70 protein-coding genes and 2 other annotated features are annotated in these 54,446 nt (G+C 48.0%); of the genes, 69 read left to right on the forward strand and 1 reads right to left on the reverse strand.

The features are described from left to right. Nucleotides 1-190 precede the first annotated feature (190 nt). The 66 genes from HZS85_RS15830 to rpsI all read left to right on the forward strand — a co-directional run bounded on the left by HZS85_RS15830 (nucleotide 191) and on the right by rpsI (nucleotide 51,168). Nucleotides 191-646 (forward strand): CtsR family transcriptional regulator, encoded by a 456-nt coding sequence (locus HZS85_RS15830; RefSeq protein WP_023466578.1) that lies wholly within the window; start codon nucleotides 191-193, stop codon nucleotides 644-646. 25 nt (nucleotides 647-671) lie between these two features. Beyond that, nucleotides 672-1,100, forward strand: coding sequence for a hypothetical protein (locus HZS85_RS15835; RefSeq protein WP_214856803.1), 429 nt, complete (start codon nucleotides 672-674; stop codon nucleotides 1,098-1,100). Then, complete coding sequence (locus tag HZS85_RS15840; RefSeq protein ID WP_195866116.1) at nucleotides 1,093-2,166, forward strand: protein arginine kinase; 1,074 nt, start codon at nucleotides 1,093-1,095, stop codon at nucleotides 2,164-2,166. Before HZS85_RS15835 ends, HZS85_RS15840 begins: the two co-directional genes overlap by 8 nt. Next, nucleotides 2,166-4,613 carry an ATP-dependent protease ATP-binding subunit ClpC gene (gene clpC, locus HZS85_RS15845; RefSeq protein WP_023466588.1) on the forward strand — a complete coding sequence of 816 codons (2,448 nt, stop codon included), beginning with the start codon at nucleotides 2,166-2,168 and terminating at the stop codon, nucleotides 4,611-4,613. The genes HZS85_RS15840 and clpC overlap by 1 nt, the downstream gene beginning before the upstream one ends. 76 nt (nucleotides 4,614-4,689) lie before the next feature. Then, on the forward strand, nucleotides 4,690-6,066 hold the full coding sequence (radA, locus tag HZS85_RS15850; protein WP_029343076.1) for a DNA repair protein RadA: 1,377 nt from the start codon (nucleotides 4,690-4,692) through the stop codon (nucleotides 6,064-6,066). Nucleotides 6,067-6,193: 127 nt separating this feature from the next. Continuing rightward, complete coding sequence (locus HZS85_RS15855) at nucleotides 6,194-7,279, forward strand: PIN/TRAM domain-containing protein (protein WP_214856804.1); 1,086 nt, start codon at nucleotides 6,194-6,196, stop codon at nucleotides 7,277-7,279. 131 nt (nucleotides 7,280-7,410) lie between these two features. After that, nucleotides 7,411-8,094, forward strand: coding sequence for a 2-C-methyl-D-erythritol 4-phosphate cytidylyltransferase (gene ispD, locus HZS85_RS15860; RefSeq protein ID WP_214856805.1), 684 nt, complete (start codon nucleotides 7,411-7,413; stop codon nucleotides 8,092-8,094). Nucleotides 8,095-8,096: 2 nt separating this feature from the next. Continuing rightward, nucleotides 8,097-8,579, forward strand: a complete 483-nt coding sequence (gene ispF, locus HZS85_RS15865; RefSeq protein WP_214856806.1) for a 2-C-methyl-D-erythritol 2,4-cyclodiphosphate synthase — start codon at nucleotides 8,097-8,099, stop codon at nucleotides 8,577-8,579. A 43-nt stretch (nucleotides 8,580-8,622) separates the two neighbouring features. Next, on the forward strand, nucleotides 8,623-10,071 hold the full coding sequence (gltX, locus tag HZS85_RS15870) for a glutamate--tRNA ligase (RefSeq protein ID WP_214856807.1): 1,449 nt from the start codon (nucleotides 8,623-8,625) through the stop codon (nucleotides 10,069-10,071). After that, nucleotides 10,071-10,289 (forward strand) — a binding site (T-box leader). (Overlaps the previous gene by 1 nt.) A 27-nt stretch (nucleotides 10,290-10,316) precedes the next feature. Then, nucleotides 10,317-11,018 (forward strand): serine O-acetyltransferase, encoded by a 702-nt coding sequence (gene cysE, locus HZS85_RS15875; protein WP_214729705.1) that lies wholly within the window; start codon nucleotides 10,317-10,319, stop codon nucleotides 11,016-11,018. Beyond that, nucleotides 10,972-12,369 (forward strand): cysteine--tRNA ligase, encoded by a 1,398-nt coding sequence (gene cysS, locus HZS85_RS15880; RefSeq protein WP_029343081.1) that lies wholly within the window; start codon nucleotides 10,972-10,974, stop codon nucleotides 12,367-12,369. The genes cysE and cysS overlap by 47 nt, the downstream gene beginning before the upstream one ends. Beyond that, nucleotides 12,366-12,770 (forward strand): Mini-ribonuclease 3, encoded by a 405-nt coding sequence (locus tag HZS85_RS15885; RefSeq protein WP_023466600.1) that lies wholly within the window; start codon nucleotides 12,366-12,368, stop codon nucleotides 12,768-12,770. Before cysS ends, HZS85_RS15885 begins: the two co-directional genes overlap by 4 nt. Before the next feature lie 85 nt (nucleotides 12,771-12,855). After that, nucleotides 12,856-13,620 (forward strand): 23S rRNA (guanosine(2251)-2'-O)-methyltransferase RlmB, encoded by a 765-nt coding sequence (gene rlmB / locus HZS85_RS15890; RefSeq protein WP_214856825.1) that lies wholly within the window; start codon nucleotides 12,856-12,858, stop codon nucleotides 13,618-13,620. Then, nucleotides 13,617-14,147 carry an NYN domain-containing protein gene (locus HZS85_RS15895; protein WP_214856811.1) on the forward strand — a complete coding sequence of 177 codons (531 nt, stop codon included), beginning with the start codon at nucleotides 13,617-13,619 and terminating at the stop codon, nucleotides 14,145-14,147. Before rlmB ends, HZS85_RS15895 begins: the two co-directional genes overlap by 4 nt. A gap of 186 nt (nucleotides 14,148-14,333) precedes the next feature. After that, nucleotides 14,334-14,975 carry an RNA polymerase sporulation sigma factor SigH gene (gene sigH, locus HZS85_RS15900; protein WP_035413147.1) on the forward strand — a complete coding sequence of 214 codons (642 nt, stop codon included), beginning with the start codon at nucleotides 14,334-14,336 and terminating at the stop codon, nucleotides 14,973-14,975. A gap of 156 nt (nucleotides 14,976-15,131) precedes the next feature. Beyond that, the gene (gene rpmG / locus HZS85_RS15905; protein WP_023466603.1) at nucleotides 15,132-15,278 is read left to right on the forward strand and encodes a 50S ribosomal protein L33; all 147 of its coding nucleotides are present in this window, start codon (nucleotides 15,132-15,134) and stop codon (nucleotides 15,276-15,278) included. A gap of 44 nt (nucleotides 15,279-15,322) precedes the next feature. Beyond that, nucleotides 15,323-15,493 (forward strand): preprotein translocase subunit SecE, encoded by a 171-nt coding sequence (gene secE, locus HZS85_RS15910; RefSeq protein ID WP_023466605.1) that lies wholly within the window; start codon nucleotides 15,323-15,325, stop codon nucleotides 15,491-15,493. Nucleotides 15,494-15,512: 19 nt separating this feature from the next. After that, a complete protein-coding gene (nusG, locus tag HZS85_RS15915) occupies nucleotides 15,513-16,064 on the forward strand; it encodes a transcription termination/antitermination protein NusG (RefSeq protein WP_214856813.1) in 552 nt (183 codons plus the stop codon). 149 nt (nucleotides 16,065-16,213) lie between these two features. Next, complete coding sequence (rplK, locus tag HZS85_RS15920; protein ID WP_023466609.1) at nucleotides 16,214-16,639, forward strand: 50S ribosomal protein L11; 426 nt, start codon at nucleotides 16,214-16,216, stop codon at nucleotides 16,637-16,639. A gap of 117 nt (nucleotides 16,640-16,756) precedes the next feature. Then, the gene (gene rplA / locus HZS85_RS15925; protein ID WP_064300983.1) at nucleotides 16,757-17,443 is read left to right on the forward strand and encodes a 50S ribosomal protein L1; all 687 of its coding nucleotides are present in this window, start codon (nucleotides 16,757-16,759) and stop codon (nucleotides 17,441-17,443) included. A 55-nt stretch (nucleotides 17,444-17,498) separates the two neighbouring features. After that, nucleotides 17,499-17,650 (forward strand) — a sequence feature (ribosomal protein L10 leader region). 50 nt (nucleotides 17,651-17,700) lie between these two features. Beyond that, the gene (gene rplJ / locus HZS85_RS15930; protein WP_023466611.1) at nucleotides 17,701-18,207 is read left to right on the forward strand and encodes a 50S ribosomal protein L10; all 507 of its coding nucleotides are present in this window, start codon (nucleotides 17,701-17,703) and stop codon (nucleotides 18,205-18,207) included. Between the two features lie 76 nt (nucleotides 18,208-18,283). Next, on the forward strand, nucleotides 18,284-18,652 hold the full coding sequence (gene rplL / locus HZS85_RS15935) for a 50S ribosomal protein L7/L12 (protein WP_023466613.1): 369 nt from the start codon (nucleotides 18,284-18,286) through the stop codon (nucleotides 18,650-18,652). Nucleotides 18,653-18,734: 82 nt separating this feature from the next. Continuing rightward, entirely contained in the window at nucleotides 18,735-19,331 is a 597-nt protein-coding gene (locus HZS85_RS15940) for a class I SAM-dependent methyltransferase (RefSeq protein ID WP_214856815.1), read from the forward strand. A gap of 231 nt (nucleotides 19,332-19,562) precedes the next feature. After that, nucleotides 19,563-23,120, forward strand: coding sequence for a DNA-directed RNA polymerase subunit beta (gene rpoB, locus HZS85_RS15945; RefSeq protein ID WP_058705179.1), 3,558 nt, complete (start codon nucleotides 19,563-19,565; stop codon nucleotides 23,118-23,120). Nucleotides 23,121-23,140: 20 nt separating this feature from the next. After that, the gene (rpoC, locus tag HZS85_RS15950; RefSeq protein ID WP_285801423.1) at nucleotides 23,141-26,740 is read left to right on the forward strand and encodes a DNA-directed RNA polymerase subunit beta'; all 3,600 of its coding nucleotides are present in this window, start codon (nucleotides 23,141-23,143) and stop codon (nucleotides 26,738-26,740) included. Between the two features lie 80 nt (nucleotides 26,741-26,820). Further along, entirely contained in the window at nucleotides 26,821-27,072 is a 252-nt protein-coding gene (locus tag HZS85_RS15955; protein ID WP_056064895.1) for a ribosomal L7Ae/L30e/S12e/Gadd45 family protein, read from the forward strand. A gap of 125 nt (nucleotides 27,073-27,197) precedes the next feature. Further along, nucleotides 27,198-27,617 carry a 30S ribosomal protein S12 gene (gene rpsL, locus HZS85_RS15960; protein ID WP_023466621.1) on the forward strand — a complete coding sequence of 140 codons (420 nt, stop codon included), beginning with the start codon at nucleotides 27,198-27,200 and terminating at the stop codon, nucleotides 27,615-27,617. A gap of 49 nt (nucleotides 27,618-27,666) precedes the next feature. Beyond that, nucleotides 27,667-28,137, forward strand: coding sequence for a 30S ribosomal protein S7 (rpsG, locus tag HZS85_RS15965; protein WP_023466623.1), 471 nt, complete (start codon nucleotides 27,667-27,669; stop codon nucleotides 28,135-28,137). 124 nt (nucleotides 28,138-28,261) lie between these two features. Next, nucleotides 28,262-30,340: an elongation factor G gene (fusA, locus tag HZS85_RS15970; RefSeq protein ID WP_195866121.1), complete on the forward strand. Its 2,079-nt coding sequence runs from the start codon at nucleotides 28,262-28,264 to the stop codon at nucleotides 30,338-30,340. A 117-nt stretch (nucleotides 30,341-30,457) separates the two neighbouring features. Then, on the forward strand, nucleotides 30,458-31,645 hold the full coding sequence (tuf, locus tag HZS85_RS15975) for an elongation factor Tu (RefSeq protein WP_195866122.1): 1,188 nt from the start codon (nucleotides 30,458-30,460) through the stop codon (nucleotides 31,643-31,645). Between the two features lie 316 nt (nucleotides 31,646-31,961). Then, entirely contained in the window at nucleotides 31,962-32,270 is a 309-nt protein-coding gene (gene rpsJ / locus HZS85_RS15980) for a 30S ribosomal protein S10 (protein ID WP_029343090.1), read from the forward strand. A 68-nt stretch (nucleotides 32,271-32,338) separates the two neighbouring features. Beyond that, nucleotides 32,339-32,965 (forward strand): 50S ribosomal protein L3, encoded by a 627-nt coding sequence (gene rplC, locus HZS85_RS15985; protein WP_058705174.1) that lies wholly within the window; start codon nucleotides 32,339-32,341, stop codon nucleotides 32,963-32,965. Between the two features lie 29 nt (nucleotides 32,966-32,994). Further along, nucleotides 32,995-33,618, forward strand: a complete 624-nt coding sequence (gene rplD, locus HZS85_RS15990; RefSeq protein ID WP_023466630.1) for a 50S ribosomal protein L4 — start codon at nucleotides 32,995-32,997, stop codon at nucleotides 33,616-33,618. Next, nucleotides 33,618-33,902 (forward strand): 50S ribosomal protein L23, encoded by a 285-nt coding sequence (gene rplW, locus HZS85_RS15995; RefSeq protein ID WP_023466631.1) that lies wholly within the window; start codon nucleotides 33,618-33,620, stop codon nucleotides 33,900-33,902. Before rplD ends, rplW begins: the two co-directional genes overlap by 1 nt. A 32-nt stretch (nucleotides 33,903-33,934) precedes the next feature. After that, nucleotides 33,935-34,765: a 50S ribosomal protein L2 gene (gene rplB / locus HZS85_RS16000; RefSeq protein WP_023466632.1), complete on the forward strand. Its 831-nt coding sequence runs from the start codon at nucleotides 33,935-33,937 to the stop codon at nucleotides 34,763-34,765. Nucleotides 34,766-34,828: 63 nt separating this feature from the next. Continuing rightward, nucleotides 34,829-35,107, forward strand: coding sequence for a 30S ribosomal protein S19 (gene rpsS / locus HZS85_RS16005; protein ID WP_012369013.1), 279 nt, complete (start codon nucleotides 34,829-34,831; stop codon nucleotides 35,105-35,107). 20 nt (nucleotides 35,108-35,127) lie between these two features. Then, nucleotides 35,128-35,460, forward strand: a complete 333-nt coding sequence (gene rplV, locus HZS85_RS16010) for a 50S ribosomal protein L22 (protein ID WP_012369014.1) — start codon at nucleotides 35,128-35,130, stop codon at nucleotides 35,458-35,460. 12 nt (nucleotides 35,461-35,472) lie between these two features. Beyond that, nucleotides 35,473-36,129 carry a 30S ribosomal protein S3 gene (rpsC, locus tag HZS85_RS16015; protein ID WP_023466633.1) on the forward strand — a complete coding sequence of 219 codons (657 nt, stop codon included), beginning with the start codon at nucleotides 35,473-35,475 and terminating at the stop codon, nucleotides 36,127-36,129. Between the two features lie 33 nt (nucleotides 36,130-36,162). Continuing rightward, a complete protein-coding gene (gene rplP, locus HZS85_RS16020) occupies nucleotides 36,163-36,600 on the forward strand; it encodes a 50S ribosomal protein L16 (RefSeq protein ID WP_012369016.1) in 438 nt (145 codons plus the stop codon). After that, the gene (gene rpmC, locus HZS85_RS16025; RefSeq protein WP_012369017.1) at nucleotides 36,587-36,790 is read left to right on the forward strand and encodes a 50S ribosomal protein L29; all 204 of its coding nucleotides are present in this window, start codon (nucleotides 36,587-36,589) and stop codon (nucleotides 36,788-36,790) included. Before rplP ends, rpmC begins: the two co-directional genes overlap by 14 nt. 31 nt (nucleotides 36,791-36,821) lie before the next feature. Continuing rightward, nucleotides 36,822-37,085 carry a 30S ribosomal protein S17 gene (gene rpsQ, locus HZS85_RS16030; protein WP_023466634.1) on the forward strand — a complete coding sequence of 88 codons (264 nt, stop codon included), beginning with the start codon at nucleotides 36,822-36,824 and terminating at the stop codon, nucleotides 37,083-37,085. 48 nt (nucleotides 37,086-37,133) lie between these two features. Next, nucleotides 37,134-37,502, forward strand: a complete 369-nt coding sequence (gene rplN / locus HZS85_RS16035; protein WP_012369019.1) for a 50S ribosomal protein L14 — start codon at nucleotides 37,134-37,136, stop codon at nucleotides 37,500-37,502. Between the two features lie 34 nt (nucleotides 37,503-37,536). Continuing rightward, nucleotides 37,537-37,848: a 50S ribosomal protein L24 gene (gene rplX, locus HZS85_RS16040; protein WP_012369020.1), complete on the forward strand. Its 312-nt coding sequence runs from the start codon at nucleotides 37,537-37,539 to the stop codon at nucleotides 37,846-37,848. Between the two features lie 31 nt (nucleotides 37,849-37,879). After that, the gene (gene rplE, locus HZS85_RS16045; protein ID WP_023466635.1) at nucleotides 37,880-38,419 is read left to right on the forward strand and encodes a 50S ribosomal protein L5; all 540 of its coding nucleotides are present in this window, start codon (nucleotides 37,880-37,882) and stop codon (nucleotides 38,417-38,419) included. Between the two features lie 14 nt (nucleotides 38,420-38,433). Further along, nucleotides 38,434-38,703: a 30S ribosomal protein S14 gene (gene rpsN / locus HZS85_RS16050; protein ID WP_023466636.1), complete on the forward strand. Its 270-nt coding sequence runs from the start codon at nucleotides 38,434-38,436 to the stop codon at nucleotides 38,701-38,703. 31 nt (nucleotides 38,704-38,734) lie between these two features. Further along, nucleotides 38,735-39,133 (forward strand): 30S ribosomal protein S8, encoded by a 399-nt coding sequence (rpsH, locus tag HZS85_RS16055; RefSeq protein WP_012369023.1) that lies wholly within the window; start codon nucleotides 38,735-38,737, stop codon nucleotides 39,131-39,133. Nucleotides 39,134-39,164: 31 nt separating this feature from the next. Beyond that, nucleotides 39,165-39,701 (forward strand): 50S ribosomal protein L6, encoded by a 537-nt coding sequence (rplF, locus tag HZS85_RS16060; protein ID WP_058705173.1) that lies wholly within the window; start codon nucleotides 39,165-39,167, stop codon nucleotides 39,699-39,701. Between the two features lie 37 nt (nucleotides 39,702-39,738). After that, on the forward strand, nucleotides 39,739-40,089 hold the full coding sequence (gene rplR / locus HZS85_RS16065) for a 50S ribosomal protein L18 (RefSeq protein WP_023466638.1): 351 nt from the start codon (nucleotides 39,739-39,741) through the stop codon (nucleotides 40,087-40,089). A gap of 22 nt (nucleotides 40,090-40,111) precedes the next feature. Further along, on the forward strand, nucleotides 40,112-40,612 hold the full coding sequence (gene rpsE, locus HZS85_RS16070) for a 30S ribosomal protein S5 (protein ID WP_023466639.1): 501 nt from the start codon (nucleotides 40,112-40,114) through the stop codon (nucleotides 40,610-40,612). A gap of 18 nt (nucleotides 40,613-40,630) precedes the next feature. Next, nucleotides 40,631-40,816, forward strand: coding sequence for a 50S ribosomal protein L30 (gene rpmD / locus HZS85_RS16075; protein WP_023466640.1), 186 nt, complete (start codon nucleotides 40,631-40,633; stop codon nucleotides 40,814-40,816). Between the two features lie 35 nt (nucleotides 40,817-40,851). Then, nucleotides 40,852-41,292: a 50S ribosomal protein L15 gene (rplO, locus tag HZS85_RS16080; RefSeq protein ID WP_035399353.1), complete on the forward strand. Its 441-nt coding sequence runs from the start codon at nucleotides 40,852-40,854 to the stop codon at nucleotides 41,290-41,292. Next, nucleotides 41,292-42,581, forward strand: coding sequence for a preprotein translocase subunit SecY (gene secY, locus HZS85_RS16085; RefSeq protein ID WP_214856817.1), 1,290 nt, complete (start codon nucleotides 41,292-41,294; stop codon nucleotides 42,579-42,581). Before rplO ends, secY begins: the two co-directional genes overlap by 1 nt. A gap of 71 nt (nucleotides 42,582-42,652) precedes the next feature. Further along, nucleotides 42,653-43,300 carry an adenylate kinase gene (locus HZS85_RS16090; protein WP_023466643.1) on the forward strand — a complete coding sequence of 216 codons (648 nt, stop codon included), beginning with the start codon at nucleotides 42,653-42,655 and terminating at the stop codon, nucleotides 43,298-43,300. Next, complete coding sequence (gene map / locus HZS85_RS16095) at nucleotides 43,300-44,052, forward strand: type I methionyl aminopeptidase (RefSeq protein WP_023466644.1); 753 nt, start codon at nucleotides 43,300-43,302, stop codon at nucleotides 44,050-44,052. Before HZS85_RS16090 ends, map begins: the two co-directional genes overlap by 1 nt. Before the next feature lie 149 nt (nucleotides 44,053-44,201). Continuing rightward, entirely contained in the window at nucleotides 44,202-44,420 is a 219-nt protein-coding gene (gene infA, locus HZS85_RS16100; RefSeq protein ID WP_012369032.1) for a translation initiation factor IF-1, read from the forward strand. Between the two features lie 33 nt (nucleotides 44,421-44,453). After that, entirely contained in the window at nucleotides 44,454-44,567 is a 114-nt protein-coding gene (gene rpmJ / locus HZS85_RS16105) for a 50S ribosomal protein L36 (RefSeq protein ID WP_003156543.1), read from the forward strand. A gap of 20 nt (nucleotides 44,568-44,587) precedes the next feature. Next, entirely contained in the window at nucleotides 44,588-44,953 is a 366-nt protein-coding gene (gene rpsM, locus HZS85_RS16110; protein WP_023466646.1) for a 30S ribosomal protein S13, read from the forward strand. A 16-nt stretch (nucleotides 44,954-44,969) separates the two neighbouring features. Further along, nucleotides 44,970-45,365, forward strand: a complete 396-nt coding sequence (gene rpsK / locus HZS85_RS16115; protein WP_023466647.1) for a 30S ribosomal protein S11 — start codon at nucleotides 44,970-44,972, stop codon at nucleotides 45,363-45,365. Between the two features lie 137 nt (nucleotides 45,366-45,502). After that, on the forward strand, nucleotides 45,503-46,447 hold the full coding sequence (locus tag HZS85_RS16120) for a DNA-directed RNA polymerase subunit alpha (protein WP_023466648.1): 945 nt from the start codon (nucleotides 45,503-45,505) through the stop codon (nucleotides 46,445-46,447). Between the two features lie 33 nt (nucleotides 46,448-46,480). Continuing rightward, nucleotides 46,481-46,852 carry a 50S ribosomal protein L17 gene (rplQ, locus tag HZS85_RS16125; RefSeq protein WP_023466649.1) on the forward strand — a complete coding sequence of 124 codons (372 nt, stop codon included), beginning with the start codon at nucleotides 46,481-46,483 and terminating at the stop codon, nucleotides 46,850-46,852. A 98-nt stretch (nucleotides 46,853-46,950) separates the two neighbouring features. Then, the gene (locus HZS85_RS16130) at nucleotides 46,951-47,781 is read left to right on the forward strand and encodes an energy-coupling factor ABC transporter ATP-binding protein (RefSeq protein ID WP_023466650.1); all 831 of its coding nucleotides are present in this window, start codon (nucleotides 46,951-46,953) and stop codon (nucleotides 47,779-47,781) included. Beyond that, on the forward strand, nucleotides 47,769-48,623 hold the full coding sequence (locus HZS85_RS16135; RefSeq protein ID WP_214856818.1) for an energy-coupling factor transporter ATPase: 855 nt from the start codon (nucleotides 47,769-47,771) through the stop codon (nucleotides 48,621-48,623). The genes HZS85_RS16130 and HZS85_RS16135 overlap by 13 nt, the downstream gene beginning before the upstream one ends. Beyond that, on the forward strand, nucleotides 48,620-49,411 hold the full coding sequence (locus HZS85_RS16140; RefSeq protein WP_214856819.1) for an energy-coupling factor transporter transmembrane component T family protein: 792 nt from the start codon (nucleotides 48,620-48,622) through the stop codon (nucleotides 49,409-49,411). The genes HZS85_RS16135 and HZS85_RS16140 overlap by 4 nt, the downstream gene beginning before the upstream one ends. Continuing rightward, nucleotides 49,411-50,145, forward strand: coding sequence for a tRNA pseudouridine(38-40) synthase TruA (gene truA / locus HZS85_RS16145; protein WP_214856820.1), 735 nt, complete (start codon nucleotides 49,411-49,413; stop codon nucleotides 50,143-50,145). The genes HZS85_RS16140 and truA overlap by 1 nt, the downstream gene beginning before the upstream one ends. Nucleotides 50,146-50,313: 168 nt before the next feature. Then, nucleotides 50,314-50,751: a 50S ribosomal protein L13 gene (gene rplM, locus HZS85_RS16150; RefSeq protein ID WP_023466654.1), complete on the forward strand. Its 438-nt coding sequence runs from the start codon at nucleotides 50,314-50,316 to the stop codon at nucleotides 50,749-50,751. Nucleotides 50,752-50,775: 24 nt separating this feature from the next. Continuing rightward, nucleotides 50,776-51,168, forward strand: a complete 393-nt coding sequence (gene rpsI, locus HZS85_RS16155) for a 30S ribosomal protein S9 (RefSeq protein ID WP_023466655.1) — start codon at nucleotides 50,776-50,778, stop codon at nucleotides 51,166-51,168. Nucleotides 51,169-51,261: 93 nt separating this feature from the next. Here rpsI and HZS85_RS16160 read toward each other — a convergent pair whose 3' ends face one another. Next, nucleotides 51,262-51,549: a hypothetical protein gene (locus HZS85_RS16160; protein ID WP_214856821.1), complete on the reverse strand. Its 288-nt coding sequence runs from the start codon at nucleotides 51,547-51,549 to the stop codon at nucleotides 51,262-51,264. A 97-nt stretch (nucleotides 51,550-51,646) separates the two neighbouring features. On the opposite strand from HZS85_RS16160, the gene HZS85_RS16165 reads away from it, so the two are divergent. The 3 genes from HZS85_RS16165 (at nucleotide 51,647) to HZS85_RS16175 (ending at nucleotide 54,078) form a co-directional block, all read left to right on the forward strand. Further along, entirely contained in the window at nucleotides 51,647-52,297 is a 651-nt protein-coding gene (locus tag HZS85_RS16165; protein ID WP_214856822.1) for a M15 family metallopeptidase, read from the forward strand. A 144-nt stretch (nucleotides 52,298-52,441) separates the two neighbouring features. After that, nucleotides 52,442-53,473 (forward strand): Mrp/NBP35 family ATP-binding protein, encoded by a 1,032-nt coding sequence (locus tag HZS85_RS16170; RefSeq protein ID WP_214856823.1) that lies wholly within the window; start codon nucleotides 52,442-52,444, stop codon nucleotides 53,471-53,473. Nucleotides 53,474-53,475: 2 nt separating this feature from the next. Continuing rightward, nucleotides 53,476-54,078 carry a KinB-signaling pathway activation protein gene (locus HZS85_RS16175; protein WP_023466658.1) on the forward strand — a complete coding sequence of 201 codons (603 nt, stop codon included), beginning with the start codon at nucleotides 53,476-53,478 and terminating at the stop codon, nucleotides 54,076-54,078. Nucleotides 54,079-54,446 lie beyond the last annotated feature (368 nt).

A 54,446-nucleotide genomic window follows, 5' to 3' on the forward strand; every position in this document is an offset into this window, starting at 1 on the left:
CACTTGAACGCCGAAAGTAGTTGGGGGCTTCCCCCTGTGAGGATAGGACGTTGCCAGGCACTTGACCGATCTGCAGATTGCAGGTCGGTCTTTTTGTGTTTTCTAAAAAGCCTTATCAGTTGCATTTCTTTTTTTAGATGATTACTATTAAATCAAACAATAGTCAAAGATGGTCAGAGAGGTGGTGCCAATGCAAAACATCACAGATATCATCGAAGCCTATTTAAAGCAAATTTTACACGACGAAAAGACGATTGAAATCAAACGTCAAGAAATTGCACAACGTTTTGACTGTGTTCCATCACAAATCAATTACGTCATCAATACTCGTTTTACGGTCGAAAAGGGTTATTTTGTTGAAAGTAAGCGGGGCGGCGGTGGATACATTCGGATTCAAAAAATCGTTGTGCTCGATAGTCACGATCTATTAGACGAAGTCAGTTCATGGATCGGTGATCATTTGACGGAACAAGCTGCAGAAGATTATTTGATTCGTTTGATGAACGAACAATTACTGACGCGGCGGGAAGCTATTTTGATTCAATCGCTGTTGCAAAAAGAGAGTTTGCCAATGGCGGTCGAAGATCAACACCGGATGCGTGCCCACTTGATGCGGACGCTTCTTCAAACCATGAAGCGACTCTAGTCGTGGGACATTGGAGGAATGCATGATGCGTTGTCAACGATGTGGCGAACGAGAAGCAATCGTCCGTGTCAAACTTCCACAAGAATCGGAAACCGATGAGAAGTTCTTATGCTCGGTTTGTGTGCGGGAGTTGGCACGTGAATACCAAGGGACGGCGTGTCCGTCTTGCGGTATGACCCGTCAACAATTGCTTCATCTTCGTAAAGTCGGTTGCCCGACTTGTTATTCATTTTTCAAAGACGAAGTCGACGGTATGGTTCGTCAGTTCCAACACGGTCATACGCAACATTATGGCTCGCGACCTGATGAGGAAACCGTTGAAAAACGATTGAACCAGCAACTCAGTCGACTCAAAGAGCAACTTAACCGCAAAATCTTAGCAGAAGATTATGAAGAAGCAGAAATCATAAAACAACAGATTGAGAGTGTCGAGGAGGATTTGCGTCATGTTTGAAGAGTTGCTCCAACACCCTTTAAGCGAATCGATGAATCAATCTTCTCCCTTTGACGACATCGTCGTTTCGACACGGATCCGATTGGCGCGTAATACGACACGTTATCCGTTCTCAACGATGTTGTCCGAAGCACAAGCCAATGCGCTCATTGAAGAGACCGAACGTCAACTAAACGGGATGAAAGGGTTCCGGTTTGGTCGCGTCGATCAAGCAGATGTTCTGACGCGAACCGCTTTAGTAGAAAAGCATCTGATCAGTCCAGCGTTAGCCAGTCATCCACGGACGGGACTCTTCATTAGTGAGGATGAGCAGATCAGTGTCATGGTAAACGAAGAGGATCATTTTCGAATCCAGACGTTATTACCTGGGCTACAGCTTGAAGAAGCGTTTCGGATCGCAAAACAAGTCGATCGCTTGATCAGTGAACGATTTAAAATTGCTTTTGATGACACACTTGGTTATTTAACAACGTGTCCGAGTAACGTCGGAACTGGTCTTCGTGCTTCCGTCATGTTGCACTTACCGGGACTGGTCCTGACGAATCAGATTCAAGGCTATATCAAACACTTACGACAGCTCGGATTCGCGATTCGTGGGCGTTACGGCGAGGGAAGCGATGCCTCTGGTCGCATGTTCCAACTTTCGAACCAACGGACGCTTGGGGCAAGTGAGGATATGCTGATCACGGACTATCAATTTGCCGTCGAAGCATTAATTGAAGCAGAACAGGCAGCACGAAAAGGATTATTGGAGATGTATCAAGAAGAACTAGAGGATAGACTATATCGTTCCTACGGTGTCCTGACATCAGCTCGACTGATTACAGCGCGGGAAGCAACGGAACGGTTATCGGATGTTCGCTTAGCGGACAGTCTGGGACTAGAGGTCAATCTTCCTCCAAATCTTTTTCATCAACTGCTCGTTTCATTACAAACAGGTTTTTTACAAAAGCATTTCGGGAAACAATTAACATCTAGAGAACGGGACATCGAACGGGCGAAACGAATCCGGACGATGTTAACCGAACAGACAAACAGGGATCACACACAAGGAGGTTTTGCATAATGATGTTTGGACGATTCACAGAACGTGCACAACGTGTATTGGCACTTGCTCAAGAAGAAGCAGTACGGTTGGGGCACCACAATATCGGAACAGAACACATTTTACTCGGACTTGTACGTGAAGGAGACGGAATCGCTGCGAAAGCCTTAACAGCACTCGGTCTCAGTTCAGATAAAATTCAGATGGAAGTCGAAGCGTTGATCGGTCGCGGACAAGATGGTGCAACGACGATTCACTATACACCACGTGCGAAAAAAGTCATCGAATTATCAATGGATGAGGCACGTAAACTAGGTCACTCTTACGTTGGAACAGAACACCTCTTACTCGGATTGATCCGAGAAGGAGAGGGCGTTGCTGCTCGTGTCTTAAATAACTTAGGCATCAGTCTTTCAAAAGCCCGTCAGCAAGTACTCCAGTTGCTTGGGAACAGCGAAACGACAGCAAACGCGTCGCAAGCAGGTTCAGGTGTCGCAACACCAACACTTGATGGCCTTGCTCGTGATTTGACTCAACAAGCGCGTGAAACACGTCTTGATCCCGTCATTGGTCGCGCGAAAGAGATTCAACGCGTCATCGAAGTCTTGAGCCGCCGGACGAAGAATAACCCAGTCTTGATCGGGGAACCAGGGGTCGGTAAAACGGCTGTCGTCGAAGGTCTCGCTCAACAAATCATCAACAATGAAGTACCGGAGACTTTACGCAATAAACGCGTCATGGTACTCGATATGGGAACACTCGTCGCCGGCACGAAATACCGTGGTGAATTCGAAGATCGTTTGAAAAAGGTCATGGATGAGATTCGTCAAGCGGGTAACATCATTCTCTTTATCGATGAGTTGCATACATTGATTGGAGCGGGTGGAGCAGAAGGTGCGATCGATGCATCGAACATCCTTAAACCATCGCTCGCACGAGGCGAACTCCAGTGTATCGGAGCAACGACTCTTGATGAGTACCGGAAATACATCGAAAAAGATGCGGCACTCGAACGTCGTTTCCAACCGATTCAAGTCGCAGAGCCAACAACGGATGAAGCAACACAAATCCTATTTGGTCTTCGCGATCGTTATGAAGCACACCACCGTGTGACGATCACAGACGAAGCGATTCAAGAAGCCGTCACCTTGTCGGATCGATACATTTCGGATCGTTTCCTTCCGGATAAAGCGATCGATTTGATCGATGAAGCGGCATCGAAAGTTCGGTTGCGTTCATACACAGCACCACCGAACTTAAAAGAAGTTGAAGCAAAACTCGAGGGTATCCGTAAGGATAAGGATGAAGCTGTCCAAAGTCAAGAGTTCGAAAAAGCAGCAAGCCTCCGCGACACGGAACAAAAATTACGCGATGAGCTTGAGCGTTTGAAAGAGGAATGGCAGAATAAACAAGGCAACGAAAAACTTGAAGTCACAAAAGATGACATCGCACAAGTTGTTGCCAACTGGACAGGTGTACCGGTCACGAAGATCGCGGAAGAAGAGACGGATCGTCTCCTTCGCCTCGAAGAAATCCTTCACGATCGTGTCATCGGTCAAAATGAAGCCGTTAAATCGATTTCAAAAGCGATCCGTCGCGCACGTGCTGGACTGAAAGATCCAAAACGTCCGATCGGTTCGTTCATCTTCCTCGGTCCTACTGGGGTTGGTAAAACAGAACTCGCACGTGCGGTTGCCGAAGCAATGTTCGGTGATGAGGATGCAATCATCCGGATCGACATGTCAGAGTACATGGAGAAACATGCAACGAGTCGTCTCGTCGGTTCACCTCCAGGCTATGTCGGTTACGAAGAAGGCGGTCAATTAACGGAAAAAGTTCGCCGGAAACCATACTCAGTCATCTTACTTGATGAAATCGAGAAGGCGCACCCGGAAGTCTTCAACATTCTCTTGCAAGTACTTGATGATGGACGCCTAACAGACTCGAAAGGTCGGACGGTTGATTTCCGTAACACGATCATCGTCATGACATCGAACGTCGGTGCAAGTGCTCTTAAACGTAATAAATATGTCGGCTTCGCTGTTTCTGAAGATACGGATCGCGAATACAAAGACATGAAAGATAAAGTCATGGAAGAACTCAAACGGGCGTTCCGTCCAGAGTTCTTGAACCGGATTGATGAAACGATCGTCTTCCACTCACTCGAGAAACAACACATCGAAGAGATCGTGAAGTTGATGGCGAAAACCCTTGAAAAACGTTTGGCTGAACAGGAAATTCATTTCGAATTGACACCAGCTGCCCTCTCGAAGATTGCCGATATCGGATACGATCCAGAGTACGGCGCACGTCCAATCCGTCGTGCCCTTCAACGGGAAGCGGAAGACCGGTTGTCAGAAGCATTGCTCGCAGGCGATATCCAAAAAGGAGAACGTGTTGCGCTTGATGTCGAAGAGAACGAATTCATCGTTCGCCGGAATCACGTGAGTTCTGCCGCAACGGAATAAGCACTGAGCACAGGGCCAGCTTTCGCACTTTCTGAGCGAAGCTGGTTCTTTTTTTGAAACAGAAAGGATGAATCGATTGGCTAAGTTAAAAACAAAATTCGTTTGTCAAAGCTGTGGGACCGAATCACCGAAATGGATGGGACGTTGTTCAGGATGCGGGGAATGGAACACGATGGTCGAAGAAGTCGTCGAAGAAAAAAAAGGACGGCGCGGTGCCGCTTTCGTTCATACGACGACAAAACAATTAAAGCCAGAGCGCCTCGCGAATATCGTTTCGCAAGAAGAGAGTCGCGTCTTTACCGGAAGTGGTGAATTCGACCGTGTTCTCGGAGGTGGTATCGTTCCAGGTTCGATGGTGCTAGTTGGAGGAGATCCGGGGATCGGGAAGTCGACGATCTTACTGCAGACGAGCGCACGTCTTGCCCAACGTGGCGAAAAAGTGCTCTACATCTCAGGAGAAGAATCGCTCAAACAAACTAAATTGCGCGCGGAACGGCTTGGCTTACCGACTCAGGATTTGTTCGTCCTTAGTGAGACGGATATGAACATGATTGAACGTGTCGTCGATGAAGAACAGCCACGTTTTTTAATCATCGACTCGATTCAAACCGTCTACATTGATGAAATCCAGTCTGCACCCGGCAGCGTGACACAGGTACGGGAATGTACGGCGATGCTGATGAAAATTGCGAAGAGTCGCGGGATCGCGATCTTCATCGTCGGTCATGTCACGAAACAGGGTTCGATTGCTGGACCACGGTTACTTGAGCACATGGTGGATGCTGTCTTGTATTTCGAAGGCGAACGTCACCATACGTTCCGGATTCTGCGTGCTGTCAAAAACCGATTTGGTTCAACGAATGAGATCGGAATTTTTGAGATGCGGGAGTCTGGTCTTGAAGAGGTCTTGAATCCGTCAGAAATTTTCCTCGAGGAGCGGACGTCCGGTGTATCCGGTTCGACGATCGTCGCTTCCATGGAAGGGACACGGACCGTCCTCGTCGAACTGCAAGCGTTGATTTCACCGACGTCATTCGGCAATCCTAGACGGATGGCGACCGGAATCGATCAAAATAAAGTAGCGTTATTGATGGCCGTCCTTGAGAAACGATCGGGTCTTCTCCTTCAGACACAAGATGCGTACCTCAAGGCAGCCGGTGGTGTGAAGCTTGATGAACCTGCGATTGACTTAGCGGTTTGTGTTGCCATTGCCTCTAGTTTCCGTGACAAGCCGACGCGTCCGACCGATGTCGTGATTGGTGAAGTCGGGTTGACGGGAGAAGTTCGCCGTGTATCGCGGATTGAACAACGTGTAGCAGAAGCAGCTAAACTCGGTTTCACGCGGGCGATCATTCCGAAAAACAACTTGGGTGGTTGGACGTATCCGGACGGGATTACGGTCGTCGGTGTCGAGAGTGTGGATGAAGCATTACGTGAAACGATTCCGTTTTAAGCTGGAATGACGCAAAAAATGGGGGAACTGTAATGGATATGTAAACAGTTTCCCCTCCTTCCGGCGTAGGTAGTTCAAATCAGTACATGTTACAATGAACTTAAAATAAGCAAAGGAGGTGAGAAGATTGAAAATCGTCATTCGGGTATTTTTTGCATTACTCGGACTTGCCCTCGGGATCTTGTTGCTTCCTCAGTTCTTCCAATTAATTGAAACGGCAACGAATACGACATTCCCCGCGTGGTTGATGAGCGAATACGTAACTGGAACGATTGGTGCACTCATATTCTTATTAATTGGATTATTCATTACGGATTCAGTAATTCGACTTCTCCGATTTTTAGAAGAACGGCTCGTCAAAGCCCCAGTGGCAGATCTCTTTTTTGGAACATTTGGTTTGTTGATTGGGTTGGTACTGGCTTTCCTCGTCAGTACATTGATTGATTTGGTAGGTATTCCTGTCCTCAGTAACGTCTTAACGATCTTCGTGACCGCGTTATTCGGATATCTCGGCTTTACAGTCGGGTATCGTAAACGTCATGAATTGACGAAAATCTTCTTACGTAGCAACCAAAGTGAGAAAAAGACGGCACCTGAAGTCGTCGACCCAGTTAAGTCAAACAGTAAGGTACTCGATACGAGCGTCATCATCGACGGGCGGATCACGGATATCACGAAGACCGGTTTCGTCGAAGGAAAGCTGATCGTTCCGCAATTCGTCATTGGGGAGTTGCAGTACATCGCGGATTCTTCTGATACGTTGAAACGAAACCGTGGACGCCGCGGGCTCGATGTCTTAAAAGAATTACAAGAGATCCCTGGAGTCGAGGTCGAAATTTATGATGGCGACTTCGAGGATGTACCGGAAGTCGACATCAAATTGATCAAACTCGCGGAACTTGTCAAAGGGATCGTCGTCACGAACGACTATAACTTGAACAAAGTCTGTGAAGTCCGACATGTTCCTGTCCTTAACATCAATGATCTGGCGAATGCCGTCAAACAAGTCGTCATTCCAGGAGAAGAGATGACCGTCCTTGTCATCAAGGAAGGGAAAGAACAAAAGCAAGGGATCGCCTATCTCGAAGATGGAACGATGGTCGTCGTCGAAGGAGGAAAACACCTGATCTCGAAAACGATTGGCGTCGTCGTCACGAGTGTCTTACAGACGTCAGCTGGACGAATGATTTTTGCGAAACCACAGGAAAAATGAGACACTATGCCTAGAGAGATATCGAGAGGCATTCAGATAGACCCGCAACGGATTCGATTTCATGATCGAGTCCGTTTTCGGTGTGATGGAATGGATCACGATGATCAGTGAGATAGAAAAGAGGGAATGAGATGTCTACAGCCACATATCGCGTCGTCATCCCCGCTGCCGGTGCCGGTAAGCGGATGGGCGCAGATCGTAATAAATTGATGCTTGAACTAAGAGACCGTCCAATCATCGCTTGGACACTGGATGTCTTCGAGGCAGATCCGGCATGTACGGAAATCATCCTTGCGATCAATCCACTAGAACAGGAATGGTTTACAAGTATTATCGCGTCTTATAAGACATCGATTAGACTTGTCACGGGTGGTGCCGAACGTCAGGAAAGTGTGCTTCGTGGTCTTGAGGCGTTAGAAGGCGAAGGAATCGTTCTGATCCATGATGGTGCCCGACCGTTCATTTCACAAGCAGCGATTCAGGCGGTTGTCCAAGCAGCAGTCCAAGATCAGGCAGCGATTCTCGCGGTACCGATCAAAGATACCGTCAAACGGATCGAAGCAAATCACATCAGTGAGACCGTCCCGCGGGAACGCCTGATGGCAGCCCAGACACCACAAGCGTTTGATCTTGCGACGATTCGCACGGTTCATGAAAAAGCGGCAACGAAATACCTAGGAACCGATGATGCAAGTTTGATAGAATGGGACGGAGGAAAAGTAACGATCGTCCACGGTCACTACGAAAATATCAAGATGACGACACCGGACGATCTATGGTTCGGTGAAGCGATTCTAATGAAACGAGGGAAATGACGATGATTCGAATTGGACAAGGTTTTGATGTACATGCCTTTGCAGAGGATCGGAAATTGATTTTAGGCGGCATCGAGATTCCGCACACGAAAGGATTGCTCGGTCATTCGGATGCAGACGTCTTGTTACATACGATTGCCGACGCGGCACTTGGTGCAATCGCAGCAGGAGATATCGGAAAACATTTTCCGGACACGGATCCGGAATTCAAGGATGCCGATTCAGCAAAATTGCTGCAGCATGTCTACGCGCTCGTTAAACAACAGGGCTACGCGCTTGGCAACCTAGATGCGACAGTCATCGCACAGGCACCAAAGCTTCGTCCGTACATCGACACGATGCGTGCGCGAATCGCGGAATTACTCGAAGCGGACATTGAACAGATCAATGTCAAGGCAACGACGACGGAATGGTTAGGTTTTACGGGACGAGAAGAGGGAATCGCTTGTCAAGCAGTGATTCTACTGAAACGAATCGAAGAATAAGGTATACTAGATAAGCGAATTTTAGTCGAAGGAGTGATTGGCAATGGCAGAAGTACGAGTACGTTATGCCCCAAGTCCAACAGGACACTTGCATATCGGGAATGCCCGGACTGCATTATTTAACTATCTGTTTGCGCGCCACTTAGGCGGTAAGATGGTATTACGAATCGAGGATACGGACCAAAAGCGGAACATCGCAGGTGGTGTCGAGAGTCAAATGAAGAACCTCGAGTGGCTCGGTGTCGATTGGGACGAAGGTCCAGATCGCGGTGGCGAGTACGGTCCTTATTCACAAATGGAGCGTCTCGATATCTATCAAAAGTACACGGACGAGTTACTTGAAAAGGGACTCGCTTACCGTTGCTACATGACATCGGAAGAGCTCGAAGCAGAACGCGAAGCACAAATCGCACGTGGAGAAGCACCACGTTATTCAGGGGCACACCGTAACCTGACAGCAGAACAAGAAGAAGCGTTCCGAGCAGAAGGTCGCACGCCGTCGATTCGGATTCGTGTACCGGAAGATGTCACGTATACATGGAATGATATCGTCAAAGACGACGTCTCATTCGAATCAAAAGACTTCGGTGACTGGGTCATCGTCAAAAAAGATGGCATTCCGACGTACAACTTTGCCGTCGTCATCGACGATCACTTGATGGCGATCAGCCATGTTCTTCGTGGAGATGACCATATTTCGAACACACCGAAACAGATGATGATCTATGATGCATTCGGTTGGGAATACCCGACGTTCGGTCACATGACATTGATCGTCAACGAATCACACAAGAAACTTTCGAAACGTGATCACTCGATCATTCAGTACATCGAGCAGTATAAAGAGCTCGGTTATCTCCCGGAAGCAATGCTCAACTTCATCACGCTTCTCGGTTGGTCACCAGTCGGCGAACAAGAGATCTTCACGAAAGAAGAGTTCATCGAAATCTTTGACGCGGATCGTCTCTCGAAGAGTCCGGCTGTCTTTGACCAAAACAAATTGGCTTGGATCAACAGCCAGTACATGAAACACCAATCGTTCGAAGAAGTATTCGAAGCCAGTCTTCCGTTCCTACAAGAAGCAGGTCGCGTCGAAGCGTCACCTTCAGAAGAAGAGCTCGCTTGGGCACGTGATCTCGTCGCGTTATACCGCGAACAGATGACGCATGGCGCGGAAATCGTCAAGCTTTCAGAGATGTTCTTTGAGGACGAAGTGGTGTATGATGAAGAGGCAAACACTGTCTTGAGTGGCGAGATGGTTCCGACTGTACTTGCAGAATTCGCGAACCAGTTACGTGCTCTCGAAGAGTGGACACCAGAAGCGATTAAAGCATCGATCAAAGCGACGCAAAAAGCGACTGGTCAAAAAGGAAAGAACTTATTCATGCCAATTCGTGTCGCGACGACAGGACAGACGCATGGTCCAGAACTCCCGAACACGATTCAATTACTAGGAAAAGACCGTGTGCTTGCACGGCTTGAAGCAGAATAACGAAAGCGTAGACGAGGAAAGTAACGATGCGTCTTCTTCTCCAGAGACAAGCTCGAATGGTGCGAGGGCTTGAAGAAGCGAATCATGAAATGCCCCTCTGAGTGCTGCCCGAAATCCGTGAGAGTAGGCGCAGACGTATCTCCGGCGTTAACGGACGTCAAGAGGGACGAGTCAATCGTCCAAACAGAGTGGGACCGCGCTTCGTTAGCGTCTCTGTGCAGCAATGCATGGAGGCGCTTTTTCTTATGGAGAGGAGAACGTATATGACACGGATACGAGAAGATATCCGCAATGTGTTTGAGCAAGATCCAGCTGCCCGCAGCACGTTAGAAGTCATTTTGACATACCCGGGCTTACATGCGATTTGGATGCATCGCCTGGCCCATCGACTCTGGAACGCAAAGTTCCGCTTACTCGGTCGATTCATTTCGCAGTTCAGTCGCTTTTTGACAGGCATCGAGATTCATCCAGGAGCAACGATCGGACGCCGATTCTTTATCGACCACGGGATGGGTGTCGTCATTGGTGAGACGACGATCATTGGTGATGACGTCACGTTGTTTCAAGGCGTGACACTCGGCGGAACGGGGAAAGAAACAGGAAAGCGTCATCCGACGATTGAAGACGGCGTACTTGTCTCTGCCGGTGCCCGTGTCCTTGGTGATATCACGATCGGGGCATACTCGAAAATCGGTGCCAGTTCTGTCGTCTTAAAACACGTTCCTCCAAATGCGACCGTCGTCGGCATTCCGGGACGTGTCGTCATTCAGGACGGTATGAAGGTCGAAGCACCACTTGATCATCGTTTCCCGGATCCGGTCAGCGAATGCCAAGAGCGGATTGAAATGGAACTAGAAGTATTAAAACAAGAAATTGAACGGATTAAAGGAGGGCGACGTCATGATTCAACTGTACAACAGCATGACCGGAAAAAAGGAACCATTTAAACCATTAGAAGAAGGAAAGGTCAAGATGTATGTCTGTGGTCCGACGGTATACAACTACATTCATATCGGCAACGCACGTCCAGCCATCGTCTTCGATACGGTCCGCCGCTACTTCACATATCGCGGATATGAAGTCAAATATGTCTCGAATTTCACGGACGTCGACGATAAGATCATCCGGACAGCGAACGAACTCGGAGAAGACTATCATGCGTTGACGAAACGTTTCATCGAGGCGTATCACGCGGACACGGGCGCCTTGAATGTTCAAAAAGCAGACATTCATCCACTCGTCACGGAAACGATGGACGATATCATCGCATTCATCGAAGTTCTCGTCGAAAAAGGCAATGCCTACGCTTCAAGCGGAGATGTCTACTTCCGGACGCGTAGTTTCAAGGATTACGGACAATTAAGCCAGCAGTCAATCGACGAGTTGCGTGCAGGCGCACGAATCGAAGTCGGAGAGAAAAAAGAAGATCCGCTTGATTTCGTGCTCTGGAAAGCAGCAAAACCAGGGGAGCCGGCATGGACGAGTCCATGGGGCGAAGGACGACCAGGCTGGCACATCGAGTGCTCGGCGATGGCGAAGAAATACCTTGGGGAGACGATTGATATCCATGCTGGTGGACAAGATTTGAAGTTCCCGCACCATGAGAATGAGATCGCCCAGTCTGAGGCGTGCAACTCGCAGAAGTTCGCGAACTACTGGATGCATAACGGGTTCTTGAACATCGAAAACGAGAAGATGTCGAAGTCGCTCGGTAACTTCCTGACAGTCCATGAAGCGATCCAAGCGGTCGATCCGATGGTGTTACGGTTCTTCATGTTATCGGTTCAGTATCGTCACCCGATCAACTATAGTCGTGAACTGATCGATCAAGCAGCGAATGGTCTCGCGCGGATTCGGGAGTCGGTCGCAAACATCGAACACCGTCTTGAGATGACGGCCGATCTCGGAACAGGTGACGAGAAGTGGTTGAATCGTCTAGCGGCGATCAAGGAACACTTCATCACATCGATGGATGATGATTTCAATACAGCGAACGCTGTGACGGATTTGTTTGATCTCTCAAAAGAAGCCAACCTATACCTTGGAGAAGCGCATGTATCGAAACAGGTGCTCGAACAGTTCCTCGCACTCTTCTCGGAATTATCAGGCGTCCTAGGTGTGACGTTGACAGTTGATAAAGGCTTACTCGATGAAGAAGTCGAACAGTTGATCGAAGAGCGGAACACAGCCCGTCAAAATCGTGACTTTGCACGAGCAGATGCAATTCGCGACCAATTACGTGACCAAGGCATTCTGCTCGAAGATACAGCGCAAGGGATGCGGTGGAAGCGCGGATGAAGAACTACAAACAACTGAACGCACTCGCATTAGCGTACATGGGCGACGTCGTCTATGAGATTCGTGTGCGCGAGCGATTGCTCGAACAAGGCTACGTGAAGCCGGGCGAGTTGCATAAAGCAGCTGTCCGGTACGTTCGGGCACAAGCACAAGCGACGGTCGTGACACACTGGTTGAACACGGATGCGTTGACGGAAGAAGAGGCAGCGGTCGTCCGGCGCGGAAAGAACGCGAAATCCGGTTCTGTTCCGAAGAGCACGGACGTCCATACGTATCGCTACGCGACAGCATTTGAAGCATTGCTCGGTTATATTTATCTTTCAGAAGGAGGGGATCGCCTTGAAGAACTCATCGGACAAGCGTTCGAATTACTCGAAGCCGAAAAAACAGACGAATCCTAAGGCTACAAGCGCGAAGCCAAAAACGAAGGCACAGCGTCCAGCACCAGAGAAACGAAAAGCCGCTCCGGTCAAGGAACAGCCTGTCGTGATCGAGCCACTCGAAGAAGGACAAGATTTTTTGTCAGGTCGTAATCCGGTCCTAGAGGCATTACGGAGTGGACGAGAGATGAACAAGCTGTTCTTGCAAGAAGGACAACAAAAAGGACCACTTGCCGTCATCCATGCGATGGCGCAGGAAGCGGGCATTCAAATCCAGCTCGTCCCGCGTTCGCGGTTAACCGGTTTAGCTGGAACGGAAAATCACCAAGGTGTCGTCGCAGCGGTAGCGGCGTACGAGTACGCCGAGATGGAAGACATCTTCAAGCTGGCACGTCAAAAGGATGAAACACCGCTCTTGATCCTACTCGATGAACTGGAGGATCCACATAATCTCGGATCAATCTTGCGGACGGCAGATGCTGTCGGGGCACACGGGATCATCATTCCGAAGCGTCGATCAGTCGGATTGACGCAAGTCGTCGCAAAGGCATCAACAGGCGCGATCGAACATATTCCTGTCGTTCGCGTGACGAACCTTGCGCGGACGATGGAAGATCTAAAGAAACAAGGCATCTGGTTCGTCGGAACGGATGCACGCGAAAGTGATGACTACCGGACGCTCGATGGGACGATGCCACTCGGAATCGTCATTGGAAGTGAAGGAAAAGGAATGAGCCGGCTTGTCCGTGAAAAATGTGATTTCCTCGTCCACCTCCCGATGGCGGGACATGTCACATCGCTCAACGCATCGGTTGCTGCTTCATTATTACTATATGAAGTCTACCGGACTAGAAAGCCGTATGCGCGATGAAATATGATCGTCTCATCGTAGATGGCTATAATATCATTGGCGCATGGCCAGAATTTCGGACGTTGCGGGAGCAAGATTTTGAATTGGCACGGGAACGGCTGATTCATGCGATGGCGGAATACCAAGCTGTCACAGGTCTCAGCGTTACGATCGTCTTCGATGCCTATCTGCAACCAGGACGTGAGTCTCGGATGCTAAAAAGCGGAATCGATATCGTCTATACACGGGAGAACGAAACGGCAGATGAATGGATTGAAAAGACAGCTGCTGATTGGTTACAGGACATCCGAGTCAAGTTGACGGTAGCGACGAACGACTACACGGAGCAATGGGTCATCTTCACGCTCGGCGCACTCCGCATATCGGCGCAAGAGCTCCGGCGAGAGTGGAAAGCGGCAGTCGCTGTCATCAAACAACAGACGACGTCTGCGAAGACGACGGCTCAACCGCGCTCGAAGATTGATTTACCAGAAGACGTCGTCGCACGTTTAGAAGCGATCCGTCGTCGAAAGAATTCAGATACATGATATGAACCATTCGTATGAGCAATCCATCGTTCTTCATTTGGAAGAATGGTGGATTTTTTTATAGAAAAGATACATGTTGGATGCAACAAAAGAGGTCATGCCAATTTTCATTGTCGTGCGACAGGTAATTATTGTATAATTAAAAACAATTGAACTATTCGTCAATGATGCTTGGAGGGATACAAGATGAGTTTGGTTTCGTTCGACCAGTTTGGGTGCATGACCGATGAAGCGCTTGTAGAACAAGCGAAAGAGTTCGACAACAGCGATGCGCTCGAATTTTTGATCGAGCGGTATCGAAATTTCGTGCGCGCCAAAGCCCGTTCTTACTTTTTGATCGGGGCAGACCGAGAAGATATCATTCAAGAAGGAATGATTGGTCTCTATAAAGCAGTACGGGATTACCGAACGGATAAGCTTGCCTCGTTTAAAGGATTTGCCGAATTATGCATCACGCGACAGATGATCACTGCGATCAAGACGGCGACACGTCAGAAACATATCCCGTTGAATTCGTACATCTCACTCGATAAACCGATCTATGACGATGAATCGGAGCGGACGTTACTCGATATCATCACGTCGACAGCACCTTCTGACCCACAAATTTTGATCGTCAACCGGGAAGAATATGCAGACATTGAATCGAAGATGGATGAAATTTTAAGCGACCTTGAACGCAAAGTCCTCGCGCTCTATCTTGACGGACGGACGTATCAGGAAATCTCTGACGACCTCGATCGTCATGTCAAATCGATCGACAATGCCTTGCAACGCGTCAAGCGCAAGCTTGAGCGTTATCTCGAAGCACGAAAGATGACGGTCTAACAGAGAGGTAGATTGACCGTAACCCCTTCCTATGCTACTGTATAACTAGCGCCTTACTAGCGAGACGCCGCTCATAGGCGTTTTTTTTTTACGCTCTTTTTCGGAAGGAAAGTACCTTAACAGAAGAGAAGAGTGGCAAAGAAGGAGGACTTTGAGATGGCGAAGAAAGTAGGCCTTGCTTGTGATAATTGCGGTGCCCGCGACTATACGACGATGAAAAAAGAGGACGTCACTGTCCGCTTGGAATTGAAGAAATTCTGCCGTCGTTGTAACGCGCATACGATTCATAAAGAAGCGAAATAAAGCTTCATCTGTCCCGATTTATTACATCCTGGAGGGAAAGTACGATGAAATTTTTGCGTGACGTATGGAATGAATTGAAAAAGACGAGCTGGCCAAAACGGAAAGAGCTGACGAAATACACACTGACGGTCATCGGTATGGTGATCTTCATGGGTGTCTTCATCTTCGGCGTCGATTCAGGGCTTAGCGCATTGATGAGCTGGTTGATTAAGTAAAAAGAAGAGGTGGCCTACCATGGAGAAACAATGGTTTGTCGTCCAAACGTATTCCGGATTCGAAAACAACGTCAAGGCGAACCTTGAACGTCGGATTGAATCCATGAACATGGACGAAAAAATCTTCCGTGTACTCGTTCCGATTGAAACGGTACAAGAAGAAGTAACGAACAAAAAGGGAGAAACGAAAATCAAGGAACGTGAAGTCAAGATCTTCCCGGGATATGTCCTCGTTGAGATGGTCATGACGGATGATTCTTGGTATGTCGTCCGGAATACTCCGAACGTCACAGGCTTCCTCGGATCAGTCGGCGGCGGTTCAAAACCAACCCCACTTCTTCCGGAAGAAGCAGAAAATATCCTTGGATCAATGGGTCTTGTCGATCTGAAGAGCCGTTACGACTTCTCACTCGGACAAATCGTCCGAATCAAAGAAGGAGCTTTCGAAAATCTCGAAGGTACGATCGAGGAGCTTGATGCAGATGCTGAGAAAATGAAAGTCTCTGTTGATATGTTCGGTCGCGAAACGAAGGTCGAGCTTGATTTCGCACAGGTCGATAAAATCGATTAAGTTTCCTATTGCGAATGTTTTGTTTTAATGATACAATTTTTCGTGTTTGATGTTGTGCTTATTTCGATAAATAACTCGTCGAATAGAATGAGTGGGAGGACGCGCAACGTCCAATTAAACCACATTAAAGAATTAAGGAGGTGTGTCTCGTGGCGAAGAAGGTTATGAAACTCGTAAAACTTCAAATTCCTGCGGGCAAAGCAAACCCAGCTCCACCAGTTGGACCGGCACTCGGTCAAGCAGGTGTGAACATCATGGGCTTCTGTAAAGAGTTCAACGCTCGTACACAAGACCAAGCCGGCTTGATTATCCCTGTAGTCATCACGGTTTTTGAAGATCGTTCATTCACATTCATCACTAAAACTCCTCCAGCAGCAGTTCTCTTGAAGAAAGCAGCTGGAATTGAGAGTGGTTCAGGTGAACCGAACCGTAAGAAAGTAGCGACTGTCAAACGTGACAAAGTTCGTGAAATCGCTGAAACAAAAATGCCAGACCTTAACGCATCATCTGTTGAAACAGCAATGTTGATGGTTGAAGGTACTGCACGTTCTATGGGTATCGTAATCGAAGACTAATGTCTTTTTGATTACCATGAACAACGATGAGGGTCGCAGGCGGATAGTTTCTTGAAGCCTGCTACCCTTTCATTATGTGGGAGGATTTTCCGCACAACCACAAAGGAGGAACCTAAAATGGGTAAGAAGTACAAAGAAGCTGCTAAGCTTATCGATCGTACGGTTTCATACGAACTCGCAGAAGCTGTAGATTTGACTAAAAAATCTGCAACTGCGAAATTCGATGAGACTATCGAATTGGCTGTTCGTCTCGGAGTAGATCCGAAGAAAGCAGACCAACAAATCCGTGGAGCAGTCGTATTGCCACACGGTACTGGTAAAACACAAAAAGTCCTCGTCTTCGCGAAAGGTGAGAAATTAAAAGAAGCGGAAGCTGCAGGAGCAGATTACGCTGGTGATGCTGAGTACATCAACAAAATCCAACAAGGATGGTTCGACTTCGACGTTATCGTTGCGACACCAGACATGATGGGTGAAGTTGGTAAACTTGGTCGCGTTCTCGGACCAAAAGGCCTCATGCCAAACCCGAAAACAGGTACAGTTACATTTGACGTCACAAAAGCAATCAACGATATCAAAGCTGGTAAAGTTGAGTACCGTGTCGACAAATCAGGTAACATCCACGTTCCTGTCGGTAAAAAATCATTCGATAACGAGAAACTCGTTGATAACATCAACACAGTTATCGAAACTCTCGTAAAAGTTAAGCCTGCTACTGCTAAAGGTGTATACCTTAAAAACATCGCGATCGCTTCTACAATGGGTCCTGGTGTAAAAGTATCTTCAGCTGACTTCGCGAAATAATTTCGTCTAAAACGAACTTGACAACGTTCTAAGAACGCTGTTACAGTATAAAACGTTGATATATTTCGACATACCGTAGACAGAAGGTGCTCACATGGGCATAAATCCTTCCGAGGTGTTCTTGCTCAGAGAGCCTGTTTGTTCAGGTATCCTTTTTGACGATTACGCCTCCTCTGCTCTGCAGACGGAGGCTTTTTATTTGAAATCGAGCAGCCCCTCGCACCGGTACATTTCATCTACCAGGAGGTGCAACAGAAATGGCAAACGAAAAAGTTATCGCTGTCAAAGCGGATCTCGTATCTGAGATCGCTGAGAAACTCCAAGCGAGCGCAGGAACAGTTGTCGTCGACTACCGTGGTCTCACAGTAGAAGAAGTCACTGAACTTCGTAAACAACTCCGCGAAGCGGGCGTTGAATTCAAAGTTTACAAAAACGGTCTCCTCCGCCGCGCGGCAGTTCAAAGCAACCTCGAAGGTCTTGATGAAGTCTTCACAGGTCCTAGTGCGATCGCCTTCAGCAATGAAGACGTTATCGCGCCAGCTAAGATCTTGAACGACTTCGCTAAAACGCACAAGGCTCTCGAACTCAAAGGTGGTATCATCGAAGGCAAAGTCACTTCAGTAGAAGATGTCAAAGCCCTTGCGGAACTTCCATCACGCGAAGGTCTCCTTTCGATGCTCCTCAGCGTGCTTCAAGCGCCAATCCGTGGACTCGCGGTGGCAACGAACGCAATCGCAGAGCAAAAAGAAGAACAATCTGCTTAATTTCTGCTTAGCGGGATAGGCAACCAACACAATTTTCACACCCCAACGTGGGCTAAATCAAAGGAGGAAAACCATAATGGCTTTCAACAAAGAGCAATTTATCGAAGACCTCAAGGGCATGACTGTTCTTGAACTTAACGAACTCGTAAAAACAATCGAAGAAGAATTCGGCGTATCAGCAGCAGCTCCAGTAGCAGTTGCAGGTGCTGGCGCAGGCGCAGCAGCTGAAGAGCAAACTGAATTCGACGTTATCCTTACTAACGCTGGATCTGGTAAAATCAACGTCATCAAAGCAGTTCGCGAATTGACTGGTCTCGGTCTTAAAGAAGCGAAAGCTCTCGTAGACGGAACTCCAGCACCAGTTAAAGAAGGCGTTTCGAAAGAAGACGCTGAAGCAATGAAAGCTAAGCTTGAAGAAGCTGGCGCTACTGTAGAAGTTAAGTAATTTTCTTCTTCCGTAGAAACAAGAGAAGCTCGCATTGCGAGCTTCTTTTGTTTTCATCTTTTACATGAGAGGGGAAGGAAACATGGCGGATCATTATTATACGAATGACCCTTCATCGAAACGAGATCCGAAGACGTGGGAATATGTCCTGCGTGGTCAGAGGCTCCGCTTTACATCGGATCACGGTGTCTTTTCGAAGAACGGAATCGATTTTGGTTCCCGTCTGTTGATCGAGGCATTCACGGAACCGGCTGTAGCGGGAGACATTTTAGATGTCGGCTGCGGATACGGACCGATGGGCATCGCGCTCTCGAAGTCGACGGGTCGTCCGGCACACTTGATCGATGTCAATGAACGGGCGCTCGAACTAGCGGCAGACAATGCGCGCGCGAATGGTGTTTCCGTGACGACCGGTGTGAGTGACGGGTATGATGGGGTAGGCGAATCGACATTCGCAGCGATCGTGACGAATCCACCGATTCGGGCGGGAAAAACGGTCGTTCATCGTATTCTCCGAGAAGCATATGATCACCTTGTCGTCGGCGGCGAGCTTTGGGTCGTCATTCAAAAGAAACAAGGTGGACCATCAGCGAAGAAATTGATGGAAGACGTATTCGGTATGTGTGAGACAGTTACCCGGGATAAAGGGTACTCTATATTTAAATCAATTCGGTCTTGACAAATCGAAGGATTTGTCGTTGACCGCATGTTGTGTCTATGATAGTATTATAAAATGCCATTGGAGTGATTTTTGGATAAGATGTTTGAAAGCAGCTGGCGTTCTCGACTACAGATGATTGAGTAGACAAGACGTCGCTTTTTTGCGCTTATCAATCAAAAAATGGCTTCAATGTTCGATATTACACCCGTCCTTCTCTATAAGAAGAAGTGGGTCTGAGAGGTGAATCAGTTGACTGGTCAACTTGTTCAGTACGGTCGTCACCGTCAGAGAAGAAGCTATGCACGTATCAGCGAAGTATTGGAACTTCCAAACTTAATCGAGATTCAAACGAATTCGTATGAGTGGTTCCTGCGGGAAGGTCTCCGTGAGATGTTTCATGACATTTCGCCGATTTCCGACTTCACAGGGAATCTCGTATTAGAATTCATCGACTACTCGCTCGGAGAGCCGAAGTATTCGATCGATGAATCGAAAGAGCGCGACGTGACCTATTCGGCACCACTACGCGTTAAAGTCCGTCTTCAAAATAAAGAGACGGGTGAATTGAAAGAACAAGAAGTCTTCATGGGTGACTTCCCGCTTATGACGGAGTCGGGAACATTCATCATCAATGGAGCGGAGCGCGTAATCGTTTCGCAGCTTGTTCGTTCGCCAAGTGTTTATTACAACAATAAGTTAGATAAGAACGGTAAACGTGGATTCTCCGCGACAGTCATCCCAAACCGTGGTGCATGGCTCGAGCTCGAGACAGACGCGAAAGACATCGTTTATGTTCGCATTGATCGCACGCGTAAGATTCCAGTAACGGTTCTTTTACGTGCTCTTGGTTTCGGTACGGATCAGGAAATCATCGATCTTCTCGGTGATGATGAGTACCTCCGGAATTCACTTGAAAAAGATAATACGGAATCAACGGAAAAAGCCCTCATCGAGATTTATGAGCGTCTACGTCCGGGAGAGCCGCCGACAGTCGAAAACGCAAAAGCGTTGCTCGTGTCGCGCTTCTTTGACCCGAAACGTTATGATTTGGCAAACGTTGGTCGTTATAAAATCAATAAAAAGCTTCATCTTAAGAACCGTCTCTTCGGTCAAAAACTTGCGGAAACGCTCGTTGATCCTGAGACAGGTGAAGTCATCGCGGAAGCAGGAACGGTCCTTGATCGTCGTATGCTCGATAAAGTCCTTCCATTCCTCGAAGGATCCGTTGGTTACATCGAAGCGACGCCTACAGGCGGCGTAACGCAGGGTGAGGCTTTCAACTTACAGTCAATCAAGGTGTTCGCACCGGACGATGCTGAAGGTGAACGCATCATCAATATCATCGGTAACGGTAACATCGATCGTGACATCAAGCACATCACGCCTGCTGACATGATTGCTGCCATCAACTACTTCTTCAACTTGTTGCATGAAGTCGGTACGACAGACGATATCGACCACCTCGGTAACCGTCGTCTTCGTTCAGTCGGCGAGCTGCTCCAGAACCAATTCCGGATCGGTCTCTCACGGATGGAACGTGTCGTTAAGGAACGGATGTCGATTCAGGATCAGAATGCGATCACGCCACAGGCCTTGATCAACATTCGTCCAGTTATCGCATCGATTAAAGAGTTCTTCGGTAGCTCGCAGTTGTCTCAGTTCATGGACCAAACGAACCCGCTTGCGGAATTGACGCACAAACGTCGTCTTTCAGCACTCGGACCTGGTGGTTTGACACGTGAGCGCGCTGGTTTCGAAGTTCGTGACGTACACTACTCGCACTATTCCCGTATGTGTCCGATCGAAACGCCAGAGGGACCAAACATCGGTTTGATCAACTCGTTGTCTTCGTACGCGAAGGTCAATGAGTACGGCTTCATCGAAGCACCATATCGTCGTGTCGATCCGGAAACGGGCGTCGTCACGGATGAAATCCACTACATGACTGCTGACGAAGAGGATCTCTACGTCGTCGCACAGGCAAACATGTTGTTGACGGAAGAGAAGACGTTCAAAGATTCACACGTCCTTTCACGTTTCCGTGGACAAAACTTGTCTGTCGAACCAGCACGTGTCGATTACATGGACGTTTCGCCGAAGCAGGTCGTATCTGCCGCAACGGCTTGTATCCCGTTCCTTGAGAACGATGACTCGAACCGTGCCCTCATGGGAGCGAACATGCAACGTCAGGCCGTCCCACTTCTGAACCCGGAATCTCCGATTGTCGGTACAGGAATGGAGTACGTGTCTGCGAAAGACTCAGGAGCCGCTGTCGTTGCGAAGCACGCAGGGATCGCTGAGCGTGTCACGGCGCGTGAAATCCTTGTCCGTCGTACGACGGAAGTCGATGGCAACATCGTTGAAGGTGAACTCGACCGTTACAAGATTCAAAAATTCATCCGTTCTAACCAAGGAACGTGTTATAACCAAAAACCAATCATCAAAGCAGGCGACCCAGTCGATAAAGGCGAGATCCTTGCAGATGGTCCATCGATGGACGGTGGGGAACTTGCGCTTGGTCGTAACGTACTCGTCGGTTTCATGACATGGGATGGTTACAACTATGAGGATGCTGTCATCATGAGTGAGCGTCTTGTCAAAGACGACGTCTACACATCGATCCACATCGAAGAATACGAATGTGAGTCGCGTGATACGAAACTCGGACCGGAAGAAATCACACGTGATATTCCGAACGTCGGTGATGATGCCTTGAAAAACCTCGACGATCGCGGAATCATCCGTGTCGGCGCGGAAGTCAAGGACGGCGATATCCTCGTCGGTAAAGTTACGCCGAAGGGTGTAACGGAATTGACAGCGGAAGAACGTCTTCTTCATGCAATCTTCGGTGAAAAAGCACGTGAAGTCCGTGATACATCTCTCCGTGTACCACACGGTGGTGATGGAATCATCCTCGACGTCAAAATCTTCGACCGCGATAATGGGGACGAGCTCTCACCTGGTGTCAACCAGTTGATCCGTGCTTACATCGTTCAGAAGCGTAAGATTCACGAGGGTGACAAAATGGCGGGTCGTCACGGTAACAAAGGTGTTATCTCGCGTATCCTTCCAGAAGAAGACATGCCGTACATGCCAGACGGTACGCCAATTGACATCATGTTGAACCCACTTGGGGTTCCATCACGGATGAACATCGGGCAGTTGCTCGAGCTTCACCTCGGGATGGCAGCACGTCAACTCGGCATCAAAGTCGCATCACCAGTATTCGATGGTGCGCGTGAGGAAGATGTTTGGGCAACGATTGAAGAAGCAGGTATGGATCGCGACGCGAAGACTGTCCTTTATGATGGTCGTTCGGGTGAAGCGTTCGATAACCGTATCTCTGTCGGTGTCATGTATATGATTAAACTTGCTCACATGGTCGATGATAAACTTCACGCACGTTCGACAGGACCATACTCACTCGTTACACAACAACCGCTCGGTGGTAAAGCCCAGTTCGGTGGTCAGCGTTTCGGTGAGATGGAAGTATGGGCACTTGAAGCATACGGCGCAGCCTACACGCTCCAAGAGATCCTTACAATCAAGTCGGATGACACGATCGGTCGTGTTAAAGCGTACGAAGCAATCGTCAAAGGTGAGAATGTACCACAACCGGGCGTACCGGAATCGTTCCGAGTCCTCATTAAAGAGCTTCAATCACTCGGTATGGACGTCAAGATGATGTCTGCTGATGATGAAGAGATCGAAATGCGCGACGAAGACGAGGACAATATCCCGAACGCGACTCCAGCACTCGAAGAAGTTCAAGCGCCTGTCGCACCAGTTGTTACTGAAGAGGAATAAGCGAAAGGGAGGTCCACCCCTTGGTAGATGTTAATAGATTTGAATATATGCAAATCGGCCTCGCTTCCCCCGAAAAGATCCGTTCATGGTCTTTCGGGGAAGTGAAAAAGCCGGAGACGATCAACTATCGTACACTCAAACCGGAGAAAGACGGTTTGTTCTGTGAACGTATCTTTGGTCCAACAAAAGACTGGGAATGTTACTGTGGTAAATACAAACGGATCCGCTATAAAGGAATCATTTGTGACCGCTGTGGCGTTGAAGTCACGAAGTCGAAAGTCCGTCGTGAGCGCATGGGTCACATCGAGCTCGCAGCACCGGTTTCGCACATCTGGTACTTCAAAGGAATTCCTAGCCGTATGGGACTCGTCCTCGACATGTCACCGCGTGCGTTAGAAGAGATCATCTACTTCGCGTCGTACGTCGTTACAGATCCAGGCGAATCGACACTTGAGAAGAAACAACTCCTTTCAGAGAAAGAATACCGTGCATATCGTGAGAAGTTCGGTCGTTCGTTCACTGCTGAAATGGGTGCGGAAGCAGTTCGTAAATTGCTCCGTGACGTGGAACTCGATAAAGAAGTCGCTGCATTACGTGAAGAGCTTCGTATGATTCAAGGACAACGTCGTACTCGTGCGATCAAACGCCTTGAAGTCCTCGATGCGTTCCGTAACTCAGGCAACAATCCAGAATGGATGGTGCTTGAAGTACTTCCAGTCATCCCACCGGAACTTCGTCCGATGGTTCAACTCGATGGCGGACGTTTCGCAACGTCTGACTTGAACGACTTGTACCGCCGCGTCATCAACCGTAACAATCGTCTCAAGCGTCTTCTTGACCTTGGCGCTCCGAACATCATCGTTCAGAATGAAAAACGGATGCTTCAAGAAGCAGTCGATGCTTTGATCGATAACGGTCGTCGCGGTCGTCCAGTTACTGGACCAGGTAACCGTCCACTTAAATCACTTTCACACATGTTGAAAGGGAAACAAGGACGTTTCCGTCAAAACTTGCTCGGTAAACGTGTCGACTACTCTGGTCGTTCGGTTATCGTCGTTGGTCCAAACCTGAAGATGTATCAATGTGGTCTTCCAAAAGAAATGGCCCTTGAACTCTTCAAACCGTTCGTCATGAAAGAACTCGTCTCTCGTGGCATCGCACCGAACATCAAGAGTGCGAAACGGAAAATCGAGCGCGTTCAACCTGAAATCTGGGATGTCCTCGAAGAAGTCATCCGTGAGCATCCGGTTCTCTTGAACCGTGCACCGACACTTCACCGTCTCGGTATCCAGGCGTTCGAACCAACGCTCGTCGAAGGACGCGCGATTCGCCTTCACCCACTCGTATGTACGGCATACAACGCCGATTTCGATGGTGACCAAATGGCGGTTCACGTACCACTTTCGGCAGAAGCACAAGCAGAAGCACGTCTTCTCATGCTCGCTGCACAAAACATCTTGAACCCGAAAGACGGTAAACCTGTTGTTACACCATCGCAGGATATGGTCCTCGGTAACTACTACCTCACGCTCGAGCGCGAAAATGCGATCGGTGAAGGGAAAATCTTCTCAACAGTGAACGAAGCGCTCATCGCTTACCAAAACGGTTATGCGCACTTCCATACACGTGTTGCGATTCCAGCCGGCGTTCTCAAGAACCCGACATTCACGGAAGAGCAAAACGAGAAATTATTGATTACGACAGTCGGTAAGTTGATCTTCAACGAGATCCTCCCAACGACGTTCCCTTACTTGAACGAACCAACGATGACGAACCTTCAAGAAGCGACGCCAGACAAGTACTTCCTTGAAAAAGGAACAGATGTCGTGGCAGAACTGAAGAACCGTCCGATCATCGACCCGTTCAAAAAAGGATTCCTTGGAAATGTCATCGCGGAAGTCTTCAAACGGTTTGAGACGACAGAAACAAGCCGTATGCTCGACCGCATGAAAAACCTCGGATTCAAACACTCGACTCGTGCCGGTATCACGGTAGGGATCGCGGACATCATCGTTCTTCCGGATAAACAAGAAATCCTTGTTGAAGCGCAGGACAATGTCGACCGCGTCATGAAATCGTACCGTCGTGGTCTCATCACAGAAGACGAGCGCTATGAGCGCGTCGTTAAATCGTGGAATGATGCGAAGGATGAAATTCAGTCTCGTCTGATGAAATCCCTCAACCGTCTCAACCCGATCTTCATGATGAGTGACTCCGGTGCCCGTGGTAACGCGTCGAACTTCACGCAGCTCGCTGGTATGCGTGGACTCATGGCCGCTCCAAGTGGACGGATCATCGAGCTCCCGATCAAATCATCGTTCCGTGAGGGTCTAACGGTACAGGAATACTTCATCTCAACACACGGTGCACGTAAAGGTCTTGCCGATACAGCCTTGAAAACGGCTGACTCAGGTTACCTGACTCGTCGTCTCGTTGACGTCGCTCAAGACGTCATCATCCGTGAAGATGATTGTGGAACGGATCGTGGTATCCGCGTCACAGCACTCCGTGAAGGAACGGAAGAGATCGAAAGCCTCTACGACCGCCTCGTCGGCCGTACTGCATTCGAAAACGTCGTTCACCCTGAAACAGGAGAAGTCCTCGTTTCAACGAACGAACTCATCGATGAAGATCTTGCGCGTGCCATCACTGACGCTGGTGTCGATAACGTTGAGATCCGTACTGCCTTCACATGTAACACAAGCCATGGTGTCTGTAAGAAATGTTACGGACGTAACTTGGCAACAGGCAACGACGTCGAAGTCGGCGAAGCTGTCGGTATCATCGCGGCACAATCAATCGGTGAGCCAGGAACGCAGCTTACGATGCGTACCTTCCACACAGGTGGGGTTGCCGGGGACGATATCACACAAGGTCTTCCGCGTATCCAAGAGTTGTTCGAAGCGCGTAACCCGAAAGGTCAAGCGGTCATCTCGGAAATCGATGGTCAAGTCATCGACTTCACGGAATCGCGTGACAAACGTGAATTGACGGTCCAAGGACTCAGCGAAACACGCACATACACGATCCCATTCGGTTCGCGTCTACGTGTTCAGCTCGGGGACGAGGTCAAAGCCGGTCAAGTCTTCACGGAAGGTTCGATCGATCCGAAAGAACTCTTGAACGTTAAAGGTGTATCCGGCGTTCAGAACTACTTGCTTCAAGAAGTTCAAAAAGTATACCGGATGCAAGGGGTTGAGATCGGTGACAAACACGTCGAGGTCATGGTTCGCCAAATGATTCGTCGCGTACGTGTCATCGAGTCTGGTGAGACTTCACTCTTACCAGGTTCGCTCGTCGATATCAGCACGTTCAAGGAAGCTTGTAAAGAAGCGCTCCGTAACGGGAAAGCTCTCGCTTCGGCGAAACCAGTTCTTCTCGGTATCACAAAAGCGTCACTTGAAACAGATTCATTCCTATCGGCTGCGTCGTTCCAAGAAACGACTCGTGTCCTTACGGATGCAGCGATTAAAGGGAAGAGCGACTACCTTCGCGGCTTGAAAGAGAACGTCATCATCGGTAAGTTGGTTCCAGCTGGTACTGGGATGTCACGTTACCGTCAGATCGATCTCGAAGTAGCTGGCGAAGCACCTGTAGAAGCCGATTCTCCGGTAGAATAAAACGCCTTGACACGCCGGTATGGCGGTGCTACTATGATATAGTGTTGCCAACCGGCTGTGTTATTTTGGAGGATATCTTCATGTCTTACAAAAAAGTAGTCGGCGCAGATTTGAAGTTTGTCGGTCAAAAGCAAACGCTCAAAGCATTGCGATCTGGCAAGGCGTCGGAAGTGATCATTGCGGATGACGCAGATGAACACGTAAAACAAGCATTGCTCGAAGCGGCGAAACAAGCTAACGTTCCAGTCGTGAATGTTCCTTCTAAGCAAGAGCTTGGAAAAGCTTGTGGAATCGATGTCGCAGCAACAGCTGTTGCCATTAAGAAAGTTTGATAATGCGTTTTGTGTGGCGATGGAATGCCTGAGCCACGCAAAACGTTTCATTATGACTTTCGATGAACCACCCGGCTCGGTGGTTTTGAAATTTGTCATGAATTCAGGAAGGGAGGATCTCAAAGATGCCTACTATCAACCAATTAGTCCGTAAAGGACGTCAATCAAAAGTTGTGAAATCAGATTCGCCAGCGCTGAACAAAGGGTACAACAGCTTCATTAAAGCTCGTACTGACATCAGCTCACCACAAAAACGTGGTGTTTGTACTCGTGTAGGTACAATGACTCCGAAGAAACCGAACTCGGCTCTTCGTAAATACGCACGTGTACGTTTGACGAACACAATGGAAGTAACAGCTTACATCCCAGGTATCGGCCACAACCTTCAAGAGCACAGTGTTGTTCTTATCCGCGGCGGCCGCGTAAAAGACTTACCAGGGGTACGTTACCACATCGTTCGTGGTGCGCTTGATACAGCTGGTGTTGACGGCCGTATGCAAGGTCGTTCGAAATACGGTACGAAACGTCCTAAAGTTAAAAAATAATCTAGATATCTTAAGATATCACCTCACTATATGAAAGGAGGGACTCGGAATGCCACGTAAAGGTCAAGCAGAACGTCGTGATGTAATGGCTGATCCGATCTACAACTCTAAACTCGTTACCCGCCTTATCAACCGTCTTATGTTAGATGGTAAAAAAGGTACTGCTCAACAAATCTTATACAAAGCTTTCGAAACTATCGCTGAACGTTCAGGTCGCGATGCAATGGAAGTCTTTGAAGAAGCGATGAACAACATCATGCCAGTTCTTGAAGTTAAAGCACGCCGTGTAGGTGGAGCTAACTATCAAGTTCCTGTCGAAGTTCGCCCAGAGCGTCGTACGACACTTGCACTTCGTTACCTCGTGAACTACTCACGTCTCCGTAACGAAAAAACTATGGATGCGCGCCTTGCTAACGAAATCATGGACGCTGCAAACAACACTGGTGCTTCTGTTAAGAAGCGCGAAGATATGCACAAAATGGCGGAAGCGAACAAAGCGTTTGCTCACTACCGCTGGTAATTCCGAAAATCACCACCTCATGCATGCCATTTTCAATGGAATTATGAGGTGGCTTTCGGGTATAGTCATGACGTGTGGCAACACACGACCACTAAACTAAAATGCGAAAGGAGAATGTTTAAAGATGGCAAGAGAATTCTCCCTTAAGAACACTCGTAACATCGGGATCATGGCTCACATCGATGCTGGTAAAACAACAACGACTGAGCGTATCCTGTATTACACGGGTCGTATCCACAAGATTGGTGAAACGCACGAAGGTGCTTCACAAATGGACTGGATGGAGCAAGAGCAAGAGCGTGGGATCACGATTACATCGGCAGCAACAACTGCTCAATGGAAAGGTAACCGCGTAAACATCATCGATACACCTGGACACGTAGACTTCACAGTTGAGGTTGAACGTTCACTTCGCGTACTTGATGGTGCGGTAGCAGTACTTGACGCTCAGTCTGGTGTTGAGCCACAAACTGAGACAGTATGGCGCCAAGCTACAACTTACGGCGTACCACGTATCGTTTTCGTTAACAAAATGGATAAAATCGGTGCAGACTTCTTGTACTCGGTCGGAACGCTTCGCGAACGCCTCCAAGCGAACGCACACGCGATCCAACTTCCAATCGGTGCGGAAGATGAATTCAAAGGAATCATCGACCTCGTCGAACAGAAAACATACATGTACGGTAACGATCTCGGAACTGACATCGAAGTGACTGACGGTTTCCCAGCTGATCTTGCTGATCAAGCTGAAGAACTCCGTGGATCATTGATCGAAGCAGTTGCGGATTACGAAGAAGAATTGATGATGAAATACCTCGAGGGTGAAGAAATCACAATCGACGAGTTGAAAGCGGCTATCCGTAAAGCAACTCTGACAGTTGACTTCTATCCTGTACTCGTAGGTTCGGCATTCAAGAACAAAGGTGTTCAGCTTATGCTTGACGCAGTTCTCGATTACCTCCCATCACCAATCGACGTAAAAGCGATCTCAGGTATCGACATGGATACGGATGAAGAAATCGTACGTGAGTCTTCGGACGACGCACCATTCTCTGCACTCGCGTTCAAAGTCATGACTGACCCTTACGTCGGTAAACTTACATTCTTCCGTGTGTACTCTGGTACAGCTTCGGCAGGATCGTACGTTAAAAACTCAACAAAAGGCAAACGTGAGCGTCTTGGACGTATCCTTCAAATGCACGCAAACAGCCGTGAAGAGATCCCGATGGTATACGCGGGTGACATCGCTGCAGCTGTAGGTTTGAAAGATACGACTACTGGAGATACGCTTTGTGCAGAGAAAGACAACGTCGTTCTCGAATCAATGACATTCCCAGAACCAGTTATCTCGGTCGCTATCGAACCAAAAACGAAAGCTGACCAAGATAAAATGGGTCAAGCCCTCGCTAAGCTTGCTGAAGAGGATCCAACGTTCCGCACTGAAACAAACCCAGAGACTGGTCAAACGATCATCTCAGGTATGGGTGAGCTTCACCTCGACATCATCGTTGACCGTATGCGTCGCGAGTTCAAAGTCGAAGCAAACGTTGGTGCTCCACAAGTAGCTTACCGTGAAACGATCCGCCAAGCGGCGAAGATCGATTCGAAGTTCGCTCGTCAATCTGGTGGTCGTGGTCAGTATGGTCACGTCGTCGTAGAATTCGAGCCGAACGAAGAAGGCGCTGGCTTCGAGTTCAACAACAAAATCGTCGGTGGTGTTGTTCCACGTGAATACATCCCAGCGGTTGAGAACGGAATCGAAGAAGCACTTCAAAACGGTATCCTTGCTGGTTACCCGGTCGTTGACGTAAAAGCTTCACTCGTCTTCGGATCGTACCACGATGTCGACTCAAACGAGATGGCATTTAAAGTTGCGGCTTCAATGGCAGTCAAACAACTCAAAGATAAGAGCGGCGCTGTTATCCTTGAGCCAATGATGAAAGTTGAAATCGTCATCCCAGACGAATACATGGGAGACATCATGGGTGATGTTACATCACGCCGTGGTCGCGTAGAAGGTATGGAAGCACGCGGTAACGCTCAAGTTGTCCGTTCAATGATTCCACTTTCTGAAATGTTCGGATACGCTACTGGTCTTCGTTCACGCACACAAGGTCGCGGAACGTACTCGATGCACTTCGATCACTACGAAGAAGTACCGAAATCAGTTGCGGAAGAAATCATCAAAAAAGCGAACGGCTAATCCTTCACAGGTTGTCACGCTTTTATGATTAGTGTAAGCTAAGGAAGGTGTACGTTATCTTACGACTCACCTTCCTAGTTATAAAAAATTATTAGACACATAGAGGAGGAATTCAGAATGGGTAAGGAAAAATTCGACCGTTCTAAACCGCACGTTAACGTTGGTACAATCGGCCACGTCGACCACGGTAAAACAACTTTAACAGCAGCTATCTCAGCTGTACTTGCAAAAGCACAAGGTAAAGCTGCAACTAAGTTTGACCAAATCGATGGTGCTCCAGAAGAGCGCGAGCGCGGTATCACAATCGCAACAGCTCACATCGAGTACGAAACAGAAAAACGCCACTATGCACACGTTGACTGCCCAGGTCACGCTGACTATGTTAAAAACATGATCACTGGTGCTGCACAAATGGACGGCGCGATCCTCGTTGTTTCTGCAACAGATGGTCCAATGCCACAAACACGTGAGCACATCTTGCTTTCACGTCAAGTAGGTGTTCCTTTCATCGTAGTATTCATGAACAAAGTTGACATGGTTGACGACGAAGAGCTTCTTGAGCTCGTCGAAATGGAAATCCGTGAACTTCTTTCTGAGTACGACTTCCCAGGTGATGACCTCCCAGTTATCCAAGGTTCTGCTCTTGGCGCGCTTAACGGCGAAGCTAAATGGGAAGAAAAAATTCTTGAACTCATGGCAGCTGTCGATGAGTACATCCCAGAACCAACTCGTGACACTGAAAAAGACTTCATGATGCCAGTTGAGGATGTCTTCTCAATCACTGGTCGTGGTACAGTTGCTACTGGCCGCGTTGAGCGTGGAGTTCTTAAAGTCAACGACGAGATCGAAATCGTTGGTCTTCACGAAGAAACTAAAAAATCAGTATGTACTGGTGTAGAGATGTTCCGTAAGCTTCTTGACTATGCTGAAGCTGGCGACAACATCGGTGCTCTTCTCCGTGGTGTATCACGTGACGACATCGAGCGTGGACAAGTTCTCGCGAAACCAAACACAATCACACCACACAAAAAGTTCAAAGCGCAAGTTTACGTTCTTTCTAAAGAAGAGGGTGGCCGTCACACGCCATTCTTCGCGAACTACCGCCCGCAGTTCTACTTCCGTACAACTGACGTAACTGGTATGGTTCAACTTCCAGAAGGTACTGAAATGGTTATGCCTGGGGACAACATCGAAATGACTGTTGAACTCATCGCACCAATCGCTCTTGAAAAAGAAACTCGTTTCTCAATCCGTGAAGGTGGCCGTACAGTAGGCGCTGGATCAGTTACAGAAATCGTTGAGTAATTTTTAAGACAAAGGTCTTCCGTCTCCCGTGGCGGAAGACCTTTTTTCATTTCTTTGAAAACAGTCTTGCAACATGGTCTGACATCTTATATACTGAGGAAAGTGTTTGTGCGAGTGGTGAGAGACTTGAATACATATTCTATTTTATTAGTGCTTGCATTCTTGCTGGTGATTCAGTATGATAGAATATGTTGGTCACAAACACAACGCGATGAAGCGGGAGGTTATGACACACCAGGCGGCATTGCCATGGCTAGTGTGGAAATTTCCGCGGAGAATGTCTATTTACGAAATAGGCGAAAAGGAGGGAAATAACATGGCAAATGAAAAAATTCGGATCCGTTTGAAAGCATACGATCACCGCGTGCTTGATCAATCGGCTGAGAAGATTGTCGACACAGCAAAACGTTCAGGTGCTACTGTATCTGGTCCGATCCCACTCCCAACGGAGAAAGCGGTCTACACAGTACTTCGTGCCGTTCACAAGTATAAAGATGCTCGTGAGCAGTTCGAAATGCGTACACACAAACGTTTGATCGACATCGTTAACCCAACACCGAAAACTGTTGATGCGCTTATGCGTCTCGAACTTCCATCGGGCGTTGACATCGAAATCAAACTTTAATTTTTCTTCTATAGATAGTTGATACTAGCCAGAAGATCAAAATCATTCAATATTAGGAGGTGTATCTCATGGCTAAAGGAATCTTAGGAACTAAACTCGGTATGACACAAATCTTCAACGAGTCAGGCGAAGTCGTCCCTGTTACTGTCGTTTCAGTCGAAGGTAACGTTGTTCTTCAATTGAAAACAACGGAAGTTGACGGTTACGAAGCAGTCCAACTCGGCTTTGGTGATATCAAAGAAGGTCGTCAAAACAAACCGCAAAAAGGTCACGCTGCGAAAGCAAACGCGACACCTAAGCGCTTCATTAAAGAAATCCGTACATCAGTAGCAGATTTCGAAATCGGTCAAGAGATTAAAGCAGATACTTTCGCTGCAGGCGAAATGGTTGATGTAACAGGTACGTCGAAAGGTAAAGGTTTCGCTGGTGCAATCAAGCGTCACAACCAATCACGTGGTCCAATGGCTCACGGTTCGCGTTACCACCGTCGCCCAGGTTCAATGGGTCCTGTTGCTCCTAACCGTGTATTCAAAGGGAAATTGCTCCCTGGACGCATGGGTGGAGAGCAAATCACTGTTCAAAACCTTGAAATCGTAAAAGTTGATGCAGAACGCGGCTTACTCCTCGTCAAGGGTGCTATCCCAGGCGCACGTAAGAGCCAAGTTGTCATCAAATCTGCGGTTAAAGGCAACTAATCCGTTTGCAAGGAAAGGAGGAATAACGAATGCCTAAAGTAGCTTTGCTTAACCAAACAGGTACACAAGTTGGAGACATCGAGCTCGCAGATGCCGTTTTCGGAATCGAGCCAAATGAAGCAGTCGTATACGATGCAATCGTCATGCAACAAGCTTCACGTCGCCAAGGTACACATGATACAAAAGGTCGCTCGGAAGTTCGCGGTGGCGGCCGTAAACCATGGAAACAAAAAGGTACTGGTCGTGCACGCCAAGGTTCGATCCGTTCGCCACAATGGGTTGGCGGTGGAACAGTCTTCGGTCCAACACCACGTTCGTACGCTTACAAACTTCCTAAAAAGGTTCGTCGTCTCGCACTTCGTTCAGCACTTTCTTCGAAAGTCGCTAACAACGAGTTCATCGTTCTTGAAGGATTGACAATCGATGCTCCTAAAACTAAGGACATGATCGCAGTATTCGCTGCTCTTTCAATCGAACGTAAAGTTCTCGTCGTTACTGCTGATTACAACGAGTCAGTCGTTCTTTCAACACGCAACATCCCAGGTGTCACAGTCGTTGACGCTGCAGGTGTAAACGTCCTTGATCTTGTCGCTCATGACAAAGTCATCATTACGAAGGACGCTGTTGCGAGAGTAGAGGAGGTGCTTGCATAATGGCACACACACACGACATTATCAAACGTCCTGTCATTACTGAACGTTCAGTAAACCAAATGGCTGAGAAAAAGTACACATTCGAAGTAGACGTGAAGGCATCTAAGACTCAAATCAAAGATGCAGTTGAAGCGATCTTCGGAGTGAAAGTTGACAAAGTCAACACATTAATCTCAAAACCAAAAGCAAAACGCGTAGGTCGTCACGCTGGTTACACAGCACGCCGCAAAAAAGCGGTCGTCACGCTTACTGCAGATAGCAAAGAACTCGATTACCTCGGTTAATCGGAACTCTGTAGAAAAGGAGGGAACTCTCGATGGGAATTAAAAAGTTTAAACCGACCACTAACGGTCGTCGTAATATGACTGCACTCGACTTTGCTGAGATTACGGCTTCACGTCCTGAAAAATCGTTAACTGAAAAGCTTTCGAAAAAGGGCGGACGTAACAACCAAGGTCGCTTGACAGTACGTCACCAAGGTGGCGGACACAAACGTAAATATCGTATCATCGACTTCAAACGGAACAAGGATGGCATCGCTGGTCGTGTCGCTACAATTGAGTACGATCCAAACCGCTCTGCTAACATCGCATTGATCCACTACATCGATGGTGAAAAACGCTACATCCTCGCACCGAAAGGCTTGAAAGTAGACATGCAAGTCATGGCTGGACCAGAAGCTGACATTAAAGTCGGTAATGCTCTTCCACTTTCAAACATCCCAGTCGGTACGTTGATCCACAACATCGAACTTAAGCCAGGTAAAGGTGGTCAGCTCGTTCGCGCAGCTGGTACTTCTGCTCAGCTTCTCGGTAAAGATGGTAAATACGCGATCGTTCGTCTTCAATCAGGCGAAACTCGTATGATCCTTGCTACTTGCCGTGCAACAGTCGGCGCTGTCGGTAATGAAGAGCACGAGCTCGTCAATATCGGTAAAGCTGGTCGTTCACGCTGGCTCGGAAAACGTCCTACAGTTCGTGGTTCTGTCATGAACCCAGTCGATCACCCACACGGTGGTGGTGAAGGACGTGCTCCAATCGGTCGTTCGGGCCCACTTACTCCTTGGGGTAAACCGGCACTCGGATACAAAACTCGTAAGAAAAACAAAGCGAGCGATAAATATATCGTCCGTCGTTCTAAAAAATAATTACATGATTTCTGGACGGTTCGTAGGAACCGTTCCTGAATCATGCCAAAGGGAGGTACAACTATGGGTCGCAGCTTGAAAAAAGGTCCATTCGCAGATCACCATCTGCTCGCTAAGGTTGATAAAGCCAACGAAGCTGGTGACAAACATGTCATCAAAACTTGGTCACGCCGCTCGACAATCTTCCCAGAGTTCATCGGTCACACGATCGCTGTCTACGATGGTCGTAAACACGTACCGGTTTACGTGACAGAAGATATGGTCGGTCACAAACTTGGTGAATTCGCTCCAACACGTTCTTACAAAGGACATGCTGGAAACGATAAGAAAACGAAACGTTAATCTGAGGGGAGGTACTCATTATGCAATCAAAAGCATCGGCTAATATGGTTCGCATTGCTCCTCGTAAGGCACGTCTCGTAGTAGACTTAATCCGCGGGAAGCAAATCGGCGAAGCACTTTCGATTCTTGCTTACACGAACAAGGCAGCAACGCCAATCGTTGAGAAAGTATTGAAATCGGCAATCGCGAACGCTGAGCACAACTTCGACATGAACATCGAAAACCTCGTAGTCACTGAGGCTTACGTAAACGAAGGTCCAACGCTCAAACGTTTCCGCCCACGTGCAATGGGTCGCGCAAGCCGCATCAACAAACGTACGAGCCACGTTCACATCGTGGTATCTGAAAAATAAGGAGGGATTACCGTGGGTCAGAAGATTAACCCAACTGGTCTTCGCGTAGGTATCATCAAAGACTGGGAATCACGTTGGTTCGCAGATAAAGACTATGCTGATCTCCTTCATGAAGACTACGTAGTTCGTGAATATATCGAAAAACGTCTTAAAGACGCTAGTGTCTCTAAAGTAGAAATCGAGCGCGCAGCTAACCGCTTGAACATCTCACTTCACACTGCTAAGCCTGGTATGGTTATCGGTAAAGGCGGTTCTGAAATCGAAACACTTCGTAAAGACATCACTAACCTTGCAAAAGGCAAACGCGTTCACGTTAACGTCGTTGAAGTGAAAAACCCGGATGCAGTTGCTAAGCTCGTCGCTGAGAACATCGCTCGCCAACTTGAAGGTCGCGTATCGTTCCGTCGTGCTATGAAGCAATCAATCCAACGCTCAATGCGTTCTGGTATCAAAGGAATCAAGACTGAAGTTTCTGGTCGTCTTGGTGGCGCTGATATCGCTCGTTCTGAGAAGTATTCGGAAGGAACAGTTCCACTTCATACACTCCGTGCAGACATCGATTACGGTACTGCAGAAGCTGATACAACTTACGGCAAAATTGGCGTAAAAGTATGGCTCCACCACGGTGAAGTGCTTCCTACGAAAAAAGCAGCAGCAAACGAAGAATAATCCACATCCGTCTAGGGAAGGAGGCAACACAACATGTTGTTACCAAAACGTGTAAAATATCGTCGTGTTCACCGCGGCAACATGCGTGGTAAAGCGAAACGTGGTACTACAGTACACTTCGGCGAGTTCGGTATCCAAGCTCAAGAAGCTAGCTGGATCACTAGCCGTCAAATCGAATCAGCGCGTATCGCGATGACTCGTTATATGAAACGTGGTGGTAAAGTGTGGATCAAGATCTTCCCACACAAGCCATACACTAAAAAACCTCTTGAAGTCCGAATGGGTTCAGGTAAAGGTGCTCCGGAGGGCTGGGTAGCAGTCGTCAAACCGGGTAAAGTAATGTTCGAAATCGCAGGAGTATCGGAAGAGATCGCACGCGAAGCTCTCCGTCTTGCATCACACAAACTTCCAGTAAAATGTAAGTTCGTAAAACGTGAAGAAAATGGTGGTGATACGAATGAAAGCAACTGATCTCCGTCAGCAAACAACTGAAGAGCTTAACGGTAAAGTCGGTTCGTGGAAAGAAGAGTTGTTCAACCTTCGTTTCCAACTCGCGACTGGTCAGCTTGAGAACCCTGCTCGTATCCGTGAAGTGCGCAAGTCGATTGCACGCGCGAAAACCGTTCTTCGTGAACGCGAACTCGGCATCAACAACGCATAATTCACTCGGATTCTGAGAGGAGGAACACTCAATGGAACGCACTAACAACCGCAAAGTGTTAACTGGACGCGTCGTTTCTGACAAAATGGACAAAACGATCGTAGTTACAGTTGAAACAAAAGTAAAGCACAAGCTTTACGGCAAACGCGTAAACTACTCTAAAAAGTACAAAGCGCATGATGAAAACAACACAGCTAAAATCGGTGATGTTGTACGCATTCAAGAAACACGTCCATTATCTAAGGACAAACGTTTCCGTCTCGTAGAAGTCATTGAAGAAGCAGTAATCATCTAAACTCTAATTAGTTCGGGTGAATAAACATCCGGAGGGAGGTACAATCGTATGATTCAACAAGAATCTCGCTTAAAAGTAGCAGACAACTCAGGAGCTCGTGAAGTCTTGACGATCAAAGTCCTCGGTGGTTCTGGTCGTAAAACTGCTAACATCGGTGACGTTATTGTTTGTACAGTAAAACAAGCAACACCAGGTGGCGTTGTCAAAAAAGGTGAAGTTGTACGCGCAGTAGTCGTTCGTACTAAACGTGGCGTTCGTCGTAAAGACGGTTCGTACATCCGTTTTGACGAAAACGCAGCAGTCATCATCAAAGATGACAAAAGCCCACGTGGCACACGTATCTTCGGACCAGTCGCACGCGAACTTCGTGAAAAAGACTTCATGAAGATCGTCTCGTTGGCACCGGAAGTACTTTAATTCCAAAGAATTCCTACAAGGAGGTGCTCTAACGATGCATGTCAAAAAAGGTGATAAAGTTCAGGTTATGACTGGTAAAGACAAAGGCAAACAAGGCGTTGTCCTTACAGCTATGCCTAAAAAAGATCGCGTAATCGTCGAAGGCGTTAACATGATCAAAAAACACTCAAAACCTTCTCAACTCAACCCGCAAGGCGGAATTGTCGAGAAAGAAGCACCGATTCACGTATCGAACGTTATGCTCATCGACCCTAAGACAGGTAACCCAACACGCGTTGGTTTCACTGTGGTTGACGGCAAGAAAGTACGTATCGCTAAAAAATCGGGCGAAGCTTTAGATAAATAAGAAGATTTAAAGAAAGGAGGTCCACTTTCTGATGAACCGTTTAAAAGCTAAATACCAAGACGAAATCGTCAAAGTAATGATGGAGAAATTCAATTACAGTTCTGTAATGCAAGCGCCGAAAGTCGATAAAATCGTAATCAACATGGGTGTTGGTGACGCTGTTACGAACTCTAAGGCACTTGACATGGCAGTTGAAGAGCTTCAGCTCCTCACTGGTCAGAAACCACTCATCACGAAAGCTAAGAAATCAATCGCTGGTTTCAAACTTCGTGAAGGTATGCCAATCGGTGCGAAGGTTACACTTCGTGGCGAGCGCATGTACGAATTCCTCGACAAGTTGATCAACGTGTCACTTCCACGTGTACGTGACTTCCGTGGCGTATCGAAAAAATCTTTCGATGGCCGTGGTAACTACACGCTAGGCGTGAAGGAACAATTGATCTTCCCAGAGATCGACTACGATCGCGTATCGAAAGTCCGTGGTATGGACATCGTTATCGTAACTACTGCTAACACGGATGAAGAGTCACGTGAGCTTCTCACTGCACTCGGCATGCCATTCCAAAAATAAGGGAGGTCGACAACATGGCTAAGAAATCAATGATCGCACGTGAAGTAAAACGTCAAGCACTCGTTGAGCGCTACGCTGAAAAACGCGCAGAATTGAAAGCACAAGGCGACTACATCGGCTTGAGCAAACTCCCACGTAACTCTTCAGCGGTTCGTTTACACAACCGTTGTAGTATCACTGGCCGTCCACACGGTTACATTGGTAAATTCGGTATCAGCCGTATTAAGTTCCGTGATCTTGCTCATAAAGGTCAAATCCCTGGTGTTAAAAAAGCAAGCTGGTAATTCATTAAAGTTGTGAAAGGAGGTACATCGCATGGTTATGACAGATCCGATTGCAGATATGCTTACACGCATTCGTAATGCAAACATGGTTCGCCATGAGAAGTTGGAAATGCCAGCTTCTACAATCAAACGTGAAGTCGCTGAAATCCTCAAACGTGAAGGTTTCATCCGCGATGTTGAATATCTCGAGGACAGCAAACAAGGTACGCTCCGCGTATTCCTTAAATACGGCGCAAGCAACGAGCGCGTTATCACTGGACTCAAACGTATCTCGAAACCAGGTCTTCGCGTTTACGCGAAAGCTGATGAAATCCCGAAAGTACTCGGTGGTCTCGGAATCGCTATCGTTTCAACATCTAAAGGTGTAATGACTGATAAAGAAGCTCGCCAACAAAAAGTCGGCGGCGAAGTGATCGCATACATCTGGTAATACACGCATAAAAAGAACGGAGGTGTCTTAAATGTCACGTATTGGTAAAAAGCCAGTCGTCATCCCAGCAGGCGTTACAGTAACAGTTGAAAACAACACGGTTACGGTAAAAGGTCCTAAAGGGGAACTCTCACGCGAGTTCAGCCCAGCTATGGCGATCAACGTAGAAGGTAATGAATTGACTGTCACTCGTCCGAACGACGAGAAAGCAAACCGTACGATCCACGGAACGACTCGTGCGCTTATCGCGAACATGGTCGAAGGTGTAAGCAACGGTTTCGCTAAGACACTCGATATCCAAGGTGTTGGTTACCGTGCACAAAAGCAAGGTAACAAAATCGTACTCAACCTCGGTTACTCACACCCAATCGAGTACACTCCGGAACAAGGCATCGAAGTCGAAGTTCCTACGAATACGCAACTCATCGTTCGCGGAATCAGCAAAGAACGTGTTGGTCACGTCGCTGCATTGATCCGTTCGTACCGTCAACCTGAGCCGTACAAAGGTAAAGGTATTCGTTACAGTGATGAAGTCGTTCGTCGTAAAGAAGGTAAAACAGGTAAGTAATTCGCGAATGCGAATTGACCGGAAAGGAGTGGCATAAATGATCTCAAAGGCAGATAAAAACGCTACGCGTAAAAAACGTCATGGTCGTGTCCGTCGTACAATCATCGGGACTGCAACACGTCCACGTATGAACGTATTCCGTTCGAACAAGAACATTTACGTACAAGTCATTGACGATGCAACACATGCAACACTCGCATCTGCATCATCACTCGACCTTGAAAAAGGCAACACGACTGACGCTGCGGCAGCAGTTGGTAAGCTCGCAGCTGAGCGCGCTCTTGAAAAAGGTATCGAAACAGTCGTTTTCGACCGTGGAGGATATCTCTATCATGGACGTATCAAAGCTGTAGCTGAAGCAGCTCGTGAAGCTGGTCTCAAATTCTAATAGAAAAGGAGGGAACCTCTACATGCGCCAGTTAGAAATTAACATGGATCAACTCGAAGAACGCGTTGTTACCGTAAACCGCGTCGCGAAAGTAGTAAAAGGTGGCCGTCGCTTCCGTTTTGCTGCCCTCGTCGTCGTTGGTGACAAGAATGGTCACGTAGGTTTCGGTACGGGTAAAGCTCAGGAAGTGCCTGAAGCGATCCGTAAAGCAATCGAAGATGCTAAGAAAAACATGGTTAACGTTCCAATCGTTAACACAACAATTCCACACGAAGTCAACGGTGTATTCGGTGCAGGTCACGTCTTCTTGAAGCCTGCTTCTGAAGGTACTGGAGTCATCGCTGGTGGTCCAGTTCGTGCGGTTCTCGAATTAGCGGGAATCAACGACATTCTTTCAAAATCACTTGGATCAAGCACTCCAATCAACATGGTTCGTGCGACTGTCGAAGGTCTCACATCACTCAAACGTGCTGAAGAAGTTGCGAAACTCCGCGGTAAAACCGTCGAAGAACTTCGCGGTTAAGAAAGGGAGGGAAAACAGATGGCGAAACTCGCAGTTACCCTCACACGCAGCATGATCGGTCGTCCGGAGAACCAACGCGTTACTACTCGTACGCTTGGTCTCCGTAAGATGCACCAGACTGTTGTCGTACCTGACAACGCTGCTATGCGTGGGATGATTAACCACGTGTCACACTTAGTGACAGTAAAAGAAATTCAAGAGTAATAGTTCGATATAATTTTATGAGGAGGTGCCCCACTATGAAACTCCATGAATTGAAACCAGCTGCTGGTTCACGTTCAGAACGCAACCGTGTAGGTCGCGGTATGTCTTCTGGTAACGGTAAGACTTCTGGCCGTGGTCACAAAGGTCAAAAAGCTCGTTCAGGCGGTGGTGTTCGTCCAGGTTTCGAAGGTGGACAAAACCCACTTTACCGTCGTTTACCAAAACGCGGCTTCAACAACCCAACTCGTAAAGAGTTCGCGGTCATTAACCTTGACACACTCAACCGTTTTGAAGAAGGAACTGAAGTCACTCCAGAACTTCTTGTCGAGACTCGTGCAGTCAAAGGCATGAAAGACGGCGTGAAAATTCTTTCTAACGGTAAGATCGAAAAGAAACTAACAGTCAAAGCTCATAAGTTCTCCGACGCTGCGAAGCAAGCAATCGAAGCTGCCGGCGGTACGGTTGAGGTGATCTAATGTTTCAAGCGATCTCCAATATGTGGCGCGTAGCTGACATTCGTCGGCGCATTCTCTTTACCTTGGCATTGGTCATCGTGTTCCGGATCGGAGCACATATCCCGGTGCCAATGGTAAACACGGAAGTGTTCAAGATCGACCAGAATGGTATTCTTGGTTTCTTGAACTCGTTCGGTGGGAATGCTTTGCAGAATTTCTCACTCTTTGCGATGGGAATCATGCCGTATATCACGGCCTCGATCGTTGTCCAACTCTTACAGATGGACGTTGTTCCAAAGTTTGCCGAATGGGCAAAACAAGGAGAGGCGGGCCGTAAGAAGTTAGCAACGGTAACGCGCTATGGAACGATCGTACTCGGCTTAGTCCAAGCGTTTGGAATCGCGCTTGGATTTAACCGTATCTACCCAGGTCTTGTCGACGAACAGTTCGGCACCTGGACATACGTTATGATTGCACTCGTATTGACAGCGGGAACAGCATTCTTGATGTTCATTGGTGAACTCATCACGGAGAAGGGCATTGGTAACGGGATATCAATGATCATCTTCGCTGGGATCGTCGCGGGCTTCCCGAATGCATTCCGCCAGATTTACGAAACGAAGCTCCAAAATGCAGGGGATGCTTTGTTTGTAAACGTGCTTTATATCGTACTCTTGCTTTTAATCATCATCGCGGTCATCGTCGGAGTCATTTATGTTCAGCAAGCTGCACGTAAGATTCCGATTCAGTACGCTAAGCGTACGGTGAACCGGACACCAGTTGGCGGTCAATCGGCACACTTACCGATCAAATTGAACGCTGCCGGTGTTATTCCAGTCATCTTCGCGGTGTCGTTCATGGTGACGCCACCAACGATTGCGAGTTTCTTTGCAAGTGCGGAAACAGCAGCGAAGATCCGTGACATCTTCGACTACACGAGTCCAATCGGTATGTCGATCTATGTGGCACTGATCATCGCGTTCTCGTACTTCTACACATTCGTTCAGGTTAATCCGGAACAAATGGCAGAGAACCTTCAAAAACAAGGCGGATACATTCCTGGTATTCGTCCTGGTAAGCAAACGGAGCAGTACATCACGAAGATTCTATACCGTTTGACATTCTTCGGTTCACTCTTCCTTGCTGTCATCGCGGTGACGCCGACATTCTTCATTAAGTTTGCTGGCTTGCCGAACTCGGTGCAGATTGGTGGAACGAGCTTGTTGATCGTCATCGGTGTAGGACTAGAGACGATGAAACAGATTGAAAGCCAATTGGTTAAACGACACTACAAAGGCTTTATCCGATAAGGCGGGAGGAAGGGGACCATCCCTTTCCTTTCTGTTGTGTCTATAGAGCTATAGAAGTGGAGGCTACCGACATGAATCTAGTATTGATGGGTTTGCCGGGTGCTGGTAAAGGAACGCAGGCTGCGAAAATCATCGAAGACTATGCGATCCCCCACATCTCGACAGGCGACATGTTCCGCGCGGCGATCAAAGATTCAACGCCACTCGGACAAGAAGCGAAATCATACATGGATAAAGGGGAACTCGTTCCGGACGAAGTCACAATCGGCATCGTACGTGAGCGTCTCGCCAAAGAAGACTGTGCAAATGGTTTTCTCCTTGACGGTTTCCCGCGCACAGTGAAACAAGCAGATGCTCTTGAAGCATTACTTGAAGATCTGGGCAAACAAATTGATCACGTCATCCACATTGGTGTAGACCCGGAGAAACTTGTCCCTCGTTTGACAGGTCGCCGGATTTGCCCAACTTGCGGAGCAACGTATCATGTTCTCTACAACCCACCAAAAGTGGAGGGAATCTGTGATATCGACGGATCAGCACTTGTACAACGTGAAGATGACCAAGAGGAGACAGTACGTCGTCGCTTGGAAGTCAACGTCGCTCAAGCGCAACCTTTGATTGACTTTTACGCAGAAAAAGGGTATCTTCGTAATTTGGACGGTGATCGTCCAATCAACGATGTATATTCCGATGTTCAGGCACTCCTTGGTGATCAGTAATGATCATCACGAAAGCGCCGCGTGAAATCGACATCATGCGTAAAGCAGGACAAATCGTCGCCCGGACGCATAAGGAGCTTCAAGCTCATATTCGCCCAGGTATCACGACGGGGCAACTCGACGCGATCGCTGAACGCTATATTCGAAGTCAAGGGGCAACACCATCGTTTAAAGGGTATAATGGTTTCACGGGTAGCATCTGTGCTTCCGTGAACGAAGAGCTTGTCCATGGTATTCCGGGAGATCGTGTACTTCAGGACGGTGACATCATCTCGATTGACATCGGAGCAGAGTACAATGGGTATCACGGAGATTCAGCCTGGACATATCCGGTAGGTACAATCTCTGAAGAGACGAAGCGGTTACTTGACGTAACTGAAGAATCTCTGTATAAAGGATTGGAGCGCGCCAAAGCTGGCGTGCACCTGACAGATATTTCGCATGCGATTCAGTCACATGTTGAAGCAGCGAATTTTTCTGTAGTCCGCGAATATGTGGGCCACGGCGTGGGACAAAATTTGCATGAAGATCCGCAAATTCCACATTATGGACCACCGGGGAAAGGGCCGCGCCTGAAAACCGGCATGACACTGGCAATTGAGCCAATGGTCAATGTCGGGAAACGCTATGTTCGCACACTATCCGACAATTGGACGGTAGTGACGGTGGACGGTAGCATGTGCGCCCACTTTGAGCACACCATCGCCATCACAGACGACGGCTACGAGATCTTAACGGTCGATGCAGAGTGAGCTGTGCGCGTTATTGGTGTCACCTTTCTATAAGCCAGTATCCACTCGTGTTTGTGACCGATGATCTCTCAATGGCTCTTGTAGAAAGCCCCTAGCGCTACAAATCGTCTGGGCTCCCAATCAACTTTATAGAGAAAGGGGTATAATTGATGGCGAAACAAGATGTAATCGAAGTGGAAGGTACGGTTATCGAGCCGCTTCCAAACGCGATGTTTAAGGTGGAGTTAGAAAACGGCCACACGGTCCTCGCGCACGTCTCAGGAAAAATTCGGATGCACTTCATTCGGATCTTGCCAGGAGATAAAGTAACGGTTGAGTTGTCACCATACGACTTGACTCGCGGACGGATCACATACCGTTTCAAATAAAAACTCCGATTTTTTCAGGAGGAGGTATTCACAATGAAAGTAAGACCTTCGGTTAAACCGATCTGTGAAAAATGTAAAGTTATCCGCCGTAAAGGCAAAGTAATGGTTATTTGCGAAAACCCTAAGCATAAACAAAAACAAGGGTAATTAAACAAGGAGGTGCACACATGGCACGTATTGCTGGTGTAGATATTCCACGTGAGAAACGCATCGTCATCTCACTCACTTACATCTATGGTGTTGGTAAAACGACTGCTCAAAAAGTCTTGAAAGAAACTGGTATCTCTGAAGATACTCGTACTCGCGACTTGACTGAGGAACAATTGAACCAACTTCGTGATGGTTTAGACAAAATCAAAGTTGAGGGTGACCTTCGTCGTGAAATCTCACTCAACATCAAACGTTTGATCGAAATCGGTTGCTACCGTGGTGTTCGTCACCGTCGTGGTCTTCCAGTTCGTGGTCAAAACACTAAAAACAACTCGCGTACTCGTAAAGGCCCACGCCGTACAGTAGCGAACAAGAAGAAGTAAGGGAGGGTAAACTAAGATGGCAAAACGCAAACAGAACGTTCGTAGTAAACGTAAAGTCAAAAAGAATATTGAATCTGGTATCGTGCATATCCGTTCAACATTCAACAACACGATCGTTACGATCACTGATATGCAAGGGAATGCAATCTCTTGGGCAACTGCAGGTAACATGGGCTTCAAAGGCTCACGTAAATCGACTCCTTTCGCTGCACAAATGGCATCTGAAACAGCTGCTAAAACAGCAATGGATAACGGTATGCGTACTGTAGAAGTTAACGTTAAAGGTCCTGGTGCAGGTCGTGAAGCAGCTATCCGTGCTCTTCAAGCAATCGGTCTCGAAGTCACTGCAATCCGTGACGTTACTCCAGTACCACACAACGGTTGCCGCCCTCCAAAACGTCGTCGCGTGTAACCCGTCTTGTACTGCAGAGCGGGGATTCGAGTAGACTTTTGTTGATCGTTTGACCAAGCAAGGCAGTAGAAACGTACACAAGGCGGTTGGCGATTGAACGCGATGGCCAACATGACGATATTCAAGGAGGGGTTCAGATGATCGAAATCGAAAAACCGAAGATTGAAACGATCGAGTTAAGCGAGAACGCTACGTTTGGTAAATTCGTAGTTGAGCCGCTTGAGCGTGGATTCGGTACAACGCTTGGTAACTCATTGCGTCGTATCCTATTGTCTTCACTTCCGGGTGCTGCAGTCACTGCTGTCCAAATCGATGGCGTTCTTCATGAGTTCTCGACGATTGATGGCGTTGTAGAAGACGTTACCCAAATCATCTTGAACCTTAAGAAACTCGCCCTCAAAGTATACTCGGAAGAAGAGAAAACGCTTGAGATCGATATTCAAGGCGCTGGTGTTGTCACTGCTGCGAACATTACGCATGACAGCGACGTCGAAATCCTCAACCCAGAACTTCACATCGCAACGCTTGCAGAAGGTGCATCACTTCATATGCGTCTTACAGCACGCCGCGGTCGTGGGTATGTTCAGGCTGAAGATAACAAACGGGACGATATGCCAATTGGTGTCATCCCAATCGACTCAATTTACACGCCAATTCAACGTGTAAATTATCAAGTTGAAAAAACACGTGTTGGTCAAGATGCGAGCTTCGATAAATTGACGCTTGATGTTTGGACGGACGGTTCAATCCGCCCTGAAGAAGCAGTGTCACTCGGTGCGAAAATCATGACAGAACACTTAAACATCTTTGTTGGTCTTACAGACGAAGCGCTCCATGCTGAAATCATGGTCGAAAAGGAAGAAGATCAAAAAGAAAAAGTACTCGAAATGACGATCGAAGAACTCGATCTCTCAGTTCGTTCGTACAACTGTTTGAAACGCGCTGGTATCAACACGGTTCAAGAACTCGCGAACAAGAGCGAAGACGAGATGATGAAAGTCCGTAACCTCGGACGTAAATCACTCGAGGAAGTTCAAGCGAAACTCGACGAACTGGGACTAGGCTTGCGCAAAGAAGACTAATACTATTAATTGCACGAAGGAGGGAATCCATCCATGGCATACTCGAAATTAGGCCGTACAAGCTCACAACGTAAGGCACTTTTGCGTGACCTTGCGACTGATCTCATCATCAATGAGCGTATCCAAACTACAGAACAAAAAGCGAAGGAACTTCGTCCAGTCGTAGAGAAACTCATCACTTTAGGTAAACGCGGTGATCTCCACGCTCGTCGTCAAGTTGCATCGTTCGTTCGCCGTGAAGCTGCTGGTCAAAACGCAGAGGGCAAAGCACAAGACGCGATCCAAAAATTATTCGCTGATGTGGCTCCACGTTTTGCTGAGCGTCAAGGTGGTTACACACGCATCATGAAAATGGGACCACGTCGTGGTGACGGCGCAGAAATGGTCATCATCGAACTCGTTTAATCCTCATTAAATGATTCGCCATAAAAGGGCAGTGCGTATCCCGCTTCTGCCCTTTTGCTACAAAATGAAAGTATTGATTTGATGAAGGAGGAGAGATCATGGACAAGCTGATTGAACTGGAACAGGTCACCTATCGGTATCCGGAACAGGAGCAAGCAGCCCTACAAGAGGTCTCTCTGACGATTCGTTCAGGTGAATGGGTCGCCATCGTTGGTCACAATGGCTCTGGAAAATCAACGCTGACGAAATTGTTTAACGGATTGTTGTTACCGGAGACAGGGACCGTTACGGTTGCTGAGCGCTTTTCAAGTGCGAATCCGGAACAACTGTGGGAGATGCGTCGAGCGATCGGTATCGTCTTCCAAAATCCAGATAATCAATTCGTTGGCACGACCGTGCGCGACGACGTGGCATTTGCTCTAGAAAACTGGGGTGTGCCACGCGAGGAAATGGTTCGTCGTATCGACGACAGTCTAGCGCGCGTTGGCCTTACGGATTTTGTTGATCGGGAACCCCATCAACTATCCGGCGGACAGAAGCAGCGTGTCGCAATCGCTTCGGCGCTTGCGATGCGCCCTGATGTTCTCGTGCTCGATGAAGCCACATCGATGCTTGATCCATTAGCACGACAAGAGGTCATGTCGACCGTTCAAGAACTCCATGCGACCCACCCAATGGCGGTCATCGCGATTACACACGAATTAGACGAAGTATTACGGGCTAGTCGTGTCATCGTCATGGATGCCGGGAAAATCGTATTAGAAGGATCCCCTCAGGAAGTCTTTCGTCATGCATCGTTCTTAGAAGACATCGGACTCGATGTTCCATTCGTTGTTCGGGTACAAGAACGTTTACGGGCGCAAGGTCTCTCACTCGAGGAGACGATACTAGATGAAAGAGAATTGGTGAACCGTTTATGCCAATCTTAATCCAGGAATTAAATTATACGTATCAACTCAATAGTCCGTTCGAACGAGTCGCGCTACGTGATGTGAATCTTGAGATTCCGTCAGGGGCGCTTGTTGCGTTTGTAGGGCATACCGGATCCGGGAAATCGACGCTCGTGCAACACATCAATGGGTTGCTCAAGCCGACAGCGGGGAAGGTACAAGTCGATGACATCATCGTCGAACCGAAGAAAAAACAGGACCTCAAGCCATTAAGACGTCGCGTCGGGCTTGTTTTTCAATATCCGGAATATCAATTGTTCGAAGAGACGGTCTTAAAGGATGTCATGTTCGGTCCGATGAACTTCGGTCATGATGCCGCGAAGGCTGAACAATTAGCGAAAGAGGCATTACGGACTGTCGGACTCGATGAAGTCTTTTGGAGTCGTTCGCCGTTTGACCTGTCTGGTGGGCAAATGAGGCGTGTTGCAATTGCCGGCGTACTCGCTAGTCAACCAGACGTGTTGATCGTCGATGAGCCGACGGCAGGACTCGATCCGCAAGGGCGCAAGCATATGCTGAGTCTGTTTGCCCGGCTCCATGCAGAGACCGGTATGACATTGCTCCTGATCACGCACGACATGGATCAGGTGCTTGAGTATGCCGAGCGTGTCATCGTCATGGAAGATGCACAGGTGGCGTTTGACGGACTACCGCTTGACCTGTTTAAAGAAGAGACATTGCTCGAGCAATTCCACCTCGATCTTCCGCACGTCTTATCGCTTGCTTGGCAAGTCGCTGATCGGCGTGGATTGCAACGACCGGATATCCGGACGGAAACCGAATTGATCGACTGGTTGATGACGAAAGGGGTGAGCGAATGATCGTCGGACAACATATTCCCGGTCAGTCGTACTTGCACCGGTCGTCGGCACTTGCGAAAATCATCTTTGCTTTCTGCTTCATTCCGCTCGTCTTTCTCGCGAACAATGCAGCAACGAACATCTTTTTACTCATTTTTACGTTCTTAGCACTCATGAGTAGTCGCTTACCGCTTCGTTATGTTCTAAAGGGACTGCGACCGATTCTTTTCCTGATCGTCTTTACGTTCGTCATCCAACTGTTCTTTACGCGCGAAGGGGCTGTGATTTTCGAACTCGGCTGGCTTCGGATCTACGAAGAAGGACTTCGACTCGCGATCATCGTCTCATTACGTTTCTTCTATCTCGTCTCGATCACGACACTCGTCACGCTGACGACCTCACCGATCGAACTGACGGATGCGATTGAATTGTTGTTGAAGCCGTTCAAGGTCGTTCGTGTCCCGACGCATGAGATTGCGCTCATGTTATCGATTTCGCTTCGGTTCTTACCAACCTTAGCGGAGGAGACGGAGAAAATCATGAAGGCACAGCAAGCACGTGGTGTTGATTTGTCAGCAGGACCGATCAAGGAACGTTTACGGGCGATCATTCCGTTATTGATTCCGTTGTTCATCTCCGCCTTTAAGCGGGCAGAGGATCTTGCGACAGCGATGGAAGCACGGGGGTACCGTGGAGGAGGGGGACGGACACGTCTACGGGAATCCAAGTGGACGATGCGGGATACAGGTCTGATCATCCTACTCGCCCTCCTGACGATCAGTTTAGTAGGATTGCGAGGGATCGGTTAATGCGTCGTTTAAAATGTACGATTCAATATGACGGAACCGGCTACGCCGGGTATCAGGTGCAACCAAACGGAGTGACGATTCAAGAAGTGATTGAAACGACGCTTGCGCGGATGCACAAACATCCCGTCAAGATCATCGGGTCGGGACGGACGGATGCGAGGGTGCATGCCTACGGGCAAGTCATTCATTTTGATACGGAACTAGCGATTCCCCCGGAGAACGTCGTCAAGGCACTGAATACGCTCTTACCAGCGGATATTCGTGTCCGGAGCTGCGAGGAGGTCGAACCGACCTTTGAAGCGCGTTACGATGTCGTAGGGAAGGAATACCGCTATTTCGTCCGCCGCGAAGAAAATGCGTTTCGTCGGAATCTATCGGTTCATATTCCGTATCCGCTCGATCTCGAGCGCATCCGTCAAGGGATGGCACATCTCGTCGGAACGCATGACTTCAGTTCGTTCTGTGTCGCGAAGACGGAAACGGATAACCGGGTCCGGACGATTTACGAGGCAGAGTTGATGACAGTCGGTGACGAACTCGTCTTTCGGTTCCAGGGCAGTGGGTTTCTCTATAATCAAATCCGGATCATGGTCGGGACGTTACTTGACGTCGGACGCGGTCGTTTTGCACCAGAGGACATCAAAAAAATGTTGCTGGCAAAGGACCGAAACGTCGCAGGCGTGACGGCGCCTCCCCATGGACTCTATCTATGGGAAGTTTTCTATCCGGAGTGAAAAAAGGCAATTGACATTGGCTATTAAAAAACATACAATGTTTATTGGCATTTCATTTATTATGAAACCACAATCTTAGCCCCGTACACCTAAGATTATGATAGATTCACCTAGTGAATAAATGAAAAATCAAAAACAGAACTTTTAATTCCTTAGGAGGTATTTTACATGCGCACAACTTTCATGGCGAAAGCTACTGATGTAGAACGCAAATGGCTCCTTATCGACGCTGAAGGTAAAACACTCGGTCGCCTTGCGAGCGAAGTTTCATCACTTCTCCGTGGTAAGCACAAGCCTACGTTCACACCACACGTTGACTGTGGGGATAACGTTATCCTCATCAACGTTGAGAAAATCGTTTTAACTGGTAACAAACTCGACAAAAAAGTCTACTACCGTCACTCTGGTCATCCAGGCGGCTTAAAGCAGACTGTTGCACGCGATATGCTTGCTAACAAACCTGAGCGCATGCTTGAACTCGCGATCAAAGGGATGCTTCCAAAAGGTAGCCTCGGTCGTCAAATGTTCAACAAACTCCACGTCTACGCTGGAGCTGCACACAAGCACGAAGCACAACAACCAGAAGTTTACGAACTTCGCGGTTAATACGAATTTAGGAGGAACTACACGATGGCAGATGTACGTTACTACGGCACTGGTCGCCGGAAACACGCGGCAGCGCGCGTTTTCCTCGTTGCTGGAGACGGTAAAGTCACAGTTAACGGTCGCGATATCAGCGAATACTTCGGTTATGAGACATTGATCATGACTGCAAAAGAACCACTCGTAATCACAGAAACAGAAGGCAAGTACGATGTAATCGTAACGGTCAAAGGCGGCGGCTTCACTGGTCAAGCAGGCGCTATCCGTCACGGTATCTCACGTGCTCTTCTTCAAGCGGATCCAGAATTCCGCGGCGCACTCAAAGCGAAAGGCTTCTTGACTCGTGATGCTCGTATGAAAGAGCGTAAAAAATACGGTCTTAAAGCAGCTCGTCGTGCACCACAATTCTCGAAACGTTAATTCTTTTCGAATCCCTCTCACCCTTGTGGTGGGAGGTTTTTTTGTGCACTAAAAAACCGCTCTCCTGACGAAGTGTCAGAACAGCGATTCAAGTCAAGACGACGGAGTGGAGCGTAATCGGTGCAATGCCGTCAGAAGAAGATAGAGGATGACGATCGTCAGCGGGATGCTCCAAACAAAGACAGATTGTATGAATTGGATAGGTGTATGTGCCGTCGTTTGACCAACATGTCCCGTAAAAGAGGTTTCTTCACTTAAGACGGTTGCATTGTCCGGTAACTCCGTCTTGGTAGCGACAGTCGGTTGCAGCGTCAGATACAGGATGAAGCCAAGGTGTAAAAGACAGGTGACGCTAAGTGTCCAAATGATGCGTTTTTTCATAGGATGCTCCTTTTGATATGAGTTAAAATCATTCTGCATTCCATAAGTATAGCGGATTTTGTTTTCGGGAACAGGAGACAAAGGGGAGTGAGCATAGATGGCATTATCGATCAGCTGGTTACTCGAGCGAGCGAATCGGAAGTTGAATGCGTCGGGACTGTCACGAGAAGTCGCTAAACGGACGCAAGAGGTCATCCGGGAGATGCATGCGCAAGAAATTTATGTCGGTGTCGCCCAAGGATACCGATCGATCGCGGAACAGAATCGATTGTACGCACAGGGACGGACACTACCGGGACCGATCGTGACGAATGCACGCGGGGGACAATCGAATCATAACCGTGGAATTGCCGTCGACCTCTTTCAATATTCAAAAGACGGTACACAATCGCTATTTCAAAATGACCAAAGCTTTCAAAAGATTGTTGCTGCGATGAAACGACGTGGCTTTTCTTGGGGTGGGGACTGGACGAGCTTTAAGGATTATCCGCACTTTGAATTACTAGGAGTGTCTGAAGAAACGACGAATCGCTCTCGTGCGATCGTTCCGTATCCAGGTCGTCCGTTTTATCAAGGGGCAGCCAATATGAATCCACGGGATATCGAACGAATTCAGCGTGCAGTCAAAGCAACCGTGACTCGGCGCTTTGATGCAGAGACGGTTCAGAAGGTGCGTGCCTATCAAACACGTCAAGGACTTGATGTCGATGGTGTCGTGGGTCCTCGTACATGGAACCGAATGTTCTAAAGCGAGCGGATGATCGAGCAAAACGATGAAAACCGACATCGGACATGGAAAAGTCATCCTTTCCGGTGTCGAAATGTGCAAGCGCTCTCTTATTTTTGTTATACTGATAAGGATTAAATCGAACGTTTTCAGGGGGAAGGCACTATGTTGAATGAACAAGAAATTCGCGAGGTAGTCGGAACGCTCGTCGATCCGACGATTGACCGCCCGCTTGCAGATACGAACGGCATTCGTGACGTCCGGATTAAAGGTGATTATGTCAGTTTGAAAATCGCTTTAGCACAATCCGGTTCTGGGGAGCAACTTGTGCTCCAACAGCAAATCGTCAAGGAACTGAAAGAAAAAGGATTCAAGACGGTGGGACTTCGTTTTGAGGCACTCGGTGATCACGGGATTCAAGCAGCGACGACACCGTCGATCCTTAAACCAGAATCCGGTACGACGTTCATCGCGATCGCTTCCGGTAAAGGGGGCGTCGGGAAATCGACGGTTTCCGTTAACTTAGCAGTCGCCCTCGCACGAGCAGGTAAGAAGGTCGGTTTGATCGACGCCGATATCTACGGCTTTAGTGTTCCAGACATGATGGGAATCGAAACACGTCCGACTGTCGTGAACGACCGAATCGTTCCACCAGAACGCTTTGGCGTCAAGGTCATCTCAATGGGCTTCTTCGTCGAAGATAATGCACCAGTCATCTGGCGGGGACCAATGCTCGGGAAGATGCTCAACAACTTCTTCGCGGACGTCGAATGGGGCGATCTCGATTACTTGTTGCTTGATCTTCCACCGGGGACAGGAGATGTCGCACTCGATATTCATTCGATGCTCCCGAGCTGTCAGGAAGTCATCGTCACGACACCTCACGCAACAGCCGCTTTCGTTGCAGCACGTGCAGGGGCGATGGCGATCAAAACGAACCATCGTCTCCTCGGAATCGTCGAGAACATGTCGTACTTTGAAAGCAAAGTGACAGGCGAAAAAGAATATGTCTTCGGTAGTGGTGGCGGAGAGAGGTTGTCAGAAGCATTAAAAACCGATATTCTAGCTAAGATTCCACTTGGACAACCATATGCGAATGATGCGGACTTCGCTCCATCCATTTATCGCGATGATCATCCATTTGAGACATACTATAATGAACTCGCCACGCGTGTCATCGAAAAAGTAGAGGGATAAGAATGAAGATTAAAGGATTTTTGAAGCTGTTTTGGATGACGCTCCTAATCGGAACGCTCGCCGGCTTCGTGTTTAACTTGGTAGCAGAACCTGGATATATCCGGAATCAATCGATTAGCGGATATGTGACGGCTCTCTCCTACAGTAGTACGTGGACAGCCATCAGTTTGATGGGATTCTTCTCGTACTTGATCTTACATCGCGTCGGACTTGATCTGTTCCGCGGCGCAAAGCTTTGGAACCGTGTCCAGATCGTCTTGATCGCATTTGCGCTATTTGATGGCGTTTATCTACGTGGACTAGCATACGGTTTTGATAAGACAAGTCTCTATATTGGTGAGATGGTCGTCTTGCTTTTAATTGCATTCTTAGTCGCGCGGACGAAAGCACGGGAAACGAACTTTACAGCGTTCATTCCGACATTGTTCCTCATGACAGTCATCACGTTGATCGAATGGGTACCTGCTTTGCAGGCAACACAAGATAAGCGGATGTTATGGGCGGCGCTTGCGACACTTTTAATCTGTAATGCGTATCAGATTCTAATGCTGCATCGCTTGCAAGAAAAGCCCGCTTCTCAAGGACAATCTCAAAAACAGGCGTAACGAAAAAGACCCGCGAACGGGTAGTGTTTTACCGGTTCAAGCGGGTCTATCTTTTTTCTAAAGTTTTTTTAGAAAAACAGTTGACGAAAAAAACAAGAGTTGATATATTAATACATGTCGCTGAGGCACACGCCAAACGCGAGCGTCACAGACGAAAAAAACTTCAAAAAAGTAATTGACATCACATATTACTTTACTGTAAGATTTAAAAGTCGTCAAATGACATATTGGACTTTGAAAACTGAACGATGAGGCAAAAATCGTATTCTACGGAATACAAAAACGAATGAAGCGCAAGCTTCGTCAATCGTGACTCCGGTCACAACAACGAGCAAGTCAAACACTTCATGGAGAGTTTGATCCTGGCT

The organism is Exiguobacterium sp. s130, assembly GCF_018619055.1.
Lineage (GTDB): Bacteria > Bacillota > Bacilli > Exiguobacteriales > Exiguobacteriaceae > Exiguobacterium_A.

Excerpts from the sequence above, each read along its gene's own strand:
- HZS85_RS15830 (WP_023466578.1), top strand. The coding sequence starts at position 191 with ATGCAAAACATCACAGATATCATCGAAGCCTATTTAAAGCAAATTTTA.
- HZS85_RS15835 (WP_214856803.1), top strand. The coding sequence starts at position 672 with ATGCGTTGTCAACGATGTGGCGAACGAGAAGCAATCGTCCGTGTCAAA.
- HZS85_RS15840 (WP_195866116.1), top strand. The coding sequence starts at position 1,093 with ATGTTTGAAGAGTTGCTCCAACACCCTTTAAGCGAATCGATGAATCAA.
- clpC (WP_023466588.1), top strand. The coding sequence starts at position 2,166 with ATGATGTTTGGACGATTCACAGAACGTGCACAACGTGTATTGGCACTT.
- ispD (WP_214856805.1), top strand. The coding sequence starts at position 7,411 with ATGTCTACAGCCACATATCGCGTCGTCATCCCCGCTGCCGGTGCCGGT.
- ispF (WP_214856806.1), top strand. The coding sequence starts at position 8,097 with ATGATTCGAATTGGACAAGGTTTTGATGTACATGCCTTTGCAGAGGAT.
- gltX (WP_214856807.1), top strand. The coding sequence starts at position 8,623 with ATGGCAGAAGTACGAGTACGTTATGCCCCAAGTCCAACAGGACACTTG.
- cysE (WP_214729705.1), top strand. The coding sequence starts at position 10,317 with ATGGAGAGGAGAACGTATATGACACGGATACGAGAAGATATCCGCAAT.
- cysS (WP_029343081.1), top strand. The coding sequence starts at position 10,972 with ATGATTCAACTGTACAACAGCATGACCGGAAAAAAGGAACCATTTAAA.
- HZS85_RS15885 (WP_023466600.1), top strand. The coding sequence starts at position 12,366 with ATGAAGAACTACAAACAACTGAACGCACTCGCATTAGCGTACATGGGC.
- HZS85_RS15895 (WP_214856811.1), top strand. The coding sequence starts at position 13,617 with ATGAAATATGATCGTCTCATCGTAGATGGCTATAATATCATTGGCGCA.
- sigH (WP_035413147.1), top strand. The coding sequence starts at position 14,334 with ATGAGTTTGGTTTCGTTCGACCAGTTTGGGTGCATGACCGATGAAGCG.
- rpmG (WP_023466603.1), top strand. The coding sequence starts at position 15,132 with ATGGCGAAGAAAGTAGGCCTTGCTTGTGATAATTGCGGTGCCCGCGAC.
- secE (WP_023466605.1), top strand. The coding sequence starts at position 15,323 with ATGAAATTTTTGCGTGACGTATGGAATGAATTGAAAAAGACGAGCTGG.
- nusG (WP_214856813.1), top strand. The coding sequence starts at position 15,513 with ATGGAGAAACAATGGTTTGTCGTCCAAACGTATTCCGGATTCGAAAAC.
- rplA (WP_064300983.1), top strand. The coding sequence starts at position 16,757 with ATGGGTAAGAAGTACAAAGAAGCTGCTAAGCTTATCGATCGTACGGTT.
- rplJ (WP_023466611.1), top strand. The coding sequence starts at position 17,701 with ATGGCAAACGAAAAAGTTATCGCTGTCAAAGCGGATCTCGTATCTGAG.
- rplL (WP_023466613.1), top strand. The coding sequence starts at position 18,284 with ATGGCTTTCAACAAAGAGCAATTTATCGAAGACCTCAAGGGCATGACT.
- HZS85_RS15940 (WP_214856815.1), top strand. The coding sequence starts at position 18,735 with ATGGCGGATCATTATTATACGAATGACCCTTCATCGAAACGAGATCCG.
- HZS85_RS15955 (WP_056064895.1), top strand. The coding sequence starts at position 26,821 with ATGTCTTACAAAAAAGTAGTCGGCGCAGATTTGAAGTTTGTCGGTCAA.
- rpsL (WP_023466621.1), top strand. The coding sequence starts at position 27,198 with ATGCCTACTATCAACCAATTAGTCCGTAAAGGACGTCAATCAAAAGTT.
- rpsG (WP_023466623.1), top strand. The coding sequence starts at position 27,667 with ATGCCACGTAAAGGTCAAGCAGAACGTCGTGATGTAATGGCTGATCCG.
- fusA (WP_195866121.1), top strand. The coding sequence starts at position 28,262 with ATGGCAAGAGAATTCTCCCTTAAGAACACTCGTAACATCGGGATCATG.
- tuf (WP_195866122.1), top strand. The coding sequence starts at position 30,458 with ATGGGTAAGGAAAAATTCGACCGTTCTAAACCGCACGTTAACGTTGGT.
- rpsJ (WP_029343090.1), top strand. The coding sequence starts at position 31,962 with ATGGCAAATGAAAAAATTCGGATCCGTTTGAAAGCATACGATCACCGC.
- rplC (WP_058705174.1), top strand. The coding sequence starts at position 32,339 with ATGGCTAAAGGAATCTTAGGAACTAAACTCGGTATGACACAAATCTTC.
- rplD (WP_023466630.1), top strand. The coding sequence starts at position 32,995 with ATGCCTAAAGTAGCTTTGCTTAACCAAACAGGTACACAAGTTGGAGAC.
- rplW (WP_023466631.1), top strand. The coding sequence starts at position 33,618 with ATGGCACACACACACGACATTATCAAACGTCCTGTCATTACTGAACGT.
- rplB (WP_023466632.1), top strand. The coding sequence starts at position 33,935 with ATGGGAATTAAAAAGTTTAAACCGACCACTAACGGTCGTCGTAATATG.
- rpsS (WP_012369013.1), top strand. The coding sequence starts at position 34,829 with ATGGGTCGCAGCTTGAAAAAAGGTCCATTCGCAGATCACCATCTGCTC.
- rplV (WP_012369014.1), top strand. The coding sequence starts at position 35,128 with ATGCAATCAAAAGCATCGGCTAATATGGTTCGCATTGCTCCTCGTAAG.
- rplP (WP_012369016.1), top strand. The coding sequence starts at position 36,163 with ATGTTGTTACCAAAACGTGTAAAATATCGTCGTGTTCACCGCGGCAAC.
- rpmC (WP_012369017.1), top strand. The coding sequence starts at position 36,587 with ATGAAAGCAACTGATCTCCGTCAGCAAACAACTGAAGAGCTTAACGGT.
- rpsQ (WP_023466634.1), top strand. The coding sequence starts at position 36,822 with ATGGAACGCACTAACAACCGCAAAGTGTTAACTGGACGCGTCGTTTCT.
- rplN (WP_012369019.1), top strand. The coding sequence starts at position 37,134 with ATGATTCAACAAGAATCTCGCTTAAAAGTAGCAGACAACTCAGGAGCT.
- rplX (WP_012369020.1), top strand. The coding sequence starts at position 37,537 with ATGCATGTCAAAAAAGGTGATAAAGTTCAGGTTATGACTGGTAAAGAC.
- rplE (WP_023466635.1), top strand. The coding sequence starts at position 37,880 with ATGAACCGTTTAAAAGCTAAATACCAAGACGAAATCGTCAAAGTAATG.
- rpsN (WP_023466636.1), top strand. The coding sequence starts at position 38,434 with ATGGCTAAGAAATCAATGATCGCACGTGAAGTAAAACGTCAAGCACTC.
- rpsH (WP_012369023.1), top strand. The coding sequence starts at position 38,735 with ATGGTTATGACAGATCCGATTGCAGATATGCTTACACGCATTCGTAAT.
- rplF (WP_058705173.1), top strand. The coding sequence starts at position 39,165 with ATGTCACGTATTGGTAAAAAGCCAGTCGTCATCCCAGCAGGCGTTACA.
- rplR (WP_023466638.1), top strand. The coding sequence starts at position 39,739 with ATGATCTCAAAGGCAGATAAAAACGCTACGCGTAAAAAACGTCATGGT.
- rpsE (WP_023466639.1), top strand. The coding sequence starts at position 40,112 with ATGCGCCAGTTAGAAATTAACATGGATCAACTCGAAGAACGCGTTGTT.
- rpmD (WP_023466640.1), top strand. The coding sequence starts at position 40,631 with ATGGCGAAACTCGCAGTTACCCTCACACGCAGCATGATCGGTCGTCCG.
- rplO (WP_035399353.1), top strand. The coding sequence starts at position 40,852 with ATGAAACTCCATGAATTGAAACCAGCTGCTGGTTCACGTTCAGAACGC.
- secY (WP_214856817.1), top strand. The coding sequence starts at position 41,292 with ATGTTTCAAGCGATCTCCAATATGTGGCGCGTAGCTGACATTCGTCGG.
- HZS85_RS16090 (WP_023466643.1), top strand. The coding sequence starts at position 42,653 with ATGAATCTAGTATTGATGGGTTTGCCGGGTGCTGGTAAAGGAACGCAG.
- map (WP_023466644.1), top strand. The coding sequence starts at position 43,300 with ATGATCATCACGAAAGCGCCGCGTGAAATCGACATCATGCGTAAAGCA.
- infA (WP_012369032.1), top strand. The coding sequence starts at position 44,202 with ATGGCGAAACAAGATGTAATCGAAGTGGAAGGTACGGTTATCGAGCCG.
- rpmJ (WP_003156543.1), top strand. The coding sequence starts at position 44,454 with ATGAAAGTAAGACCTTCGGTTAAACCGATCTGTGAAAAATGTAAAGTT.
- rpsM (WP_023466646.1), top strand. The coding sequence starts at position 44,588 with ATGGCACGTATTGCTGGTGTAGATATTCCACGTGAGAAACGCATCGTC.
- rpsK (WP_023466647.1), top strand. The coding sequence starts at position 44,970 with ATGGCAAAACGCAAACAGAACGTTCGTAGTAAACGTAAAGTCAAAAAG.
- HZS85_RS16120 (WP_023466648.1), top strand. The coding sequence starts at position 45,503 with ATGATCGAAATCGAAAAACCGAAGATTGAAACGATCGAGTTAAGCGAG.
- rplQ (WP_023466649.1), top strand. The coding sequence starts at position 46,481 with ATGGCATACTCGAAATTAGGCCGTACAAGCTCACAACGTAAGGCACTT.
- HZS85_RS16130 (WP_023466650.1), top strand. The coding sequence starts at position 46,951 with ATGGACAAGCTGATTGAACTGGAACAGGTCACCTATCGGTATCCGGAA.
- HZS85_RS16135 (WP_214856818.1), top strand. The coding sequence starts at position 47,769 with ATGCCAATCTTAATCCAGGAATTAAATTATACGTATCAACTCAATAGT.
- HZS85_RS16140 (WP_214856819.1), top strand. The coding sequence starts at position 48,620 with ATGATCGTCGGACAACATATTCCCGGTCAGTCGTACTTGCACCGGTCG.
- truA (WP_214856820.1), top strand. The coding sequence starts at position 49,411 with ATGCGTCGTTTAAAATGTACGATTCAATATGACGGAACCGGCTACGCC.
- rplM (WP_023466654.1), top strand. The coding sequence starts at position 50,314 with ATGCGCACAACTTTCATGGCGAAAGCTACTGATGTAGAACGCAAATGG.
- rpsI (WP_023466655.1), top strand. The coding sequence starts at position 50,776 with ATGGCAGATGTACGTTACTACGGCACTGGTCGCCGGAAACACGCGGCA.
- HZS85_RS16160 (WP_214856821.1), bottom strand. The coding sequence starts at position 51,549 with ATGAAAAAACGCATCATTTGGACACTTAGCGTCACCTGTCTTTTACAC.
- HZS85_RS16165 (WP_214856822.1), top strand. The coding sequence starts at position 51,647 with ATGGCATTATCGATCAGCTGGTTACTCGAGCGAGCGAATCGGAAGTTG.
- HZS85_RS16170 (WP_214856823.1), top strand. The coding sequence starts at position 52,442 with ATGTTGAATGAACAAGAAATTCGCGAGGTAGTCGGAACGCTCGTCGAT.
- HZS85_RS16175 (WP_023466658.1), top strand. The coding sequence starts at position 53,476 with ATGAAGATTAAAGGATTTTTGAAGCTGTTTTGGATGACGCTCCTAATC.